This is a genomic window from Bradyrhizobium sp. WSM1253, assembly GCF_000244935.1.
GTDB classification, from domain to species: Bacteria; Pseudomonadota; Alphaproteobacteria; order Rhizobiales; family Xanthobacteraceae; genus Bradyrhizobium; species Bradyrhizobium canariense.
Genome location: NZ_JH600073.1, coordinates 5,829,028 through 5,886,698, shown reverse-complemented (window position 1 = coordinate 5,886,698; position 57,671 = coordinate 5,829,028). Strand labels below are relative to the sequence as shown.

45 protein-coding genes, 12 pseudogenes and 1 other annotated feature (2 of these 58 only partly in view) are annotated in these 57,671 nt (G+C 61.1%); of the genes and pseudogenes, 21 read left to right on the top strand and 36 right to left on the bottom strand.

What is annotated here, in order from left to right; genetic code table 11:
• On the top strand, positions 1-946 hold the 3' end of the coding sequence (locus BRA1253DRAFT_RS28895; protein ID WP_245286101.1) for an AAA family ATPase. The gene continues 1,472 nt to the left of window position 1, outside the view; 946 of the gene's 2,418 nt are visible here — the last part of the coding sequence; its start codon lies off the left edge, out of view; the stop codon is at positions 944-946.
• Between the two features lie 429 nt (positions 947-1,375).
• Here the strand turns inward: BRA1253DRAFT_RS28895 and BRA1253DRAFT_RS40550 are convergent, their stop codons facing one another.
• Positions 1,376-2,776, bottom strand: a complete 1,401-nt coding sequence (locus BRA1253DRAFT_RS40550) for a hypothetical protein (protein WP_007600210.1) — start codon at positions 2,774-2,776, stop codon at positions 1,376-1,378.
• A gap of 106 nt (positions 2,777-2,882) precedes the next feature.
• Here BRA1253DRAFT_RS40550 and BRA1253DRAFT_RS28885 point away from each other — a divergent pair, with 106 nt between their 5' ends.
• The 7 genes from BRA1253DRAFT_RS28885 to BRA1253DRAFT_RS28860 all read left to right on the top strand — a co-directional run bounded on the left by BRA1253DRAFT_RS28885 (position 2,883) and on the right by BRA1253DRAFT_RS28860 (position 9,941).
• Positions 2,883-3,953, top strand: a complete 1,071-nt coding sequence (locus BRA1253DRAFT_RS28885) for a hypothetical protein (protein ID WP_157158635.1) — start codon at positions 2,883-2,885, stop codon at positions 3,951-3,953.
• Between the two features lie 17 nt (positions 3,954-3,970).
• On the top strand, positions 3,971-4,582 hold the full coding sequence (locus BRA1253DRAFT_RS40545; RefSeq protein WP_007600208.1) for a hypothetical protein: 612 nt from the start codon (positions 3,971-3,973) through the stop codon (positions 4,580-4,582).
• On the top strand, positions 4,579-6,258 hold the full coding sequence (locus BRA1253DRAFT_RS28875; RefSeq protein WP_083869948.1) for a DUF4852 domain-containing protein: 1,680 nt from the start codon (positions 4,579-4,581) through the stop codon (positions 6,256-6,258). Before BRA1253DRAFT_RS40545 ends, BRA1253DRAFT_RS28875 begins: the two co-directional genes overlap by 4 nt.
• A 326-nt stretch (positions 6,259-6,584) precedes the next feature.
• Positions 6,585-6,854, top strand: a complete 270-nt coding sequence (locus tag BRA1253DRAFT_RS45910) for a phospholipase effector Tle1 domain-containing protein (RefSeq protein WP_083869946.1) — start codon at positions 6,585-6,587, stop codon at positions 6,852-6,854.
• Positions 6,817-8,103, top strand: a complete 1,287-nt coding sequence (locus BRA1253DRAFT_RS28870) for a DUF2235 domain-containing protein (RefSeq protein ID WP_088941147.1) — start codon at positions 6,817-6,819, stop codon at positions 8,101-8,103. The genes BRA1253DRAFT_RS45910 and BRA1253DRAFT_RS28870 overlap by 38 nt, the downstream gene beginning before the upstream one ends.
• Positions 8,104-8,273: 170 nt before the next feature.
• Positions 8,274-8,867 carry an SGNH/GDSL hydrolase family protein gene (locus BRA1253DRAFT_RS28865; protein ID WP_245285985.1) on the top strand — a complete coding sequence of 198 codons (594 nt, stop codon included), beginning with the start codon at positions 8,274-8,276 and terminating at the stop codon, positions 8,865-8,867.
• A gap of 42 nt (positions 8,868-8,909) precedes the next feature.
• Positions 8,910-9,941, top strand: coding sequence for a S1/P1 nuclease (locus BRA1253DRAFT_RS28860; RefSeq protein WP_007600204.1), 1,032 nt, complete (start codon positions 8,910-8,912; stop codon positions 9,939-9,941).
• Between the two features lie 30 nt (positions 9,942-9,971).
• Here the strand turns inward: BRA1253DRAFT_RS28860 and BRA1253DRAFT_RS28855 are convergent, their stop codons facing one another.
• From BRA1253DRAFT_RS28855 to BRA1253DRAFT_RS43840, 9 genes are all read right to left on the bottom strand, one after another.
• Positions 9,972-10,400 carry a hypothetical protein gene (locus BRA1253DRAFT_RS28855; RefSeq protein WP_007600202.1) on the bottom strand — a complete coding sequence of 143 codons (429 nt, stop codon included), beginning with the start codon at positions 10,398-10,400 and terminating at the stop codon, positions 9,972-9,974.
• A gap of 10 nt (positions 10,401-10,410) precedes the next feature.
• Positions 10,411-10,689, bottom strand: a complete 279-nt coding sequence (locus tag BRA1253DRAFT_RS28850; RefSeq protein WP_007600200.1) for a hypothetical protein — start codon at positions 10,687-10,689, stop codon at positions 10,411-10,413.
• Between the two features lie 67 nt (positions 10,690-10,756).
• Complete coding sequence (locus BRA1253DRAFT_RS28845; RefSeq protein ID WP_007600198.1) at positions 10,757-12,532, bottom strand: phospholipase D-like domain-containing protein; 1,776 nt, start codon at positions 12,530-12,532, stop codon at positions 10,757-10,759.
• Between the two features lie 44 nt (positions 12,533-12,576).
• On the bottom strand, positions 12,577-13,677 hold the full coding sequence (locus tag BRA1253DRAFT_RS28840; RefSeq protein ID WP_007600197.1) for a hypothetical protein: 1,101 nt from the start codon (positions 13,675-13,677) through the stop codon (positions 12,577-12,579).
• A gap of 635 nt (positions 13,678-14,312) precedes the next feature.
• On the bottom strand, positions 14,313-14,513 hold the full coding sequence (locus tag BRA1253DRAFT_RS45490; protein WP_083869942.1) for a hypothetical protein: 201 nt from the start codon (positions 14,511-14,513) through the stop codon (positions 14,313-14,315).
• 1,003 nt (positions 14,514-15,516) lie between these two features.
• Positions 15,517-16,299 carry a YggS family pyridoxal phosphate-dependent enzyme gene (locus tag BRA1253DRAFT_RS28835; protein ID WP_007600196.1) on the bottom strand — a complete coding sequence of 261 codons (783 nt, stop codon included), beginning with the start codon at positions 16,297-16,299 and terminating at the stop codon, positions 15,517-15,519.
• Positions 16,300-17,415: 1,116 nt separating this feature from the next.
• Entirely contained in the window at positions 17,416-18,267 is an 852-nt protein-coding gene (gene panC, locus BRA1253DRAFT_RS28830) for a pantoate--beta-alanine ligase (protein WP_007600195.1), read from the bottom strand.
• Between the two features lie 14 nt (positions 18,268-18,281).
• Positions 18,282-19,154: a 3-methyl-2-oxobutanoate hydroxymethyltransferase gene (panB, locus tag BRA1253DRAFT_RS28825; protein WP_007600194.1), complete on the bottom strand. Its 873-nt coding sequence runs from the start codon at positions 19,152-19,154 to the stop codon at positions 18,282-18,284.
• 670 nt (positions 19,155-19,824) lie between these two features.
• Entirely contained in the window at positions 19,825-20,112 is a 288-nt protein-coding gene (locus BRA1253DRAFT_RS43840) for a hypothetical protein (protein ID WP_157158634.1), read from the bottom strand.
• Positions 20,113-20,548: 436 nt separating this feature from the next.
• Here BRA1253DRAFT_RS43840 and BRA1253DRAFT_RS41975 point away from each other — a divergent pair.
• Positions 20,549-21,136: pseudogene (locus BRA1253DRAFT_RS41975) on the top strand (IS5 family transposase); the annotation flags it as partial.
• Between the two features lie 206 nt (positions 21,137-21,342).
• Here BRA1253DRAFT_RS41975 and BRA1253DRAFT_RS40540 read toward each other — a convergent pair.
• Both BRA1253DRAFT_RS40540 and BRA1253DRAFT_RS28810 read right to left on the bottom strand, forming a co-directional pair.
• Complete coding sequence (locus BRA1253DRAFT_RS40540; RefSeq protein WP_198288267.1) at positions 21,343-21,600, bottom strand: transposase DNA-binding-containing protein; 258 nt, start codon at positions 21,598-21,600, stop codon at positions 21,343-21,345.
• A 294-nt stretch (positions 21,601-21,894) separates the two neighbouring features.
• Positions 21,895-22,635: pseudogene (locus tag BRA1253DRAFT_RS28810) on the bottom strand (outer membrane protein).
• A gap of 632 nt (positions 22,636-23,267) precedes the next feature.
• Between BRA1253DRAFT_RS28810 and sbmA the strand changes: the two are divergent.
• The gene (gene sbmA / locus BRA1253DRAFT_RS28805) at positions 23,268-24,479 is read left to right on the top strand and encodes a peptide antibiotic transporter SbmA (protein WP_007600193.1); all 1,212 of its coding nucleotides are present in this window, start codon (positions 23,268-23,270) and stop codon (positions 24,477-24,479) included.
• Positions 24,480-24,940: 461 nt separating this feature from the next.
• Here sbmA and BRA1253DRAFT_RS28800 read toward each other — a convergent pair whose 3' ends face one another.
• Positions 24,941-25,528, bottom strand: coding sequence for an N-acetyltransferase (locus tag BRA1253DRAFT_RS28800; protein WP_051058458.1), 588 nt, complete (start codon positions 25,526-25,528; stop codon positions 24,941-24,943).
• Positions 25,529-25,932: 404 nt separating this feature from the next.
• Between BRA1253DRAFT_RS28800 and BRA1253DRAFT_RS41970 the strand changes: the two genes are divergently transcribed.
• Positions 25,933-26,187 carry an aldehyde dehydrogenase family protein gene (locus BRA1253DRAFT_RS41970; RefSeq protein ID WP_371261343.1) on the top strand — a complete coding sequence of 85 codons (255 nt, stop codon included), beginning with the start codon at positions 25,933-25,935 and terminating at the stop codon, positions 26,185-26,187.
• A 190-nt stretch (positions 26,188-26,377) separates the two neighbouring features.
• On the opposite strand, the gene BRA1253DRAFT_RS28795 is transcribed toward BRA1253DRAFT_RS41970, so the two are convergent.
• Both BRA1253DRAFT_RS28795 and BRA1253DRAFT_RS41965 read right to left on the bottom strand, forming a co-directional pair.
• Positions 26,378-27,880, bottom strand: a complete 1,503-nt coding sequence (locus BRA1253DRAFT_RS28795; RefSeq protein WP_007600192.1) for a DUF459 domain-containing protein — start codon at positions 27,878-27,880, stop codon at positions 26,378-26,380.
• A gap of 58 nt (positions 27,881-27,938) precedes the next feature.
• Positions 27,939-28,694: pseudogene (locus tag BRA1253DRAFT_RS41965) on the bottom strand (IS5 family transposase).
• 136 nt (positions 28,695-28,830) lie between these two features.
• Here BRA1253DRAFT_RS41965 and BRA1253DRAFT_RS46300 point away from each other — a divergent pair.
• A pseudogene (locus tag BRA1253DRAFT_RS46300) lies at positions 28,831-29,067 on the top strand (MFS transporter); the annotation flags it as partial.
• A gap of 4 nt (positions 29,068-29,071) precedes the next feature.
• Here the strand turns inward: BRA1253DRAFT_RS46300 and BRA1253DRAFT_RS43835 are convergent.
• The 9 genes and pseudogenes from BRA1253DRAFT_RS43835 to BRA1253DRAFT_RS28755 all read right to left on the bottom strand — a co-directional run.
• Positions 29,072-29,338: pseudogene (locus tag BRA1253DRAFT_RS43835) on the bottom strand (type 2 isopentenyl-diphosphate Delta-isomerase); the annotation flags it as partial.
• Positions 29,325-30,227 (bottom strand): hypothetical protein, encoded by a 903-nt coding sequence (locus BRA1253DRAFT_RS28785; RefSeq protein ID WP_007600190.1) that lies wholly within the window; start codon positions 30,225-30,227, stop codon positions 29,325-29,327. The pseudogene BRA1253DRAFT_RS43835 and the gene BRA1253DRAFT_RS28785, both read right to left, overlap by 14 nt.
• The gene (locus tag BRA1253DRAFT_RS28780; protein ID WP_007600189.1) at positions 30,224-31,774 is read right to left on the bottom strand and encodes a hypothetical protein; all 1,551 of its coding nucleotides are present in this window, start codon (positions 31,772-31,774) and stop codon (positions 30,224-30,226) included. Before BRA1253DRAFT_RS28780 ends, BRA1253DRAFT_RS28785 begins: the two co-directional genes overlap by 4 nt.
• Before the next feature lie 296 nt (positions 31,775-32,070).
• A pseudogene (locus BRA1253DRAFT_RS28775) lies at positions 32,071-33,076 on the bottom strand (polyprenyl synthetase family protein).
• Positions 33,077-33,166: 90 nt separating this feature from the next.
• The gene (locus tag BRA1253DRAFT_RS28770; RefSeq protein ID WP_007600185.1) at positions 33,167-34,510 is read right to left on the bottom strand and encodes a cytochrome P450; all 1,344 of its coding nucleotides are present in this window, start codon (positions 34,508-34,510) and stop codon (positions 33,167-33,169) included.
• Complete coding sequence (locus tag BRA1253DRAFT_RS28765; RefSeq protein ID WP_035995472.1) at positions 34,510-35,355, bottom strand: SDR family oxidoreductase; 846 nt, start codon at positions 35,353-35,355, stop codon at positions 34,510-34,512. Before BRA1253DRAFT_RS28765 ends, BRA1253DRAFT_RS28770 begins: the two co-directional genes overlap by 1 nt.
• Positions 35,342-35,649, bottom strand: a pseudogene (locus tag BRA1253DRAFT_RS45485) (ferredoxin). Before BRA1253DRAFT_RS45485 ends, BRA1253DRAFT_RS28765 begins: the two are co-directional and overlap by 14 nt.
• Position 35,650: 1 nt before the next feature.
• A complete protein-coding gene (locus BRA1253DRAFT_RS28760) occupies positions 35,651-36,940 on the bottom strand; it encodes a cytochrome P450 (RefSeq protein WP_007600181.1) in 1,290 nt (429 codons plus the stop codon).
• Between the two features lie 94 nt (positions 36,941-37,034).
• Entirely contained in the window at positions 37,035-38,237 is a 1,203-nt protein-coding gene (locus tag BRA1253DRAFT_RS28755; RefSeq protein WP_007600179.1) for a cytochrome P450, read from the bottom strand.
• 288 nt (positions 38,238-38,525) lie between these two features.
• Between BRA1253DRAFT_RS28755 and BRA1253DRAFT_RS45480 the strand changes: the two genes are divergently transcribed.
• Positions 38,526-38,666, top strand: coding sequence for a hypothetical protein (locus tag BRA1253DRAFT_RS45480; RefSeq protein WP_231189001.1), 141 nt, complete (start codon positions 38,526-38,528; stop codon positions 38,664-38,666).
• A 249-nt stretch (positions 38,667-38,915) separates the two neighbouring features.
• Here the strand turns inward: BRA1253DRAFT_RS45480 and BRA1253DRAFT_RS28750 are convergent, their stop codons facing one another.
• Entirely contained in the window at positions 38,916-40,115 is a 1,200-nt protein-coding gene (locus BRA1253DRAFT_RS28750; protein ID WP_007600177.1) for a cytochrome P450, read from the bottom strand.
• Between the two features lie 147 nt (positions 40,116-40,262).
• Between BRA1253DRAFT_RS28750 and BRA1253DRAFT_RS28745 the strand changes: the two genes are divergently transcribed.
• Entirely contained in the window at positions 40,263-40,991 is a 729-nt protein-coding gene (locus BRA1253DRAFT_RS28745; RefSeq protein WP_007600176.1) for a TetR/AcrR family transcriptional regulator, read from the top strand.
• Between the two features lie 811 nt (positions 40,992-41,802).
• Here BRA1253DRAFT_RS28745 and BRA1253DRAFT_RS45475 read toward each other — a convergent pair.
• The gene (locus tag BRA1253DRAFT_RS45475) at positions 41,803-42,159 is read right to left on the bottom strand and encodes an aminotransferase class I/II-fold pyridoxal phosphate-dependent enzyme (RefSeq protein ID WP_245285983.1); all 357 of its coding nucleotides are present in this window, start codon (positions 42,157-42,159) and stop codon (positions 41,803-41,805) included.
• Between the two features lie 2 nt (positions 42,160-42,161).
• Entirely contained in the window at positions 42,162-42,365 is a 204-nt protein-coding gene (locus BRA1253DRAFT_RS45470; RefSeq protein ID WP_245286099.1) for a winged helix-turn-helix transcriptional regulator, read from the bottom strand.
• Between the two features lie 491 nt (positions 42,366-42,856).
• Here BRA1253DRAFT_RS45470 and BRA1253DRAFT_RS46295 point away from each other — a divergent pair, with 491 nt between their 5' ends.
• From BRA1253DRAFT_RS46295 to BRA1253DRAFT_RS43825, 3 genes and pseudogenes are all read left to right on the top strand, one after another.
• Positions 42,857-43,066: a hypothetical protein gene (locus BRA1253DRAFT_RS46295; RefSeq protein WP_371261374.1), complete on the top strand. Its 210-nt coding sequence runs from the start codon at positions 42,857-42,859 to the stop codon at positions 43,064-43,066.
• 139 nt (positions 43,067-43,205) lie between these two features.
• Positions 43,206-43,405: pseudogene (locus tag BRA1253DRAFT_RS45465) on the top strand (hypothetical protein).
• A gap of 16 nt (positions 43,406-43,421) precedes the next feature.
• A complete protein-coding gene (locus BRA1253DRAFT_RS43825) occupies positions 43,422-43,850 on the top strand; it encodes a hypothetical protein (protein ID WP_007600175.1) in 429 nt (142 codons plus the stop codon).
• A 226-nt stretch (positions 43,851-44,076) separates the two neighbouring features.
• On the opposite strand, the pseudogene BRA1253DRAFT_RS45460 reads toward BRA1253DRAFT_RS43825, so the two are convergent.
• The 4 genes and pseudogenes from BRA1253DRAFT_RS45460 to BRA1253DRAFT_RS28715 form a co-directional block, all read right to left on the bottom strand.
• Positions 44,077-44,469: pseudogene (locus BRA1253DRAFT_RS45460) on the bottom strand (TRAP transporter substrate-binding protein); the annotation flags it as partial.
• 151 nt (positions 44,470-44,620) lie between these two features.
• Positions 44,621-45,667, bottom strand: coding sequence for a transketolase family protein (locus BRA1253DRAFT_RS28725; protein ID WP_007600174.1), 1,047 nt, complete (start codon positions 45,665-45,667; stop codon positions 44,621-44,623).
• The gene (locus BRA1253DRAFT_RS28720) at positions 45,664-46,515 is read right to left on the bottom strand and encodes a transketolase (RefSeq protein ID WP_007600173.1); all 852 of its coding nucleotides are present in this window, start codon (positions 46,513-46,515) and stop codon (positions 45,664-45,666) included. The genes BRA1253DRAFT_RS28725 and BRA1253DRAFT_RS28720 overlap by 4 nt, the downstream gene beginning before the upstream one ends.
• 24 nt (positions 46,516-46,539) lie before the next feature.
• Positions 46,540-47,289, bottom strand: a complete 750-nt coding sequence (locus tag BRA1253DRAFT_RS28715) for an SDR family NAD(P)-dependent oxidoreductase (protein ID WP_007600165.1) — start codon at positions 47,287-47,289, stop codon at positions 46,540-46,542.
• A gap of 110 nt (positions 47,290-47,399) precedes the next feature.
• Here BRA1253DRAFT_RS28715 and BRA1253DRAFT_RS28710 point away from each other — a divergent pair, with 110 nt between their 5' ends.
• A complete protein-coding gene (locus BRA1253DRAFT_RS28710) occupies positions 47,400-48,296 on the top strand; it encodes a LysR substrate-binding domain-containing protein (RefSeq protein WP_007600164.1) in 897 nt (298 codons plus the stop codon).
• Between the two features lie 809 nt (positions 48,297-49,105).
• Positions 49,106-50,639 (top strand): annotated as a pseudogene (locus tag BRA1253DRAFT_RS28705) (PLP-dependent aminotransferase family protein).
• Positions 50,640-50,920: 281 nt separating this feature from the next.
• Here the strand turns inward: BRA1253DRAFT_RS28705 and BRA1253DRAFT_RS28700 are convergent.
• Complete coding sequence (locus BRA1253DRAFT_RS28700) at positions 50,921-51,565, bottom strand: FMN-binding negative transcriptional regulator (RefSeq protein WP_007600163.1); 645 nt, start codon at positions 51,563-51,565, stop codon at positions 50,921-50,923.
• Positions 51,566-51,627: 62 nt separating this feature from the next.
• On the bottom strand, positions 51,628-51,780 hold the full coding sequence (locus tag BRA1253DRAFT_RS28695) for a rubredoxin (RefSeq protein WP_198288322.1): 153 nt from the start codon (positions 51,778-51,780) through the stop codon (positions 51,628-51,630).
• Between the two features lie 559 nt (positions 51,781-52,339).
• Here BRA1253DRAFT_RS28695 and BRA1253DRAFT_RS28690 point away from each other — a divergent pair.
• Entirely contained in the window at positions 52,340-52,819 is a 480-nt protein-coding gene (locus BRA1253DRAFT_RS28690; protein WP_007600160.1) for a LysE family translocator, read from the top strand.
• Positions 52,820-53,508: 689 nt separating this feature from the next.
• Positions 53,509-54,700, top strand: a pseudogene (locus BRA1253DRAFT_RS28685) (diaminopropionate ammonia-lyase).
• A gap of 1,027 nt (positions 54,701-55,727) precedes the next feature.
• Here the strand turns inward: BRA1253DRAFT_RS28685 and BRA1253DRAFT_RS45455 are convergent.
• From BRA1253DRAFT_RS45455 to BRA1253DRAFT_RS28670, 3 genes and pseudogenes are all read right to left on the bottom strand, one after another.
• Positions 55,728-55,883, bottom strand: coding sequence for a helix-turn-helix domain-containing protein (locus BRA1253DRAFT_RS45455; protein ID WP_083869939.1), 156 nt, complete (start codon positions 55,881-55,883; stop codon positions 55,728-55,730).
• A 90-nt stretch (positions 55,884-55,973) separates the two neighbouring features.
• Positions 55,974-56,392, bottom strand: a pseudogene (locus tag BRA1253DRAFT_RS45450) (IS3 family transposase); the annotation flags it as partial.
• Positions 55,983-56,095: a sequence feature (AL1L pseudoknot), on the bottom strand. It overlaps the preceding pseudogene by 113 nt.
• A gap of 725 nt (positions 56,393-57,117) precedes the next feature.
• Positions 57,118-57,671: the final stretch of a cytochrome P450 gene (locus BRA1253DRAFT_RS28670; RefSeq protein ID WP_007600157.1), read on the bottom strand. It continues 685 nt past the right edge of the window; 554 of the gene's 1,239 nt are visible here — the last part of the coding sequence; the start codon falls outside the window, past its right edge; it ends in the stop codon at positions 57,118-57,120.

Here is a 57,671-nt window from a genome sequence, read left to right as displayed (position 1 = left end):
CTATCGGCTCATCAACGAAGACGACGAGGGTGAGTTTACCGCCAAGCTCTCGCCCAGCGCCGGCAAGCTCGATTTCGACGTCAATTTTTACGAACGCGGCCTCTATCCGCCAGGCGCGTTTCACAGCGAAGGCCATCAGGACAGCATGGGCGTGTGTCTCTACCTCGCCCTGATGAATCGCCTGTTCGGGAATCAATTCAGCTTCGCTTTGCTCGACGACGTTGTGATGTCGGTCGATACCGGCCATCGCTACCAGTTTTGCAAGCTGCTCAAGACGCATTTCAAAGACACACAGTTCGTCATCACCACCCACGACCGCACCTGGGCGGAGCAGATGAAGTCGGCCGGCCTCGTCAGCGGAAAAACCTCTCTGCGCTTTCATAGCTGGACCATCGATACCGGTCCGCTTGTGGAATCGAACGTCGAGGTCTGGGAGGAGATCAAGACCGCACTCGACAAGAACAAGGTCGCGGTGGCGGCCGCCGCCCTGCGGCGCCACCTCGAATATGTCTCAAGGCACCTGGCCGACCAGCTTGGCGCACCGGTGGTATTTCGCGGCGATGGCGGCTACGAACTGAACGATCTTCTCCCGCCGGTGCTTGCGCGGTTTAAGACGATCTGCGCAAAGGCCGCCGATGCTGCGCAGTCCTGGGGAAACGACAAGGGGAAGGCCGAGGCGACCGCGCTTAAGACCAAACTCTCCGCGTCGAACGCGGCGTCCTCGGTCGAGCAATGGGCTATCAACAAGGCCGTGCACTACAACGAATGGGAGAATTTCGGCAAGCGCGATTTCGCGCCAGCCGCTGACGCCTTTCGAGAGCTGCTCGAATGCTTCAGATGTGAGCGCTGCGAAAGCTGGTTGTTCGTATCGCCGCGCCATAAGCCGGTATCGCTGCGCTGCGCCTGCGATACCGTCAGCCTCAATCTAGAGGCCAAACCGAGATGATCGAAGCCTTTTGATCAACAAGCGGTCGGCTGGGCACCAGCGGCGATTATTGCTCTATTTGGAGAGCGCGAAGCCGGAAATCTCCTGTTGAAAACTGCAAGGGCTTTGACGTCAGGGTGCTTCTCCAGTTTTCGTGCAATCCAGCACCCCGCCATGCCTGAACGAATCGCGCGGCGCGCACAACTTTGATCGAAACAGTCGCTCAACATCGGGATTCGCTCGTGCGTTACTGCTATTTCCGAAGCACGCGCTCACTGGCCCTAAGCGCATTCGTCTCGGTTTGCTGCTGATACTGTCGCGGCCTTTATCCAGCCCGGCAGCAAAACTGGCTCACATCGGCGCCGCAACTCGCGTAATGGAGCCTCGAGCCGGGGAGGCAGCTACAAGGGGTTTGCCTACGGCCGCGAGAAACACCGCTTGAAAAGCTTGCTAATCGGTCCTGCTCGCAGCCCAATGGCCTTTCCAGCCTGGAATGGCTGAAGGACACAGCAAAGCGAAATGCGCACTGGCGGAAGGCCCGTTGCAGGCCCGCGCTCCGCATTCAATTTCATTCTTCTCGAGGTCGATCCAGATGGGAGCCGGTCCACCGTAGTCTTCGCCCATCTTGTAGAACCTGAATCGGCCACCTCCGCTCGGCTCAATTGTCAGCGCGGTACAGTTAGCACTGGTGCGGAGAACTCTGCCGATTTCTCCGGCATTTTGTTTGATGCACTGGGTTATTCTCTCCTCCTCAATCTCCTGGCCTTCGCAATGGCTTTTCGCATCATCCTCTGAAACTTGCGCCACAAGGCGCGCCTGGCCCGTATCGGTGCCCTCCAAGGACTTGATGGTAGCTGGGATGCAGCGCGAACAGTCCGCGATTGTATCCGGCTCCGTCTGCTGCGAGACCGACAAGACGAGCTGCAGAACCGGTTCATGCTCAAAACCCAGGCGAGACGGTTTTGAGGCAGAGCCGCCGGTTACTTCGCAGGAGCGCGGTGAGCGTTGTGGTGCGCGGCCCTCAAGCAAGAGGATGCCGTCCTTGCGTTCTCCCGCCACGGGATAGCCAAGCGGTGCGCAGCCGGGCCGGAACAGAAAGGCCTCGCCGGTTAGCTTGCCGTTGCGCGCCGTTCCTCGAAACAACAGGGCGCCGGCTGGGACCTTCAGCTCCTTGCGCGGTTCGATGTAGCGGATTTCGACGCGGTCATCAGGTGTGCGGGTCAATGCCACGATCGAGCCGTTATGATTGAGCATCTCGCGGCTTTGGAAATGGCTGTCCCATACGGTCACTTGAGCATCCGGCCGCAAGGTATTTTCGATCGCCTTGTCGGTGCCGCTGTGAAAACCGGGAGCACGGCTATCGGCGATTGAGCGCGCCGAGCTCATCGCATCGGGTGCGAGTGCGCCCAGCACGGCGACCTTGCACACCTCGCCTTCAGACAGCTTGATGACCATGAGTTCTTCAAAGACCGAGGTTGAGTTGCTCTCCTCTAGTTGGCGCCAGCGGCCAACGATCGCTACGAACGGCCGGCCGTTCGTCATGCGCCACTCGATACGGCTGGCAACACCGCTTCCATTCGGGCGCCAGCCCAGATCATCCGGATCAGCCGGCCCGTGCGCCCGCTTGCCCCAGCCAAAGCCAAGACCCGCATGCGTGACGAAATCGGTGTACTCCATGAAAGCGCCGGCCGGACCTGGACATCTCCAGATAGCTTCTTCTCTGTTGGATCTGAGAATCTGGCACGCCGGTCCTTGGGCAGGCAGGACGATCCCCTCGGCGGCGTGAGCCTGGCCTGCCAAGGTGAGCCCCGAGAACATTGCGAGCAGGAACGGATAGAAGGCAGGGCGCATCGTGAGACTCGACTTCCACGAAGATGTCTTGACGGGAGACTAGAACTTAAATGCTCACAAGACATTGCGAGCCGGCTGCCGTGCTGTCCTTATCGGTAAAGGAACCTTGAACAAGTTAATCGAATTGCAGCACCGGCAACAACCGGCGTTTCAACCGCAGATGGTACGACGCTCCGTGATTGCAGTTGGATTTTCAGCGGAGTTTGCAATGAAGGGGACAGTTTTACATTTTGACGGGGCAAACCAGAATGGTTTGATCCGGGCCGAAGATGGCCGGCGCTACGGTTTCACGGCGTGGGATTACAAATCGGCGCAAACTCCGAGGGTTGGTGATGAAATCGATTTCGAGATACAGGACGGCGTCGCCGCGGAGATCTATGTGGTGAAGGCCGCTAGCGCGCCTTCGCTTGATCTGATGGCGCTACGCCGGACGGTTGCGGAAGGCACGAACAAGGCCGCCGAGCGGATCGGCCGCAATCTGAGCGCGGCCGAACCCGGCGCGCCGGCTCAGCCGATATCGGCGGCCGGCGTTTTGCAGATCATGTTGAACGACTGGCGCAACTTGCTTGCAGCGCTGGCATTGGCCGCCTGCCTGCTGCCGCTGGTCTCGTTCGGCCCCAGCTCAGCGAACCTATTCGGAGCTGTCTCATCGTCGAGCATGGCGAACGCGCAGCTCGCGCAGGTGCGCAACGCCATGCAGGCGCTCGCGCCAGCGAGCATCAGCACGAACCCCTGGAACATGCCGCCAAAGGCTGCCCAGGCCGTTGTCGCGCCCAATGGCGCGCTAACCAGCTGGTCGCTGCGCGCGGCTTGGCTGCTGTATCTTGTCCCACTATTGGCGATGGCGACGCTCATCCAGTTGTTCCGCGGGCGTGACAGCACGCGTCCAGCTTTTTTGCTTGGCCTTGGATGCGTTGCGCTCGTCCCCGCGGCCATGTTGGCCTCCCAGGAGTTCGCCGCCTTGCAGAACCAGATGGCGCAAATGCCGTTATACGGCGCCGCTGTCGGGACGCTTGGGATCACAAACTTCCTTGATATCGGATTCTATACGCTTGCCGGGACCGGCGCCGCCATCCTGTTTGGTGCATGCCGGTGTTATCGGAGCCCGCCCGCCGAAATCCTATATCGCCTCGCCAGCTTGAACGCCGGTCCACTTTCCGAGCCCTGCCTGTTTTGACACAATGGATTGTTGCCATGACGCGCCCATTTTACGCGATTAGTGTTCTGTTGCTGGCCGGCCTCTTCGGTTTAAGCCTGCCAACGCAGGCTGCTGCCGATCAGTCCATGTTGTTCGACCATAACGGATCGCGCGTCCGCCTTGATGTGCGGCAGGGTTCGGCGACAATCCGGTACGCCGAGCCGCGGCCGGGCCTTTCCGCCGCTGGCATTGGCCCTGGTACGGTCTTGTTCGAAGGGCGCATGGGATCCGATGGCGCCATGCAGGGCACCGCTTATACGTACGCGGTAGGCTGCGCGCCGGCTCCCTATGCGGCAAGCGGCGCATTGCGAGGAGGCGGACTGCTGCTTCGGGGCGCCGCCCCTCAACGCCAGCGTGGCGGATGCGCCATCATCGGATACGATCCTCAAAGCCCGCATGCGCTCCTTGCCTTCAATTCCGTCGCGGCGATGCCGTTGCCAGCCAACGCAACAGCTCCCGCTGCCGTTGCCGCGCAAGCCGCGAGCAGCAGCAGTATGCCGGTCACACCGCCATCCTCTCTCCCGCCAGGACCGCCGGTCCGTCCCGACCCGCTGATCAGCGATTATGACCGGCTGCTCGACGGCTATCTCGCAAGCCGTGAGGGCTGAAGTCCGACGCTGACTTCGCTCAGGCTCTCGCCCAGTATACCGACTGCGAGAACTTAGCGCACTTTCCTGCGAATGAATTCGAGCGTGATCGCTTCAACAAGGCCGCCCCCAGTCTGATCCGCGGCCGCGGGCTTGTTTCAGGGCCCCTCCATCTGCGGTTGGCCGCCAAATTGGGGAGCTACGACTTCGACAAGCAGGTCTTCGCATTCCGCCCCTTCGCCAGCAACTCGGTGTACAGCGTCGTTGCGCCCAAGGAATATGGGTGCGATGCGCGGCATTTGGCGTTGCCCGAGGAATTTGCTGTCCGGTTCGAAAATTATGATCTCATCAACGGCATTCCACTTGCATCTGACAACGCCGAACAGCTCATCAAGAGCCGCACTCAGCGGCCGGGCGTCAGGGACGACAACGTCATTATCGATGTCGATCTCGAGTTTGCCGGAAAGAGCGGCGATCCCAAGGAGACTGAAACTGGCCTTCTTCATGTTCGCAAGCGAATTTCATCGGTCGCGGCGCAAATCCTCGATTATGCCGTCTATGCCAACGCCTCGGCGCCCGAACCGTTTGCCCGGCTGACCGAAGAGCGGAAGAAAGCCTACTCGGATGAGAAGGCCCGGATCGCGGCTGAGGACGCCGCCGACGTGAAGCTCAACCAGGAGTTCTCCTGGACCTTGCTTGGCCAACAGTTCAAGGCGCTGAAGGCCGGTCCGCCCGATTTTGCCGGCAGGCGTACGCGCGTCGCCTTTTCGGGTGCGCTCGAAAAGTCTGCAGTCAATGCGGACGGGACGCGGCTCAGGATCGGCCAGCTCGCGAAGGATTTCAGCTACGAGCAGCGGAGCGACGGATCTCGCGCCGGCACCAACCTGCAGTTCGTCAATCCCAACCCGGTTGACAGCATTGACGTCCCTGCCGATCTTGCCAGGCGGTTCAATCAGAACCCGTCCACGGCGAAGCTCAATCGTCTTTATCTTCCGGTTGGCATTATCGATGATGAAGCAGCAGGCCGCTCGACCGTCGTGGGGCAGATTGTCGGGCTCGAGGTGGAGGTCAGTGAAGACGGCCGCCGTTTCCGGCATTTCGTCGCGATACCTGGGGATCCGAAGCCTTTCGCGTTTCAGCGGGATGAACGGCCTGCAAGTGCATTTGAGATTGCCGGGCTGAAGCTCGGAATGAGCCCTGAAGCCGTGGCGGAAAATGCTCTCCAGCGCTTCGGGGTGAATTCTAATTACGATCCGCTCCGGCGGATCTTGACTAGCACCGGCGTACACTGCGCGGCCTCTGGATTGACGAACCTGGACGAGAAGCCGTGTCTTACGGCGGATTTCGATGTTGCCGGGCATGGCTGGCTTGGAGGCGAAAAGCTCGGTGTGACACGGCTGACTATCTCTCAGGGGATACAGGCCGAAGAGCTCACCGCCTTCATTGCAGGTTTCAGGAAGCAGTTTGGGGAGCCACGAGTCGAATGGACGTCCGGAAACACCATCTTTATGGCCTGGGGTGCCGTGGTATCGAAACAGCGCGAACCTGAGAGCAACGCTCAAGCCGCCTGGCATGTCGTGGAGCTGGAGATCCACAGGACGGTCATGGGCGCTGCGAGCCGCTTCATGTTGACCGACCCTGCATTCCTGGCCAACCGGACAGAGGGCTCTGATGGCCGGCGATTGTCGCAACGCTGAGGGTGGCCGGCAGACGAGATTGCCGCTCTCGTTACGGCCAATCGAAGTGGCCCCTGCCCACCGAAAGCGGCCTCGAGCTGCAAGAGCCAATCGGGCCAACGACACTACTGACCTTGGCGAGCGCGCGGGCGTTCCGATACATGCCGATCAATGGAGCTTGCGGGCCGGCTTCTATCCCGGGACGGACCCTGGCGCACAGGGGTCAGGGGCGGGAGCGAGAGCAAGGCAACCGTCCTCGTCCTCAAGAGTAAGGCAGCTCACACTTCAACTTACACGTCTGTGATATAATCGAGGTATTGGGCGCACTTTTTGGGGGATAGTGTGCAATGCCGAAAAATATTCTCATTTTCTCCGACGGCACCGGACAGGCCGGCGGGATCAATTTCGACGAAGCCCGAACCAACGTCTACAAGCTCTACCGAGCCTGTCGTGTCGGTCCCGACACCAAGGTCGAGCCTTCGGAGCAGGTCGCCTTCTATGATCCCGGTCTCGGCTCGGCATCCGACGGCGCGTCATTTCAAGATTGGCCGGATCCGATGGCTCTACAACCTCGCCAGCATGGCAACGGGTCTCGGCATAACCCGCAACATCGTTGACTGCTACGCCGCGATCATCAACCTGTATGAGCCCGACGATCGCATCTATCTGATCGGGTTCAGCCGCGGTGCCTACACGGTGCGTTCCGTCGCCGGCGTTTTGACCTATTGCGGCATCCCGCGACATTTGCCGGACGACTCTCCGCTGAGACGCGATCCGAAAAGCCTGCGAAAGCTGGCCGAACATGCCGTCAAGGACGTGTATCAGTTCTGCCCCTCTTATCGCCGCAAGGACACCAAGGGCTACCGCCAGTTCCTGCTCGAGACGCGCGACCTCATCGCAGCCAAATTCAGGCGCGAACATGGGAGTTCACGGACCGTCGGCGAGGCCGAGCAGGCCGACGTGTTTCCCTACTTCATCGGTGTGTTCGATACGGTTGCGGCTCTCGGTCACAAATATCTCGGCCCTGCGCTCGTGGCTCTTGGCATCGCTGTCCTGGTGGGGCTGAATTTGGGAGGCCGTGCGCTCGAGCCGTTTTTCCCTTGGGCCGCATGGGCCGCTCGGATCCTGAGCTACCTCGGCGTCGCGGCCGCGCTGATCGGCTTTCTGATGAACTATCTCAAGATGGCCCCGCCGTTGCCGGGCTACAGCTTAGCCTGGCGTCTGCTGACGCTTCACCTGGCGCCACCGAAGCACAAATTCTACGACACCACTTTGAACCCAAATGTCGGCTACGCCAAACATGCGATCTCGATCGACGAGAGTCGTGCGGATTTCAAGCGAGTGCCCTGGTCGCCGACGGCGGAGAAACAAGATCAGCGCGATGCCCAAGGCAATCTATTCTTTGAACAAGTGTGGTTTCCCGGCGCACATGCCGATATCGGCGGGGGCTATCTGGAGAACGAAGCCAGGCTCTCCGACGTGGCTCTGAGCTGGATGGTCGCGGGCGCGTCGCTGATTCCAGACGGGCTCAAGCATGACGGCGGCGTCCTCCGTCTTTCCCCGAACCCTGCCGGCCAACAACACAACGAGCAGGCCGGTGGATTCTTGAAGGCTGGGGTGCGTCAGCTTCCCGTGGATCCAAACACCGGTGCGTCAAGCTCGCCAATGCACAAATCGGTCTATCGGCGGTTCGAGGCCGGTCCGGTGCTGCTGTTCGACCGCATGGCGGCGTACATTCCCGACAACATGCGAGTCCACGTGGACTTCAGGCATTACTTCGATCGAAGCGCCCCGCAGCCGCCGAAATGCATCGCCGACGACATCGAGCTCAAATGGGAGAAGGCCAACCATGTCGGTCGCCTCTAGCGTAATCGCCTGTCACATTTCGACGCCAAATTCCATCGAACCTCTCGAGCGCGTAGCTGAACCTCATGCCCGCAGTCGATCAGACCGCCATTCCAGCCCAACCGAAGCGGTTTCAGCACCACATGCGGTGGCTGTCGGGACGCTTGGCCGGCGTCGGAGCAATCAAGATCGTGGCGATCGGCTCGTCGACCACGGCGGGTGAAGGCGACATCGTACCCTATCCGCAGCGTCTCGAGCGTGCACTGCGAGCAAGCTTTCCGGGCAGGAACTTCGATGTTCTCAACCGCGGCGTCGGCGGTGAAGAAGCTCCGGACGAGCTACGAAGGATTCAGGGCGATGTACTCGGCGAGAAACCATCGGTCGTGGTCTGGCAGGTTGGTACCAACGCGGTTTGGAAGAACCAGGATCTGGACGCCACCGCCGGCGCAATCCAACGCGGTCTCGCGATATTCGCAAATGAATTGATGGACGTCGTGCTCATGGATCTTCAGTACGTGCCGGCCGTGCTCACTCCGATCATGGAGGAGCGAGCACACCGAATGGTGGCATTGATTGAGACGGCAGCCGGCCGGGCCGGCTTCCCGGTCAACGTGTTCCACCGCTTCGCATTGATGAAGCAGTGGCATGAGGCAGAACGGGTCTCCTTTGACCGGATGGTCGATCCCACCGATCCCGACCGCCTCCACCACAGTGACTGGAGCGCCCGCCGGATGGCAGAGGCGCTCGCCAACACGATCGCGATCGCCGCCACTGTAGGCTCATGAATGGAACGAAGTGTTGACGTCTTTCCCACGCGAGGATCCGTCATGGCTAGAATTGCCGCCAGCGTCATTGTGCTCTTGAGCCTCTTCTTGGCAAAGCCCGCGTCCGCTTGGGGACCCGACGGACACCGCTTGGTCGGGTCGATTGCTGACCAACTACTGACCCCGAATGCTAAGCAGCAGGTGAAGACCTTGCTGGGCGTCGAACTGCGGGAAGCCGGGCCATGGCTCGATTGCGTGAAGAGCGTGCACAGGCAAAACGATGGCAGCCTCGCCTACGTCGTGGATCCCCAGTACGAACCTCCCTGCACCCCTTTCGCGAACGACCGCAACGCCATGATCGATTACGCCAGCCGAAACTGGATCGATTGCGTCTATCCGGAAGGAGCGAGCGCGACCGCCAATCTTGGCTGTCACAATACGTACCACTTCGACGACGTGGCCGTTCAGCGCGACAAGTTCGATCGAAACTATGCGGGTACCAATGATCATGATCTGGTTGCGGCTACCAACGCCGCGATCGCCGTGCTGCTCGGCCGGCCGGCTCCGCCGCCCTTCGACATCAAAGACAAGAAAGAGGCTCTGTTCATACTCGCTCATCTCGTGGGCGACATGGCACAGCCGCTTCACGTCGCTGCGCCGTACCTCGATCCCAACGGAAGCCTGGCTGATCCGGACGTCACGCACACGATCGATCCGTCGACCGAGACCGCGGGCGGCAACTGGATCCACGATAAAGCCATCACCGTCGGAAACGACGCGTTCCATCATGCCTGGGACGACACCCCATCCGATCTGGGAGACACCGCCCCGCTGGCTTTGGTGAACGTCGCAAAGGCCGTTCCGGCCCATACGGACCGCATCGAGAACTGGTCAGCAATTTGGGCCACGGACACGATCGCGGTGGCGAAACAGGCGATGTCAGATGTGACCTACACGAAGATAGGTCCCAGGAAGTGGACGATCTCCTTCTCGGATCGAGCCGCGTACCTTCAGTCGGCGGATGCTATCAAGCGACAGCAGCTTGCCAAGGCGGGAGCCCGTCTCGCCGAGATCGTGAACCACGTTTGGCCCTAGCCAGAAAAACACTTTCGCGGGAACGATCCGTCAATCTTCGTACTCGGCAGCCGCGGGCGGCTCTTTGGGAGACGGCTCGGGCGTCGTCGTATTCTGCTTCTTGATCCGCATCGCCAGGATAGTCGCATAAAGATCACGCGGAGAGGCCTTGTCGAGGTCCTGCAGATCACGATAGTTGGCCAAGAAATCCAGGATGCTCGGCCTCAGTGGCCGTGTGTCTGTCGGCGCTCGAGTTTTGAGCTTGCGGTCAAGGTCGAGCTTGGTGAGCTCGATTGCATGCTTACGCCATTCGACCTCTCTATCTTGTCTGTCGCGCGCACCTACGACAAATTTGGTGATCACCCCGGTAATGACGCCAACGATCACGGCGGCGGTCGCACTTACGACGGCTGTTACGGCCGTCAACGTAGTCGGCTGCAGCTTAGACAGCTCTTGAAAAAACTCTTGAAGCGCGCTCATGGAGAGGATCTCAGGCTGACATGGCTCCGCCCGCCTGACCTTCCGTTTTGCCGACAATGAATTTCCGTTCCAGGACCTTTCCGGTCGAATCCCTGGCGATCACGACCAATTCTGCCCCGCCCACGCCCTGCGGCATCCGCATTTCTTCGTGACACGGTGGGTCGGCACAATCGCTGTCGTGCACCACCTTCCCGCTCAGCCGGACGGTAATGCGGGTTACGCCGATGCCACCCAGGATCGTGAACCGGAAATTCCTGCCTTCGACGGGCGGTTTTGCATCCAATTCCATTCGTGAAACCATTCGCTAGTGAGGGGATATCGTACCACTCAGCGTCGCAGTGCCTTATTGAACGCTGCTATGGAGACCATACTGCCAAGTGCCTCTTGCGCGAAGCGGATAGATAGGGGCCCTGCCACGCGGGATCGTCCGACAAGTGCGACCAAGGTACCTTGCCCTGATCGAACTGCCGCTTGACGTAGGCACGCCAGGAATAGTGCTCATAGGTGGCAAGACATGAGACACTGTACGCCTCCGCCAGAGAGCGATTGCCGTGCACCACGACAAAATTGTCGTCGTTCTGCTCGCTGGCTGAGGCGGAAAAGTTGTGGGATCCGGTGACCACCTTGCAGTCGTCTGAAAAAGGGTCGATCACGATCATTTTGGAGTGCGTAATCGCATGGCCGACGCCCGGGTTTTGGTTGGGAAACAGAAACTGGTTGCGCGTCACCTCCCCAATCCAGTCCGAAAAGGACTTCACGACGCCCTCGGGCTGCACCAGAGCCGTCTCAAACTCATGGGACTCGGTATCGACACCTCTCAGCGAGAATTTTTCGCGGTTATCCGACGTGACGGTGCTGACGACACCCCTGACGTAGATCTCTGAGGCCCTTGCGACAATATCAGCGAGTGGATCGGGACCGGGTTGGAACATCACATAGAGGATCATGTCCTTGGCGCCCGTCACGAGCTCAATGAGCGCCTCGATGTCGATACCCTTCCCGACGTTCTTCTTCGACTTGCTTCGGACCCGGGTGAACCAGACGTCTGTCCCGTTCGCCGGACGCGGCGATTTGGCGTTGTCGCCCACAAGATCCGGCGTGAAGTCGCTGCCAGCATCTTTAAGACGGCCCCACTGCTCGAAATACAATCCGGCGATCTTTGGGTCGACAAACAGAATCCCATTATTGGCCTGCGTGCAGAGGCCGGTCGGCGCCCAATTTGTGCTTCCGGTCCACACCTTCGTTGCGACGTCGCCATTGGTGGACACAACGACGGCGAACTTGTTGTGACCCAGGCCCTTCGAGCCGAGAATCCTGTCGTGGACGTCAACGCCGGCCGCTTTCAGCTCCTCGCGGGCATCCGCGTTGCCGTCGCCCCCCTTATCGGAGCCATTCGAGAGGACTAGGTGCGCGCGACGCTTCAAAAGCTTCAGCCGCGCGATCAGTTCCTCATCTGACAGCTCGTAAATCGCCAGATAAAGCTCCAGCCTGGGATCCCCGATGACTTCATCTAGCAAGCGCAGGAGCGCCAACCGAAGTTCACCCGAGAGAAATCGCCTCAAAGGCTCTTCGATGTCGGCTATGTGATCCTTGATGTCCCGCGGCTTCCAGTTCTTCTCACGCGCGATGCGTGCGACGAATTGAGACATGACGAAGCCGCGATTGAAATACGCCTCTATGCCGTTGCCGGCACGGCCATTCACCTCGATGGCTTCGGTCCAGCCGGAATCCGCCAAGGACACGAGCGTGCTTTCTCCGACGATGCCCTCCCCGGACGATCTCACCGCGTTGATGCGATAGCGGACCGTCTGGCCGTTGTTGGCGCCGTGATCGGTCCATTCGTATCTTTGGAAAGGCCATACATTCGACGGCCTTGAGCTATTTGCGTCATCAGCACCATCGGCAGCCGCCTGATCGGTAAAGCCCACGCGATTGCGCAGGATCTCCGTGGGCGACCAATTCCCACTCACCTGGCGCTGACGCTCAATCATGAAGCCCAGGCATCCCGGGATCGGTACGTCCGAAGCACCACCGCTGGAGACGCGCCAAAAGAGCTGGACGTCGTCGCAATCATGATAGGCAGTTGCTCCTATCTGAATTCCATTGACCGTATTCGAAACCGCAACCGGCATGGCGACTGCCTCCTCCCCTCGATGGGCATTTGACCCTCTGTCTGTCAGGCTCGGCTCAGGAAGCTGGTCGACACCTTCATCGGCTCGTCGGCCAGCGCAAACATCAAGTTCTGCAGCGCTATGCCAGAATGGAGCCGCAGCACATCGCCGATCTCCTTCGCGTCTACCGTGAATCTCACCTTGAGCAGACAGGCCGCGCCATCTTTCTTGCGAGCTCTCGCCAAGCTGAACAGGTTGCGGACGGTGTCGTCGACCTTGACGCCCTTCTTCGACGGAATGGGATCACCATTCTCATCGTATTCGGCATCGCGTTGCCAGTAGCGGTCCTCGTCGAAGAAAATCATTGGCGTGAACGATTTTGCGTCAGGGACGTAGCAGTTTCGCTCGGCGTCCTCGAAGATTTCGCGCATCGTGCCGCCGCTGCCCCGCGCGTAGACAATGCCGGAGCGCGAGTTGGTGATCAGCGTCTCCTCGCGAATGCTATTGAGAAAGAACTTGGCGTAATGCGTCGCAAAGGGCGTGGTCGGCTCCTGACCATAGAGCCAGGTGGGCACACCGAGGCTGAGGCTCGGCTTGGCCGGTGCACGCGTCCTGGCGTCCAGAGCGGCGTTGATCCAGCGCCTCGCGTCGTCGAATTGCGTCTCGTGGCCCGGCGCGATCCCCCCGTCGCTGGTCACGAGCTGATCCAGCACAGGAAGCAGGGGCTCCTTCCCGAGGGTGAACAGCGCCGCTGTGAAGTCCGCATCGTCGGCGCCCGCGAAAGTTGCGCCGACGTGAGCGGCCTCCATCGCACCGGGACCGCCGCCCGTAACGATCATAAAGCCCTGCTCGGTCAGTTGACGCGCCAGCCTTGCTAGCGTCGCATAGGCCGGTTCGGCCCGTGACAGCTCGTGCCCACCCATAATGCCGACGAGCTTTGGCGTCTCCTGCGTCAGGAAGCGTCTGAGCGCGTCAGATATGTTGGCATCGTGGTCGGCCTGCTTCCTCCGCACGTCCAGAGTCGCCGGGTTGTCAGCGCCGTCAGCGACATATTGACGGAAGACCCGGAAATCCCACGCCTCCGCCAGTCCCATCTTCGAAGTTGGATCGTAGCCGCGCAGAAGATCTCCGGAAGAATACAAATCAGTGGGCAATTCGTAATCCAAGGGATGCTCCTAAAAAACTCAGGTCAGAACGAAGGGACGGTGAATCCGCCCAGCCGGACGCCCAACCACGGCGGACGTTCTCAGTGCAAGGTCAAATGCCTAAACTACAGGTAGAGTGTGACATTCACTTCTCAGGTAGGCAAGGCCAAATTCCTTTCGTTCTGCCACGGCCATCCGGAACGATCCTCAGCCACCGCTCGTTTGCTCGCTAAAATCGTCACAGGCATGCCGGCACTGCGCTCACTGCAATTGGGAGTGCGGACAGCGGCGAGGCTGACGAGAAGCAAACAAAGCGAAGTCGTTGGCTTGTTCGCACCATCCCACTCAAAAGGTCAATTGAAGGAGACGCCCCTCGATGAGCTCGTCGCCGAAGCCATCGAGCAGGGCAAGAATGAACCCAATGATGACATCCTCGATATGTTCGAGACCCTGCATGAGCGACCGTGCGGGCGGAGGGCATGGTCGCTGACGAGATCGCGCGGCGGAGGCGATGACTCCTTGCCCCGCTGTGAGCGCGGTTCAGTGCTGTAGGGCCAGCTTGTACAAACGCGAGCACCGCGACCGCGGGCGGCCGACACCCGGACCGGTCAATGAAAACATAGAGAACCGACGACCGGGCCGCGCTCCGACTGCTCTTAAGCTTCGCCGGAGCCGGAAAACAGCACCGTCGGTGGCGTCGCGCGCGGCGGCGGGAGAGTCCGGCCGCCCGGGGCTCCCGGTCTGCTCTTGAGATCGTATTGCTGGGCTAGGTCGAGTAGCCGCCGCTTGGTGAATGGGTCCGCGTTCTCAGCCAGATCGCGCGCCCGCTGCGCGAAGCCACTATAAAATTCTTCCACGACGCCGCCCCCGCAACAGCACTGAAAGTCGGACTTCAGTGTGAGACGCGCTCCGCGTCAAGGGGTCTGGTGCATGCGGACAATTTTCGTCGATCTACTTGTACTCGCGACGCACGGGGAACTAAGCTGGTTCCCGGCAGGCAAAAACCATGACTCCGCTCTACCTCAGCCGGAAGCCGTGCCCGAAGTGCGGTAAGCCGATGACGGCCGTGCCCGCCACGTCAAGCACGGCCGGCCGCGCTACGTCTGCCTGGTCTGCGAGGGCGATCCGCTGCGCGATCCCGCCGCCCGGAAGTGGGCGGAAAGCCCGCTGCGACCGCCGTCCAAATAACGTTCGAGTTGAAATCGAGCCTGGCAGCCGGATTCCTGTTGGATGGCCAGGGGCCGAAGCTCCTTGTTGAATTTCCCACCAACCTCGGTGGCGACTTCGACAATCATTTCATTGAGGTCTAACGGCTTGTGCCAGCGCTGCAGGTTGGCCTCTCAAAGTCTGCAATCTCGCGCCCAGTTTTGCGGACTGTCCACCGCACATGCCGCACCAGCTCTTTGCGCCTATAGTTCGCGATCTGATCCATCACGTCGTTCGCGATAGACGCAGCCGCTCCGCGGCCTGTCACCTTGTTGAAGCGCGGCTCGGCCTGGCCAGGCCCTTCAGGTCGCTTTGGTCAAAACAATGTCGGCTGTCGCCTGTATGGTCCATCACGATCTGGATAGCCATGGAAGAGAACTCCGCAAGCCCTAGCCCTGACGCAGAAGAACCTCGCGGCGCACCTTAGTGTTCCTGGTCGCGGAGAACTTTGCCGTGTTTTCCGTTGGGCGGCCCGCCTGCAATCGGCGAGGCTCCGGCCTGTCGACTTAGAGTGGGTCCGCCATCGAGCCTGGTCAGCTCACAAGGGGCGTCATGCGGATCGTGACGGGGCGACTTGCTAGCATTCGTGTGGTGATTTCACTCTACTGTTGGCAGGCGACGGACGAAACAGAACTCGCGGCAGGTCCCGCGGCCTCACTCGGATAGCGCGCTGGTGGGGAGAGGAAGCCCGGGCCAATACTGTCCGTCCTTGGTCGGCCGCGGTCCGAATATCGCCTGACCAACTCTTATGACATCGGCACCTTCCTCGATAGCTATCTCGAAGTCGCTTGTCATCCCCATTGAGAGGAGATCAAGTCGCGTCGATGTTCTATCGCGGAGTGCGTCTCGAAGCCCCCGCAGCAACTTGAAACATTCGCGAACCTTGTCCGCCTCTCCGCTCAGGACGGCGAGAGTCATCAAGCCTCGAGGGACAAGGGCTGGATAGTCGGACAGCCGAAGAACAAAATCCTCTACCTCGTGGGGCGGCAAACCGTATTTGCTCACTTCATCCGAGGTGTTGACTTGGACGAACACGTCGAGATGCCGGCCTTCGGCGCTCAGGCGGGCCTGGAGCGCTTCGGCCAATCTCAAGGTATCCAACGCATGAAACTCGTTCGCGAACTTGACCATCGATTTCACTTTGTTCGTCTGGAGGTGACCGATGACACTCCAGTTCAACGGCAGGCCGGCCAAATCGCGGACCTTGCTCTCCGCCTCTTGGACCTTGTTCTCGCCGAACTCGCAAAGGCCGAGTTCGGATGCGATACGGATAATCGCGGCGGGCACGGTCTTGCTGACAGGCAAAACACGAACTTCTGAACGCCTGCGGCGAGCCCGCATGCAAGCCCGATTTATGCGCTGCTCAAGCTCATCAAGATTGGAGCGCAATAACGAGCGCGGATCGTCCGTGAATCGGGCGCTATTCATCTGTGACATCGCGAATTCCTCGCTTCCACGTCCATGGTGTTTGACATGGCAAAGGCCGATAATTTCGGTAGCACATAAAGCAGAGTCGAGTCCGGCTAGTTCGTCAGAACCTCTCCCATCGACGCATAATCCAGGCCGTATCCCCTCATAGGGACGTCCTAATCCCAGACAAGGTGCTCCGGATCTCCCGATCCGCCATCGCCAACTCGCCGCTCTGGCTCGGGGAGGACAGCACGGAAACTTCTGTGCTGCTCGGGAGAGACAATTCACGCTCCTCCATTCACGAGTAAGGTTCATATTCGTTCAAATCGGGGCAGTTCTGGTTGAGCGCCTCACCATCAACGATGCAGAATGCGCTTGTCGGCAGGAAAACCCACTACAATGGCGTCGAGAGCGGCCTTTATCGGTGCAGCCGTCACACGCGGACGGCAATCGAGTATCTATCCGAGAGCCGCACTTTTTTCGGACGCAACATTTTCAGAAGTGCCGCTCCATACTGCACCGCATCGGCCTGCGCCATCACGCTCGTGCTTCAAATTGTCGGCAGGACTAAATGCGATCACCGAATTTCGAAAGGTTTCTCCGTGGAAAACAGTTCGGGATGTAGGCCGACAAAACGTGACCCGCTAGATTTTGGGCCAGCGGCGGTGTTTGACTTATACTTCCGCCCCTTAGAGATCGAGCGTGTAGTCAGTACGCTTTTTGCGACGTCACCTGACCCGTGGCGGGCGTGTCCAGGGTCATCGCGATGTCGACTTCGCGCGTCGAGAGTGAATAGAGGCGCAGGAGGTAACAAGCTTGGTCTCAATGTGGAGTCTTGGATCCGAAGGCCGCGACTGTCATCTGACTGCTGCGCGCAAGTTGGAGATGATCGACGGTGCCAAAGATGCTGGGAGCTGAGACGGCTTGCTTCTCGAGCGAACTAGCGGCGAATTCCGCAGAAGCACCGGGCGCGCTTTCCATTTACTACGGTCGCCTTAGGGTCGCGGAGTGCCCGATACGCTCAAACCCGGACCTGCACCGTCTCAAATCGCTGGGTTGGGCCCACGGCCTGAACAGGTGAATCGTCGGCCGATCCGTGGATCATAACGAGAAGATAGTCCATCGATTTGGTTCTGAATTGCGCTACGGAGTTGGTAGTCCCAGTAGGACGTTGTCAATCAGTCGGGTCGAACCAACGTAGGCTGCGACACAGAGCGCCGCCGGAAACCGCAGGGGACTCTCGGCGCGCTTGAGCGTATCACCGTCGACAAGTTCAAGATATTGCAGCCGATCAACTGTCTCAAGTTGCCGCTCGGCGATCGCAATCAGCTTGTCCACCTCGCGCACTCCTGCGCGGAATTCTTCCGCCGCGGCGAACAGTCCATGACTGATGGCAACGGCTCGCCGACGTTCTTCCTTGCTCAGATACCGATTGCGGCTGCTCATCGCGAGCCCGTCCGCTTCCCGAACGGTTGGCACGGTGACGATCTTGATGGGATGATTGAGATCTGTCGCCATGCGACGCACGACCGCGCATTGCTGAAAATCCTTTTGCCCGAAAAACACGACGTCCGGATGCACCATGTTGAACAGCTTGCACACGACGGTCGCCACGCCCCGAAAATGCCCAGGCCTGAAAGCCCCGCAGAGTGGCTTCGCCAGTTCGCCCGGCTCGACGAAGGTCTCGAATTGAGCCGGATAGACTTCCTGTGCACCCGGCGCGAACACAATCTCAACACCGGCATCGCGGCACAATTTTTCATCGCGCACGAAATCGCGAGGATAGCTGCTGAGATCCTCGTTTGGTCCGAACTGAGTCGGATTGACGAAAATGCTAACGAGGGTGACATCGCATTGCGCTCGGCTCGCCTCGACCAGGGCCAGATGGCCATCGTGCAAATACCCCATTGTAGGCACTAACCCGACGCGTTTGCCCGCGCTGCAAGCCTTCGCGAGCTCACGACGAAGCTCAGCGACCGTGGCAATCGTCTGCATCGTTGCACCTTACATCAGGTTGGGTTGGGAGGAGCCCGGGTTGCGAGAATGTCACTCAGGCTTTCAGGAAGCCGATAGCACTCCTGCGGCGCCGGGAACGCACCGGTGCGGACATCGGCAGCCCAGCGCGAGAGCGCCTCTTGTAACATCTGAAAACCATCTGCATAGGCGCGAACGAATTTGGGCCGATGACCTATGGTTAGCCCCAGCACGTCATGGAATACGAGCACTTGGCCCGAGCAGTCGGGCCCCGCGCCGATTCCGATGGTTGGTATCGATAGCGATTCGGTCGCTCGCTGGGCTAGCTCGGCCGGAATGCCTTCAAGCACCAACGCGAAGCATCCGGCCTCCTGCAGACGGTGAGCGTCATCGAGCAGCCGTAAAGCGTCATCGGCGTTCCGGCCCTGCACCTTGAATCCGCCCATGACATTGACGCTTTGCGGGGTGAGGCCGAGATGGCCCATGACAGGAATTTCGCAATCGACCAAGGCACGCACCATTTCCACGCGCTTGGCCCCGCCCTCGAGTTTCACGGCATCTGCGCCTCGCTGCAGGAACCCTCCAGCGTTACGTATCGTCTCCTCCTGACCAAGGTGAAAGCTAAGAAACGGCAGATCGGCCACGAGCAGGGCACGGGGCCTTGTGCGTGCAACAGCCTCCAGATGATGGTTCATCATTGCCATGCTGACCGGCAACGTGTTGTCGAATCCGAGACAGACATTGCCAACACTGTCGCCCACAAGAATGATGTCGACGATGGGGTCGGCGATGCCTGCCGTAACCGCATCATAGGCGGTGGTCATGGCGACACGCCGCCGCTCCTGCCTCCACCGCTGCAAGATTGGAATTGTGACCCGCTCAACTGACACTTCCGAAGCGTGGCTCATTTTTGATACGTTCCATCAACTAGGCGAACGGTAGTCCGATGTTGCGAGCGACGCGGCTGAGTATTACGCGCATCCTGGGACCATGCTTTCGTATGGAGGACAAGAGAAAACTGTCAACCGTGAAAGGAAGAAAGAAACATATGTCTCCAAGGTCGGGACCGAGTGCACAAACATTCCAATGGTCGCGCGACCACCAAGCAAGAACTTCCAAGATTCAAATTGTCATGTGGAAGCACCTTGAGTCACGCCGCGCATCAGGGCGTCGCTGGCGCGGTCGGAGCCATTCCAGATGAGAGCGCACGGGACGACGCAGGGTGCGCTGATCTAGTCGTGCCGAAGCGATGCGATTAGCTTATGGTCTTCCAGTGGCGGAAAGGTGAAGCGGTGGTCAGTCGGGGTCCGGGTCAGTGGTCCCGCCGACTCACGTCATGCTGTCGACACCGCCTTGACGCTTCACCAGGAGTTCGTCCGTTTCCGCGGTTGTTGGCTCAAGCCATTGCAGGCTGCCCGCGGCACAAATGATCTCTTGGTCGAGCCGCATCAGCGCTTGGCGAGCGATGTCGGCGATGTCAGAGCGCAGGGTGCTTGGCCTGCTTGGTTGCCGCCACCCTGCAAAGCAGGTCGAGGTCCGACCAACCCGCAAATGAATGACCCGCGATCGCGTTCTTCTTCACGTGGCCGAGGCCATTCTCCATCTTGCTCTACGTGCGCGCCCGATACGCAGCGCGGGCGCGAGGACGGAAGCCCCATACTTCGCGAACGCAATGAGCTTGTCGCTAAATTGAACCGACCGGCTCACTGCGTCATGGCGCACCACGAGCGCGCGTGGGTTACCGCACAAAAACGCCACCCATTCGTCACCGCTGGCATCTACCGGATGTTGTAGTAGACGTGCGATCTGCATGGCACCCGCGACTAATGCACGCGGAGACTTCTTCTGGCTTGTGATTTTTTGCATTTGTCGGCGCCTGGATAATGGTCTGGTGCTGCAGGTCGGCTGCGGGCGCGCAAGCGATGACATCGATTGTGCAAGAACCGACACAGCTGCGTGGCCGGCGCTGTTCGCATGGCCGCTCAAGGCCAGTCGTCGAACATTCTGAGGCTCTTGCCTATACTGAGATAGATCGGGAATTAGCCGCATGTCGCGGATATTTCACAGGATCGTGCAGTGTCGTGCTTGGCGTACTCGAAGGTTCGACGGATTGCTGAATGTCCTTCAGTGCGGACTAGGGCTTGCAACATACTATGCCCCACCAACCCTAACCCTGTTGCAGCAAAAGCGACGGCCCGATCAACCTGCGGCCGATCAAACCGCCTCCTCACCGCTCCGCCGATCGGTTGACCGCAGCCAACCATATTCACACTTGCTGTTTCAATTTTCCTTCCACAGCAATGGCCCTTACACGACGATCTACAATCGCTTCATCGCTTGGCAAGCGAGGACTGATGGTGCGCAATCTTCGAAGCGCTGGCCACGCTTGGCGAAGATGGGGTTGTGCTGTCGCTCGATTCGACCTCGATTAAAGCTCACCGGTGTGCCTCCGGCGAAAGCGGGGAGCACAATCAAGCAATCGGCCGCTCGCGTGCAGGCCGCACGAGGAAACTCCATACGCTGAGCGATCCCTTTGCCGGCTGGTCGTACTGCATCTGGCGGCAGGCCAGGATGCCGATATCGCAGCGGCTCCCGATGTCCTGGCGCTCGCGCCACCTATGAGTGCGCTCCTCGCCGACAAAGGGTATGACGGCGACAAGCTTCGCGGCGAAATCATTCGTCGCGGCACGAAACCCGTAATCCCCCATAAATCCAATCGTGTTGCCATCCAGCGCTTCAACAAACGCGCCTACAAAGGCCGAAACGTCTCGAACGCTGCTTTTGCAGGCTCAAGGACTTCCGGCGCATCGCCCCGCGGTGCGACAAGCACGGCCGGAATTTCTTGGCCGCTGCGCATCTTGCCGCTCTCGTCGCATATTGGCTCAATTGAATCTGGATCCTAGTCTTCTTGAGCGCGGCGGCCCCTTGAAGTTCTTCTGGTCCGGAATTTGACGGCGGCCAGACCACGCGGAGCCCTTCAGTAGTCACCGCCAGGCTCGAGTGCATCAGGATGCCGCAAACTGTGTGCGAGCTCAGGCAGCCCGCCTTGTCCCCGGCAGCTGTTTATGCTGTTCGTGATTCCGATCGGTCGGAGTTCTATCTTTGATAGCCGAACTCGGTCGTATCATGGAGCACTAGAACCGGACCGCCGGCTGCAATCGTGCGCTCACGCGCCGATTGAAAGTGGCCCGCCAGAATGTCCGCTTCGCCGACCCGGTCATTAGAGAAGAAGCGATAAGCTGCCTTGGTATTCGCCCAATTGGCAGACGAGCGGAATATCTTGTCCGATGGCGCTTCCAATCCGCGTGAGCAGCGGAATATCGCCGAGCCGCGAGTCCCTAAACTGGCATCCACTAGTCTCTCGATCAATCCAACAATCACCGCCTAAAATCGCAAACGGCCTTTTGCCGATCGATCCCTCAATGTGAGCCCCATAGAGCCCCCCTCGCGCATCAGGTGCTCAGCAAGGAATCACAAGTGATTCTTCAAGATTTTTCTGATCAGCGGATCAGCTCAAGCGGAGAAAGTTATGCGTAATTGAAAGCCGGTCAACCGCGCCAGTCGCGGCGCTCCGCGCCATGCCTGGCGCACCAAAAATCGGCCCCGGCCCATAGGCCAAGGCCTACGATCTACCTTTTGAACGATAGATCAATATTTGAGAATAATCGGGCCGCCAAATTTATAGTTGAGCCGTGCAGTCATAAGATCGAGATCCTGGCGGATGCGGTCGACCCCACCAGCGGGCTCGGTGAAGCCGACCATGGTTGGCCGCATGACCAGGTGTGCGTACTCGAATCCAATCGACCAATTCGGTGCGAAGCCGTACTCGAAACCGGCTGCCAACGCGCCGCCCCAAAGAACGTGCTTGCTTTCTCGACCTAACTCGCCCGTCGTCCAGATGAAACGTATTGCTCGTCACCGCGGCGCCACCTTTGGCGTAAAGTAGTACGTTGTCGAAGGCTAACCGATCTGCCCCGTTACCAGGCCGAACGCATCAATCTTGGTCTGGTTGATATCCAAAAAAGCCACGCTGGGATTCCAACCAGTCAAATGAGCCCAGTTCCCCTGGCCTTCAACACCAAGCACGATCGGGCCCGTCTGCCATCGACAGCCGATCTGCCCGCCCACGCTTCCGCCGGTGGCATCATGGCAGCCCTCAGGCTTGCCACCATCGGAATCCCAGCAATTCGAGCTTGAACCAAAGCCGCCGTTCATACCGACGTTGTAGCCGCTCCAGTCGTAGATTGCAGCCGCGACGGGCCGCGGGGCATTGGTGTAGAGAGGCTTGGCCGGCTGCGCAGCAAGATCCGCGCCGAATGCGGGCACCAACGCGCCAAGCGCCACAATGCTCACAGTCGCAAGCAACAAGTTCTTCAGTTCTACTCTCATCTCTTCAGTGCCCCGAGCCTCATGCGTCTTAACCACGTCCGCGCGAATTGCTGTAACTGCATCGCAACATTTGCGCTGAAAGAAATGCGTGAACCGAACGCTGCGTCAGGTTGCGGTGCAGATCATCTCCAACAGCGTCGCAATCCACCTTCGCGTGCGAGCATAGATTGCGGCCGCTGATTTCAGCGGAGTAAGCGCACGCAAGTCAGATCGTCGCAAGCCACACCGCAAGTGAGAAGAGTGAAGCGGTTTGCAAAACTCTTGCTCTTGTCCCGTGCCGCCACTAAAGACCCCGTTACGACCATGCTCGTGTTGCACTCACCGGCTCCGAGAGATCAGATGAAGTCTATTCGATTGAATCAATGTCCTGCAGATGCTGACCCGTTCGTCGCAGATGCCGCTGTGTCCCGCGGTCGACAGAGCATGCGAAACACAACCTCCGCCCTCGGCGGATGAAGGATGCGGCCCGAAGGATTTTGCTTATTGGTTGAGAGAGCCGTTCTCCACCCGAGGCTTCCTACCACACCGCCAATGCTTAGATTGCCGATAACGCTTGCCGACCGGTGGTGGCCAGCGGCCGCGGTGTGTTCATCTTCTGAGCTGAAGTTCTAAGTCGATAAAGGACGGCGAGCATGTTCGTTTCATTCTTCCCTCGACCAAAGTTGTTCTTTGCGTCGTCAATTCTTTGGACGGCGTTGGCGATGGCGTTTTGGTATGTATTTGCCGGCAATCTCTTTCCAGCCCCGGAGAAGCCGGTCGGGATTGCGACGTTCTGGTCGGCCTCGGCGCTGTGGTTTGATCTCTATTTTGCGCTGACCGTTACGGCGTTCGCGGCGGCATGGATGTTATTTGCCCCGCATCCCTGGGCGACGTGGTCCATTCTTGGTTCGGCGTTGATCCTGTTCACCTCTTACTTTCAGGTCCAGGTCTCGGTCGCGATCAACAGCTGGTATGGACCGTTCTATGACATGATCCAGGCTGCGCTTTCGAAGTCGGCGCCGGTCACGGTCGAGCAGTTCTACAGCGAGTTGTCGACCTTTGCCGGCATAGCGCTCGTGGCCGTCGTGGTCGGCGTGATGACGCGATTCTTCGTCAGCCACTACATCTTCCGCTGGCGCACGGCGATGAACGATTTTTATGTCGCCAACTGGCCGCGGCTGCGCACGATCGAAGGCGCCTCCCAGCGGATTCAGGAAGACACCATGCGCTTTGCCAGCACCATGGAAGGTCTAGGCGTCAATCTCATCAGCGCGGTGCTGACACTGGTGGCCTTCCTGCCGGTTCTGGTGAGGTTGTCCAGTAACGTCACCGAGCTGCCTCTGTTCGGCTCGATTTCCTATCCGCTGGTGTTCGCCGCGGTCATCTGGTCGATCCTGGGCACCGGCGTTCTCGCGCTTATTGGCATCCGCCTGCCCGGAATTGAATTTTTCAACCAACGGGTCGAAGCGGCCTATCGCAAGGAGCTCGTGCTCGGCGAGGATGATACGGCGCGTGCCAATGCGCCGACATTGAGCGTACTGTTTAGAGACATTCGCAGGAATTACTTCCGGCTCTATCTGAACTTCATGTACTTCAATATCGGCCGGATCGTCTATCTGCAGACTGACGTCATCTTTCCTTATCTGCTGCTTGCGCCCACAATCATCGCGGGCAGGATCACCCTCGGCGCGATGAACCAGATCCTCAACGCGTTCAAGCAAGTGCGAACCTCGTTTCAGTATCTCGTCAACTCCTGGAGCACGATCGTCGAACTGATCTCGATTTATCAGCGCCTGCGGAGCTTTGAGGCAAAGATCCACGGTGGGCTACTGCCGTCGATCGAGATAAGGAAGCAAGCCACATGATTGGCGTAGCTGCAGGAGTTGACGAAACCCGGCCCTTGAGCCGCTTGCCGGGCACCCGATCCGGCGCCCCCACACTGCGGTCATCGCGGTTGATCGTAGCCCCATATCCACGCTTGTGCTCTCGCGGTGCCTCGACCGGCCTCGGTCCAACTGTTGCGCGTGCCCGAATTGCACGCACCGCATGCTTGCGATACCAGCCGGTCGTCGCGCATATCGCATCGAGGATGCGCCTCTTTTCCGCCCGGTGGGCCCAGCAACGATCCCTTTCGGCCGACACCACCTGCCGCCGCGCGCCCACCTGATCTTTCCCGCCATAGAGGCCACCGGAGCAATTCGATGGCAGCCACCCAATCACCGGCGAGTAGTTGTCCAGTAACAATCCGGATGAGGCAATGCGCCTCAGTTCTGCTCTCCAAGGACGCTTCGGGAGCCGCAGCATGCGAAGCGTCTCCGAATTCCGCTCAACGCGCCTTTCGCAACATCGGCGTAAGTGGCGGTGAGCAACCGTGCTGTATCTCTCCAATAATGTTGAACCCGTGGCGTTGGTAAAAGAGAATGTTTTCAGGATTCGAACTTTCGAGGTAGGCAGCGAGGCCCTGCTCATCACAGCGTTGAAGAGCGTACTTCATCAGCAATGTGCCAAGCCCTTGTCCGGCCCAGTTCGGGTCGACAGCAATCAGGGGCAAATACCAATGTGGCTCGGAGGGATGATGTTCGGCCATTCCCTGGCGTAGGTGCGCCATATGTTCGCTGATTTCCGGGCGCAGGGACAGCGCCATGATTGCGTCCAGCGCATCCTCATCCTGCTGCACGCCCGGAGGCAGCCACAGGGCCGCGGCGCGAGTCTCTCCCGTGACGTATGCTGTGCCATGCTCGAATGCTCGTCCGCCACAGGCCTTGATGAACTGAGTCATGCTGCCAAGATATTGCCGAGGGTCCGGCCAACTCCAACGCATCAGAGGATCGGCGGCAAAGCCGAGGACTATCGTCCAGACGATTCTTGCCCGAATACTTGCGTTCGCCGAGGTGACGCCCGGCTCTCTTGTCATGATGCACCGCTTTTCGATCACAGAGTTGAAGGTTGGAGCACAGGACCGATACCTTGGACGTGAGCGGAATGGATTTGCCCCCGAACATTCATCGGATCCCTTTAGTTTCCGTCTCCCGCTCTCATCCTGCCTCAGAAGACCGCCTTCGACGGCCGCTTCGGACGGAGGTTCCTCGCTGGAGGCCCTGACCCTTGGGCGCGGATCTGGATCTGGCGAGGACTTGTGCTTTTCGCCATGAGAGCGTCATCTGGATCCAGCGCTTTCCGAAGGAAGGGTCCGTTTTATCGGCGTCGACAACTCTGCCAGCCTTCCGCAAGCAGCGAAAAGACGATTTGAGTTACAAGGTGATCTTGTTTCGCCTGCGAGTTGCATTCGCTCGACGAGTCTAAGCACCGCAGTATAATTTGGAACCTGCCAGCCCAGGTAGGTGCTTGGCATTCGCCCTAAGGATTGCCAACGACGACTTCCCCTTCGGCTTTGCCGCAGCGATCCGCACCCGTGACGTCGCCCGCGCGCATCGAGTTGCCCCTTCGTCGGCCGGCGTCGTCTGGGTCAACGATCATCACCGGCTCGACCCCGCCTCGCCTTGGGGGGCCTCGGCTATTCCGCCACCGTCCGCGAATACGCACCGAAACCTTCGACAACCGCTTCAACACTAAGAGCGTGATGATCGCCACGCACGAGCAGCCGTTCGACTGATATCGCGACACGGCCAACCAGAAGCGGCTGAACAGTGCTGCTCCAGGTGCGAACTGCGTTTGCCACGCCCACAGGCTCCGGCGCAAACCGATGCGATTGTCCCCGAAGCGGCCCCACTGAGCGAAACCTGCGGGCCAAAACGTCAGCGCCTCACCTTTGGCTGCGATTCTTTTTCTGCTTTAGCATTGGCGCCGTCGCCGATACCGGGATGCGATCATCGGGCGAAGCCGAAGCCATTGGAGTATCCTTAGACTGTTCGCGTCCGACTTCGCGGCGCGGCCAGACAAAATCGTCGGCGCGACCGGCCGGTGCCGACAAGGGCTCACCTTTGACCAAGACACGCGCTGCTAGCGCATCCATTGCCATCGGCGCCCCTGGACCGCCGAGCAATTGATCGGCGCCGAAAGAGGGGGCCACCAAGGGAAGGATCGGTCCGGCGAGCGGGCGCAGGTCCGGTTGACCCGGCAGCGCATTGACATCGGGCGTTGCCGGTTCCGTCGGCAGCGCGATCGGCGCGGAACGAGTAGCCAACAACCGGTTGATTTCGCGTTCGACATAATGCGCAAGCTTGCGGGCGCCGGGCTTGGTGAAATACACGCCATCGGAGGAGCGCAGCTGACGGATCTGGCCTTCGAAGTCGGGACCGCGCTGCATAAAATGGCCCGCTTCATCGACAAAGCCGTCCCAGACATCGACATAAGTGATGCCGGCCTTGCCGGCCGCCTCGCGATAGAGCGAATCCAGAAACAGGGTGTCGGCTGTTGCCTTAGGGCCACGTACCACCGGCAGGCCAACCCACAGCACCGGGACCCCCTTAGATTTGAGCACGCCGATCATCTGTTCGATCTTGTTTTTGTAGAGCTCGATCCAGCGTTTCTCGCGATACTCATAGAGGCCTTTCGGCGAGCGCGTGCTACTCTCCGGTTCGATAGCCGGCGCGTCGGCGGCGTCATTTGGCGACAATTCCGTATCGACCAGTCTGCCATCCGGCTTCGCGTCGACGTTCGTACCGCCCTCCGACTTGACGCCCGGTTTGCCTCTGGCATCCTTCTTGTCTGCGTTTTTGTCCGATGGCTTGATATCGGATTTCTCAGCCGGCGGCTCGCGCATCCCGACTCGATCATCGAGTCCGAGCATGACGACGATGACGTCCGCTTTTTCGGTCGCGAGAATGCCTTTGGCAGCGGCGGCCCAATCGGCCGGATTGCCCTTCGGCTGATATTTGATAAGGCCTGAGACGGTCTTATGTCTGCGGATCACGCCCATGTCAGGCTGTTCGGCATAGGCGTCTTCAAGACCATAGGCGAGCCAGTCCGCCATGGCATCACCGAGCACAAGAACATGGCGCTCCGGTACAGTATCGCGCTTTCCGGCCGCGGGCGCCCTCGAAAAATCCTCGCGCGCGGGCGGCAAGGTTTGCCGCCGATCCCAACGAGGCTGGGGAGCAGACGGCTCAAACATGTCGTTACCAAACCAGCCGCCGCCGAACCCGCCACCGCGTTGCGGCTGCGGCCGCTGCTGATATCCGCCGAAATTGAAGAACTGCGCCGACGTCGGGCCGACAACGCCGACCACCATCCCCCCAGCGATGGTTAGCGCAATCAGGGGACCTCTGTCGGTAAAGATGCGCAATTTTCTTAGTTTGTTTGACATGCTCTTGGACCGCACAAGACGAAGAACTGCCGCCACAGAGACTAGCTAGGGTTCAGACTCAATTGATCCAATAGGCGACGACGGCGGCGAGGTGGACGGCGGCCAAGAAGTTTCTAGCAAGTTTGTCGTAGCGAGTAGAGACACGCCTGAAATCCTTGAGCCGGCAGAAGCAGCGCTCGATAACGTTGCGTCCTTTATAGGCGCGTTTGCTGAAGCTGTGGAGGGTCACCCTGTTGGACTTGTTCGGAATGACGAGTTTCGCGCCGCGATTGACATTTCGGTGCGAAAGCCGTCGCCATCGTAGCCTTTGTCCCCAATGAGGGAAGACATGGGCGCCGCGAGTTTCAAAAGGGCCGGCCTGCGGCAATATCTGCGTCTTGTCCCGGAGTGAGATGAAATGCGCAACGTTTGCAATCGGGGTCGCTCAGCGCGTGGATTTTCGTGCTCCGCCCCCCGCGTGAGCGGCCGACGGCCTGTTCATGCTCCCCCTTTTCCCCCGCTCGCGGAGCGATGCGCTTTGATCGAGGTGGAGTCGATCGACAAAGTCAGGCCGTCCTTGCCGCAGCGGGCGAGCGCTTCAAAGATAGCCTGCCAATGTCCGCTCTTAGCCCAGCGATTGAACCGATTGTAGATTGTCGTGTAAGGCCATAGTCGGGCGGGCAATCGCGCGAGCGTGCGCCGCACTGGAGCATGTGAACGATACCGCTGATGATGCGTCGATCGTCTTCGCGCGCCGGCGCGGTCTGGTTCATTGGCAGCTGCGGTCTATCTGAGCCTACTGCTTGTCGTTGAGCCAGAACAGTCCTTTGCGCATCGAAGCCCCCCATGCCGAATCAACTTGGCAAGAGCGAATCAGAAGCAGTTAATTAGGTACAGACCCTAGCAGAAGACAAGCGGCAGACGTTCGAAGAAGGCGGTCCGCATCAAGGGAGAGCGTCAAACTCGAATCCGTGAACGCAGGCACTCGTCTTGATCGACTGCTGGTCGGGCCATTCCATGGCCGCATCATGCTGCTGATCGGCATCGGAATGTTTTCATCTACATTGCCGGTGCCGTGCTGAGCGTGATGCTGAAGACCAGGTTTGGACCCTCGCCCAGAATGTGGTGTTCATCTCCGCGACCTTCGTCGGCATGATCTGGGATCGTTGCGTACCGGGTTTCTCGGTGATCGCTATGGACGCCGCTTCGCGCCATGATCTTGCCCACCAGCCAGGCGCAGCGCTCGATCTGCGTCAGGTCCAAGTCGCATGCGCAGTGTTCGAAACTTATATACTTCCAGCCGTCGGCGATCGGGGCCGGTGCCGTTCGCCGATCCAGCACGACGTCCAGATAGTCGTCCTTGCACGGGCTCATGGCGGTGTCGCTCATGCTCGCTCCATCGGGCGACGGCGTTGCGTCCGATCTGACCGAGGGGAGCGGGCGCTCGCCTCCGCCTCCCGCGCGTTCAGCCCGGCGCACGCTGGCCTGCCCCCGCGGCGTCGCTGCGATAGCGGCTGGTCGAGGTCTGATAGTACTGCGCGCAGATGTCGGCCATGGCCTCGATCAACGCTCCCCACGGCGCGGGAAAGCATTCTTCCGCCATCAGGCGGTGCAGCATGCGCGTATGGCCGGCCAGCTCGTCCTTGAGGAACTCCATCACAGGCATAGCCGGATAGCGCTGCAGCAGCAGGATCGCCGCGTTGTCGGCCTCGCCCGCCGTCCTGTCCTCGTCGCGTCCATGCAGATCGTTCTGCAGACGCCCTATCGCGGAGATGAGCCGCAGGACCTGGCGAAATGCCGGACGCTCGCGCAAGGTCGCCATGTCCAACCCCCACAGCAATGACAGGCAACAGAACACATTCGCGTAGGCAATCGAATCGACGCCATTGTGCAGGTACTCGGCGTAGGACCAGCGTTCCGCCCCTGCCGCCTGCGCGGGTCCGGCGCGCAGCGCTGCGCAGTAGCGCCGGGTATCGTCGAGAAGCTGAGCATAGTCGCGACGATCGTAGGCGAGTGCGGCCAGCGAGGCGCGCAGCACCGCGCAGCCCTCGAATCCGGGGAGCGCGCACGGCAGGCCCTGCCCCAGCGCCTGCTCCACCGCGGCGAGCTGCTCCGGCGCGATCAGGCCAACGTCGTTGCAATCGTCGAGCCAGAACAGCAGCGCCAGTTCGCGATAGAACGCCACGATCAGCGTTTCGTCCTGCGGATCGCGGCCGGTGCGGGCGCTGGCGTCGCGCAGGCTCGGGTGGATGCGCTGCAGGATGTACTGGCCGCCCCTGACTGCTTCCACGGCATGCTCATCGGCGAACCCGGTCAGGGAATGCCCCCACTCCAGCACCTGCTGCAGCGCGCGTTGGGTCTGGATCATGGCGCCGCTCCTGTTCCCTTGGCCAGGGCGCGCCGCCCCCAATGAAGTGCCAGCCACAACCCGGCGAGTTCAGCCACGCGCACGACCCGCGTGGGGCAATATAATTCTTTGCCGATCCACAGCGACGTCTGCGGCAATGGATGCGCCGCATGGCGGGCGAGCATCCACTCCAGCGCACGCGCCACCGCCTGCGCGATGCGCGGGCGCCCTGTCGGCTCTTCGTTCCCGTCCATCACGTGCAACGCGAACAGCGCATAGGCGGTTTCCTCGAATGTGGACGCGCGACCGGCGCCCCAGCCGCCGTCGCCGCGCTGCGCGCGCAGCAGCGCCGCCAGCGCGCGCTCGTCGCGCCACTGGGGGTTGCCTTGCGCCAGCGCAGCGATGGCATGCGCGGTGGGATACAGCCATGAAACGTGCCATTTTTCGTTGTCCCATACACCGTCCGGGTTGCGATTGGCTTCGACATAGGCGCTGGCGGCGGCGGTAGGCTTTCCCAACAATCGCAACGCATGCAGGGCATGAATGTTGGTCGACATCGAGGCATTGCGCTCGCCGGGGAAGGTGACAAACAGCTCGCCGCTTTCGAATTGGCGCAACGCATCGACCGCCGGGTCGCGGCCTGCAAGGCGCAGGACACACAACGCAATGGCGGTGTCATCCGCATCGGCCGCGAAGTGCAAGGCCGGGCCGAGACCGCGCACACCCAGGCGGGCATCGAGCTGCGCGACAATCACGCGCATCACCTCAGTGAGCGCGGGATGCGCGAACAACCCGGCCAGATGCAGGGTGTACAGCGACCAGCATGGTTCGAACACATTGATCGGCCAGACGTTGGGAACGACACCTTCGATGCCGCTGCGCGTCGCCTTCGATGCCGCCTTCAGATACGCGTCCGCGCGCCCGACCTGCGACGTGCTCCCCTGTGTCAGGACGTGCGCACGCCACGCGGCGGTGGCCGCCGGACTGATGCCGATGCTGCCGTCGTCGTCCGGGCATGCGGTTGTCGGCGAGGTCCCCCAGGCTTCCCAGGAGTGCAGCAACGGATGGCCGCTCGGCAACGTCGCCACCGCCGCCAGCTTGACCAGGCACGCTTGCCGCAACGGCAACAGCGCCGGGTGGCGCGGAAACGCCACGCCGCCCAGCAAGGATGCGGCCTCGCCGCAAAATTGCGGCAAGATCAGCTCCGCGCCGATCGGCGCGTCTTCCGGCACCGCATGCGCGTAGGGATCGGGCTGGCGTTCGAGGAACCGGGTTGCAGCCTGGACCGCGTCGGCCGCGCCGGGAAGAGGATCGGCGCGTTGCAATGCCAGCAACGCCGCCCACGTGGGCGCATGACGGAACAGCGGGAAGTCCGCGCTTCCCCATCCGCCATCGGCCTGTTGCTGCGAGATGAGCCACGCGTAGGCGTCCTGCCGACCGGTGACGTTGCCGTGGAATTGCAGAGCTCGCGCCGTGTCGTAGACGGACGGACCGACGCTGCCGCCGTCGCTCATCTCGCTCAGCAGGTGGCGCAATTCGGAAAGGATCTGTTCGGACTGCGCGTTCACGCGGGATGTTCCTTCTGCAGACGGTTGACGAGAACCAGGATCGGGCAGACGCCGCGCACGTCGCCGCAGGTCCGTCGCGGCCCGGCCGATGGGCAGCGCCGGACGGCCGCACTGCTCTGGCGCGGCGACGCGCCAACGACGCTGGCGCGTCGCCGCATAGGCTTGGCCGCAGCGCGCCGCGGCCGTGCAGGGCAACCGCTGCGATGGGCGCCGCGGACTCGGACACGGTGCAGCATGCACCGCTACCGCCGGCTGATCGCAGCGGCACAAGGGCGACTCCATGCGCACGGGCGCGCTCATGCGCATGGCGCGTGCTTGAACAGATGCGCGTTGGCCCGCTGCAGCATCTGCCCCAACCGTTCCGCACGCGGCCCCAGCGGGACGATGGCCTCTCCGGCGTCGCGCAACAGATCGAGCGCGAACTGGCGCGCAGGCTGCAGCCCCATGATCGACGCGCAGGTCGGCTTCTGCGCCGCCGCGTCCTTACCGGGGGTCTTGCCCAGCGCCGCGGTATCCGCCGTCGCATCGAGAATGTCATCGACCACCTGCAACGCCAGGCCGAAACAGGCGCTGTAGCGATCGAGCGCACAGTACAGCGCAGCGTGCGCGGCATCCTCCACGATGGCGCATAGCGCGCCCATGCGAACGGACGCGCGCACTAGCGCTCCGCTCTTCATCCGGTGCATCGCGACGATCCTGTCCAGCTCGACGTGCTTTCCGACCAGCGACAGATCGATGGCCTGCCCGCCTGCGACACCCTCGGCGGACACCGCCTGCGCCAGTTCGCGCACGAGCGCGATAGGATTGTCGCCCGGCGCATCCAGGCTCGCCAGGGTCAGGAAGGCGTGCGCCTGCAGCGCGTCGCCGACCAGGATCGCGGTGGCTTCGCCGAACTTGACATGCACGGTCGGAAGGCCGCGGCGAAGCACGTCGTTGTCCATCGCGGGCAGGTCGTCGTGGACCAGGGTACAGGCGTGCATCATCTCGATCGCGGCGCCGACGTCGTCGAGCATGTGCGCCGGCGTGTCGGCCAGTGTGCCGGCAGCCAGACAGAGCAAGGCGCGGGTGCGCTTCCCGCCATGCAAGGTGGCGTAGCGCATTGCCGCGATCAGCTCGGTCTCACCCTTGTCTTCGACCCAGAGACGACGCGCGAGCGCTTGTTCGACCCGCTTTGCGCCGTCCTCCATCCAGATCTCAGGCATCAGCCTGCCGGAAGCGCCGCGCGCCTGCGCGCCCAATCCGCCGAGCGCGGAAACGCCAGTTCGGCCGTCGTGTAGCGAAACCGGTCTGCATGCTGTTCATATCCTTGTACCTGACAGGAGACGGCCACAGCGGGCCGCCGCGGTGTTGCCGGCGTCGCTGCCTCGCCACACAGGCGCAAGCGATGCCAGCTCATGAGAATCCGATGCGGATTTTCATGGACGGATGCGCGGTCGGGTAATAACGCCGGCCTTTTTCGGCGCTGCTCAACAACCGCGGCCGCACCCCGGCCTTGTGCATGGTCAGCGCCAAAGCGATGCAGAACTGCACCAGTTCGAGCCACACCAAGTGGTAGCCGATGCAGACGTGTGGGCCGGTACCGAACTGCAGCATGTCCACCGGCCGGATCGGCTCCGTGCGTTGCAGCCACCGCGCCAGGCGGAACTGATCAGGCGCCTCGTGCAGCAGCGCCGAGGTCGAGAAATGCAGCAGCGGTATGCACAGATGGGTGCCCGCGGGAATGCGCCGTTGGCCGAGTTGCAATTCCTGCAGCGCCCGCCGCGGCAGGAGCGTGGTCGTCGGATGCACGCGCAGCGTCTCGCGGAACAGGGCCTCAGCGACCGGACACTGCGCCAGGTCCGCGTGCCGGGTCGGCACCGCGCCCACGCGTTGCGCCTCCTCGACCAAGACGTCCCACAGCACAGGCTGCCGCGCCAGCTCGATCACCATCCAGGCCATCGTCGAGGCGGTGGTGTCGTGACCGGCAAGCAGCAGCAAGCGGATATTGGCGACCAGGACGTCATCGGAGAGCGCATCGTCGCTGCGATCGAAGGCGCTCACCATGTCGTTGATCAACCCGGTGCGCGCGGCATGTGCGCGCGCGTCGCGGACGAACTGGCGCAACTGCGCGTCGATCCAGTCGCGGGCGGCGCGGCCGCGCCGCAAGGGCAGCCCGGGCAGGTCGACCGGGGGCGCGACGATCAACTGCAGCAGTTGCCGGTACTTGCGATGCCATCCTGGCAAGTCCTGCGCGGGGATACCCATGAGGCTGAAGATGAGCTTGAGCATCAGGTCGCCGGTTTCGCGCAGGATGGTTACGTCGCCGCGGTCACGCCACGCCTGCACCCGCGCCCAGATGACGGGCGCGAACAGGTTGCCGATGCCGGCCTGAGTCAGCCCTTTGGGCAGGAACGCCGCCTTGATCGCATCGCGCGCCTGCCGGTGCGCGCCGCCGTCCTGGGCGACCAACGTTCCGCCAAGTAATTCGGGCGCGATCTCTTCGATCAGCACCGAGGACACGTCCTTGTGCCGGAGCAGCGCGAACGCGTCCGGATCCACGCAGGTCATCAGGTGTCCGGCAGGGCCGAAATCCAGCCAGAAGTGGCTGCCCAGCATCCGTTCCGCGCGCCGCAGCAGGCGCGGCAGGTCGCAGACGATGGCGGGAAGATGCCCGACCAGGGGGAAAGCGCCGGGCACGATCGGGATGTCGTACCGCAGCCGGTGCCGACGCGCCAGCGGGTTGAGCAGCATGTCCATCAGCAGCGCGGCGCCGCAGCCGCTTCGGCGGTGTTGCCGGCAGGCCGCGCGGCGCGGCTGTTGCCACCGTCGGCGTACGTCGGCACATGCGCCAGCATGCCGCCGTCAATGCACACGACCTGGCCGGTGATGAACGCAGCATCCTCGGAAAGCAGGAACGCCACCAGCGCGGCCACGTCCTCGGGACGGCCGACGCGCGGCAGGAGCTGGTGCCGGCGCAGATGCCGTTGCATGCCCTCGTCCAGCTTGGCGAGGAGACGCTCGGTCATGATGAGACCCGGCGCAACCGCGTTGCAGCGGATCTGCGCATGACCGTACTGGGTGGCGAGCGAGGCCGACAGCATGTTCATCGCCGCCTTCGACGCGGCGTAGGACGTCTGCGCGGTGTCACCGCTGAGCCCCTGGCATGACGACATGTTGACAATGGCGCCGCCGCCGCGGGCGATCATCCGTGGGATGGCCTGCCGGCAGCAGAGCAGGCTACCGCGCAGATTGGTCGCCATGGTCTGATCCCAGACCGCCAGGTCCAGGTCGAGGATCGCTCGGTCGCGCGGGGTCAGATGCATGGCGCTCGCGTTGTTCACCAGCAGGTCGACCCCACCGAAGTGCCGCTCCGCCGTCTCGAACAGCGCTGCCACCGCCCGCGCATCGGCGATGTCCATCGCCAGCGCCAGCGCGTGGCCCGCTTCGGCCGCGATCTGCGCGGTGCAGGCGATGGCCGCCGAGCCATCAATGTCGGCCACCACCACTCTGCCGCCCTCGCGCGCGATGGCTAGGGCGCATGCCTTGCCGATGCCGGCGCCGGCGCCGGTCACCACGGCCACCTTGCCTTCAAACCGTCCGATCGTGTCCTCGTGGATTGCGTTGGTCTTTCGCGGCCTGCCGCTCGGCCTCGCCGGAGAAGGCGCGGGGTCGGCGCTGGCGCGCTCGTCATCGCCAGCGTCGCTTTCGATGACCCGAATGGCGGCGACCGGGCACTGGCTGGCCGCGAGCCGCACGGCGGCGTGCAGCACCTGCGGGACCGTCGCCACGCACACTTCGGCCACGCCGTCCGGTTCGCGCTGGCGAAAGGTGCCCGGCAGCGTCAGCACGCACTGCCCGGTGGTTCCGCACAGATCCTGGTCGACCACGACGCGCATCTCAGCCACCGTGCTCATGCAGCCGCACCGGCAGCGCGCGGAATGTCCTAAGGAACGCGGAGGGCTCCCGGGTGGGCTGCTCGGCCAATGCCAGCGTGGGGAAGCGCGCCTGGATCCGCGGCAGGCTCTCGGCCAACTGCACCCGGGCCAGTTGCGCACCCAGGCAGAAGTGGATGCCGTGGCCGAAGCTCAGCATGATCTTCCCGTCGGTCGACATGCCAGGACTGGTGCCGTAGAACCGCGCGGGATCGAAGCGGTCGGGGTCGGCGAAGGCGTCCGGGTCGCGATTGCCGGCCGCGATCAGCACCCGCACGTCCGCGTTCTTCGGGATCGCCACGCCGCCTAGTTCGATGTCGCGCTGGGCGATACGCGGAATGGAGCTGAACATGGCGGGCGCGTCGCAGCGCAGGACTTCTTCGACGAATGCCTTCACCCCCGCGGCGTCTCCCTGCAGCCAGTGCCGCTGTTCGGGATACGCCAGCATCGCCAGGACCGCATGGTCGATGGTCGCGGCAGTGGTGGCGAAGCCGCCCAGCAGCATGCCCCACAGCATGCTGATCAACTCCGCATCCGACAGCGTGTCGGCATCGTGCTCGTGTGCGCCGACCAGCATCGACACGATGTCGTGGCGGGGATCGGTGCGCTTGCGCTCTATAAGGTCGCCGAAGTAGGCCTGCACGCTGGCGCTGGCCGCGTCCGCCGTGGCGAGCTGGGGATCGCTGGCGTGCGGGCTTAGGCCTTCCAGAATGGCGCCGATGCCGGCGGCGAGCCCGAACATGTCGTCTTGGGGCATGCCGAACAGTTCGGCGAAGATTAGCATGGGCAAGGCCAGCGCGAATTCCCGATGCAGGTCCACCGCCTCCCCGCGCTCCAGCGCGGGCGCCATGCCGTCCAGGCGCGCTGCGACGATGCGCGCGATGCTCGGGCGCAGGTCGTCGATCTGGCGCATGGTGAAATCGCGCGAGATCAGCCGGCGCAGACGCGTATGCGTCGGTGGGTCCTTCATCGCCAGCGTGGACGCCAGCAGATTGAGCGACAGGCTGGTCGCCGCGCGCGGGGAATAGCGCGCCAGTTCGCCGGGCGCCGGTCCCCGAAACGCATCCCCCGTGGCCTTGAGCGCCCAGTAGATGTCGGCGTGGCGGCTCAACAGAAAGAGGCCCGACGCCGCGCGATGCACCGGATCGTGCTCGCGCAACCATCGCAGGAACGGATACGGGTCATCGATGCACGCTGGCGAAGCCAGTTCGGCGAAGGCGTCCCGGCATGCTGCTGTGGTTTCTTGCACGTCCATCTTGCTTAACTGTTGGCTGGCTGATCTGAACGGCGCGCGCCAGGCGCGCCGGCAAATTGCGGAGAAGATCGCGATTCCCGGGGGCGTCCGCGCATCACCAGAGCACCGGCAACTCTTCGAACCCGCCAGTGATGATCTCCTTGCGCAACTTCAGTTCTTCGGGCGCCACGGCCAGGCGCAGCGCGGGAAAGCGCTGGAAGATCGAACCGAACACCACTTTGAGTTCCAGCCTGGCCAGCGCCATGCCGAGGCAGTAGTGCGGACCGTAGGAGAACGCTAGGTGCGGATTTTCGTCGCGCCCGATATCGAAGATTTCCGGATCGTCGAAATGGCGCGGATCGAACGACGTCGCCGGCAGTCCGACCAGCACCTTGCTCTCCGCGGGAATATGCACGCCCGCGATGGTCACGTCGGTCCTCGGATAGCGCATGATGCCGTCCCAGCCCACGCCCACCGGGTACATGCGCAGGATTTCCTCCACCGCCGTGTCCACCAGGGATGGATCGCCGACCAGGCGTTCGCGCTGTTGCGGATGGCGGAACATGGCCAGCAGGCCGAATTCGATCTGCGCGACGGTGCTCTCGTGCCCCGCCACCAGCATGCCCGCGGCCAGGCCGATCGCCTCTGCCTCGGTCGCCTTGCCCTGGTCGACCGCCGCGAGCAAATCCGTCAGCAGGTTGTCGCCCGGATCCTGGCGCTTGTCCCGCATCTTTCCGCGAATGTAGGCGCGCAGTTCTTCCCAGGCCAGGCGCGACGCGCTGCGCGGGCCGCTTTCATGCTGGTGCGTCATTACCTCGTCGGAGAGCCCGGCGAAAAACGCGTGATCCTCGTAGAGCACGCCCATCAGCGCGCTGATGACCATGGCCGGAAGCGGAAAGGAGAGGTGGCGCCGCAGGTCGGCGGGCTGGGGCTGGGCCGCCAGCGTCTCGAACAACTGCGCGGCGATCGCCTCGACCTGCTGCGCGAGCAGCTTCACCCTGCGGTCGTTGAAGGCTGGCGCCACGATCGTGCGCAACCGGGCATGCTCGCCCCCCTCGTGCGAGACCAGCCACCCCGGCGAACCGAGAATTACCGAATCCGGGGTGAATGCCGCCGGCGGCATTCCCGCGGGCCGGAACGCCGCGTCGGACAGCACCGCCTTGGCCTCGTCGTAGCCTGTCACCCACCAGCCTTCGTGCCCGGACGGGAAGCGCACGCGGTGGATCGGACCGTTGGCGCGTAGCGCCAACATCTTGGGCGAGGGCTCGATGTGATCGACGCGCCACATCGGCAGCGTCGGCAAGGGTTGTTCGGACATGGTGACACTTCAGTCTCTACGCGATGGAAGGGCGGAAGGTGACCGGCAGACGGTGCGGGCTTCACGTGCGCTTGCGTTCGCTTCTGTTCGTCGATGATGATGATCGGCGGGGACGGCGGCCGGAACCTAGGGCCTCAAAGTGGCTTTAGCCAACTACCGAATCTTGTAGTAGCGTCCTAAACTAAACGCTTGGTGGCGCAAAAAATATGCGGAAAACTCTGCCGCCACGCGCTGCAATACGGAAACCTATTTCCGATGCGTATCCGCCTATGTTGGTTGGCTACATGCGTGTCGTCGGACTCCGACGGCGAGAGCACGGACTTGCAGCGCGATGCGCTGCTCGCCGCCGGCATTGATCTGGTGACCTGCCTGGGGTTCGCCACGATGACGATGGCGTATTTCGCAAGGCTGATAGAGGGCCCGCGTTGATTCTCGATGCAAACGTTATCAAGGCGATCGTTGATCCTTCGGGCCCTTGGGAGCTCCTTTTCAAGAACAAGATCCCTTCTCGGCTCAACGAACTTCCATGCGAAAGGCGTGCTGAACTATAGCAACTACGTCGAAGAAGCAGCGGCGCTTGCACGACAACACCTTTCGGGCAATAAGCTCGCAAAGGAAGCAGGTCCGCCAGCCGTCCTGGCGGGCAATGACAGCCGCCGCAAAGAGCCCGGGCTGGCGCTATTTCGTCGTAACGCGTACCGGCAGTGAGCTGAGGGCCCGCAATCCACTGCTGTCGCGGTATACCGGCTCGCCCGTTATCTCGATTGATGCGACGCTCGCCGCCAAGGCGGCCAGAACGGCTTCGCCTTCGAGCCGCGCGACCATTTGCCCCACGCAGCCATGGATCCCGGTGCCGAAGCCGATATGGCCCGAGACGCGCCGGGTGATGTCGAACTGGTCGGGCTGCTCCCACCGCGTTTCGTCGCGATTTGCAGAACCAATCAGCAGCAATACTTTTTCGTGCTTACCGATCGGCACCCCTGCGATCTCGGTTTCATGCGGTGTGGTCCGAAAGACGTAAGGTGCGGCGGAATCATAGCGCAGGCTCTCATCGAACGCGCCGCGCGCCAGCGAAGGATTGGCGGCCAGAATGGCCCACTGCTCCGGATGACGGACTAAACTAAAGAGGGCCATGCCTGTTGCACTGATAGTCGTATCCAGTCCCGCCGAAAGAAAGGACCGGACGAGCAGAGGCGCTTCGTCATGGGTAATTTCGCCGCTATCGGCGGCCTCGTAGACCTGTGCGCCAAAACTGCCGGGAGCCAAGGCGTCCCGTTGGCATTTCGCGGCAACCCAAGGCAAAACCTCAGGTGCCTTGGCCATCAGAGTTCGGAAATAATCGTTCTCCGGCCCCATGCCGGCAAACACCATTGCGCCGTAGGTCAGAAAATTTTCACGGCCCTCATTGTCGATGCCCAGGGCATCCGGAAATACAGTCACCGGAAATATTTCGGCAAGATCGCGGACGGCGTCGAATGATCTCTTTTCAATGAGTTCGTCGACCAGCGCGGCGGCCTTGGCCTTGAAACCGTTCTCGAGGCCCCGCATGGCACCCGGCGACATGATCCGAGCTAGCACCTTTCGGGTGCGTGTATGTAGCGGTGGGTCAGCTTCGAGGACGATGCTCGGCGGACGCCACGGCTTCTCCTTAAAATAATTGACGATGCCAGCACCACCGCCATTGCTGAAGTTCACATGGTCAGCAAAGACCGCCTTGATCTCGGCAAAACGCGGCACGGCGAAGATGCCGTATTTCTCGAGCCTGACGACGGGTGCCTTCGCACGAAGCTCGGCATAGGCCGGATAGGGGTCGATGCGAGTGTCCCAGTCGAACGGATCGAAATCGCTGCAGGCATACTCGCGTGCCGAAGTTGCCACTGTTTGCCTCCGTTTGGTCGCTTCTACTTAATTGACTATAGTCATTTATTGCAGAAGATGGCAAGCTAGGAATGGAGTGGCGTTTTTTGCTCGTGATAACAGCCATGTAGCTGCAGGACAGACCAGGACAGACCGGGCGGAGATTGGATGTCGGCCGAGAGATCAGGAAACTCCAAGGGGATGCGACGCTTTCAGAAGCGCGCACGCCAAGAAGCTGACAAGCGCGCGTTGCAGGCTCGAATCCTGGAAACAGCGCGAAAGGAGTTCGCGAGCGGCACACTCGAAACCGTTTCGATCCAGAAGATCGCCGATGCGCTCGGTTACTCGAAGGGTACGGTTCTCAAATACTTTCCGACCAAGATCCTGCTGCTGCTGGCAGTGAAGGAGAGGAATCTCGAGGAAATGGCGGATCGGCTCGACCAAGTCCGCGCGCTTCATTCCAGCGGTGAGGTCCGGCTGCGGCGTGTCATGGAGGCCTATATCGAGTATTGGGTGAACAACCCCGATCATTTTCGATCGCTCTATTCGATGGCCGGCACAGTCGAGGACAGGCGTTTTCCCGACGGGGTTTATTTCGGTGAAACTGAGATCGCACGAAAGGGCTACGGGCTATTTGTGACCTCGATGGCGGAGTATCTTTCCGAATTAGGGGTGGAGGCGACGCCAAGGCTGACGGAGCGCCTCGCGACCGCCCTGCTATCGGCGGCGCATGGGGTGATCTCGCTGCCACTGGGAACACCAACGATGAAATGGCCGGATACTCGTGGCAACGGACGATTGGTCCTCGACAGTCTCATCGACGCTTGGTCGGCGAAGATTAAAGCCGCTCGGCAGACCGAGACCTGGCCGAGAATTTCCATCGGTGATCTTCTTTAGTTCGGCAGCACCGGCTTGATGGCAGCCGATCTATCGTCGCAGCCAAGAAAAGGGGCTGTCGTGCGAAGGGATTCGCCACGCGTACCGAAACGAAGACGGACACCTACGCGTGAGAAGCGACGTTTACTGGCCGGCGAGCCATAATGTCCCGAAGTATCTGAAATATATCGGACAGTTCTTTAGGATCGCTGGGGGCGCCAAAACAGATGCGAATGGCGCCAGGATCCCCCTTTCCCACCGCTGAGGCGATGCGGGGGGACAAGTATGCCTCGTCCTGGCGCAGCGGCCGTAAACCGATCTGCGGACCACTCTTGCGGCAACTGCAACTATCCGTAGAAGGCTGAGAACTGAAGTTTGCGGCATTGGGAAAAAGTCTAGGAGCACCCCGTAACGTTCGTGCGCCTGACGCCGCCGCTCACGCAGAAGTTCTTCCAGCTTTCCGCTCTCAATCAACCGCACCACAGTCTCGCCTAACACCTGAGCAACAAACCAGGCACAGGCGTGCAGGAGGAGCTGAGTTTGAGCGATGTAGGCCGGCGGGACTGTCACTGTCCCGAGCCTGAAGGCTGGCGCAAGGTATTTGGAGTAGGACGTGATTTAGAAGGAGAGGGCCGGCACCAATGAGGCGATCGGCCACAGGACGCTCGGGGAAGAAAAAGCGGTAAACGTCATCCTCTATGATGGCGAGATCGAGCTCCTCGGCGAATTCACCGATGCGCCCCCGCGGTCAAGACTCAGCGTGTGAGCCGTGGGGCTCTGCAACGTCGGCAGGCAATAGAGCACTCGCGCTCGGGACGCCCGGCAGGCTTTTTCAGCGCCTCAGGGTCGATTCGGTCCTCATCCATGTCCACGGGCACCAAATTAAGGTGGCTGGCGCGGCGATGGCTTTGAAGCAGGGATAAGTGAAAGCACCCACCAAGACACTGTCGCCGGGTTTTGCCACGAAGCGCAGGGCGACATCGATCGCGTGCTGGGCGTCGTTGCACAGAATCAGCTGTGCCGGCGCGACCGTAAAGGCGTTGTCAGAGAGCGAGGCTGCGATGATTTCACGTTCCTGGGAAAGGCCAGCGTGAGGATGGTAGCCCAACAACAGTGCAAGATCAGGTTCGCGCACCACCTCGCCAAACAACGCGGACAGGACCTGCGTTTCGCTTCCGTGGCCGGGCATGCTCAGCGATAAATTGACCGGTTCATGTCATGCCGTGGCCACCTCGGCCTGCGCGGCGAATGACGCCGGACGAAGGTGCCCTGCCCGACATGTCCGCTGATACCGCGTTGTTCGGCCTTCTGATAGGCTTTGCTGACGGTGCCGACGGACAGGCCGAGCTCTCGTGCCAGTTCAAGGTGCGGCGGAAGGCAGTCGCCATCGGACAGCCGACCGTCAGCGATGTCCCGCTCCAGAGCACTGACCAGGCCGAGCTAGCGCGCCCCCTCGGACGCGAGTTTCCGCGGCCGGCGCGTATCTGCAGAAAGCCTGGCGCGGCAAACGGCCAGTACGTCATCACGCCGGAGATGAGGCCCGGCTTCGTGGAGGCACTCCCTGTCAGCAAATCCCACGGCATCGGTCCGGCGACTTGCGCCAAGATGAATGCTATCGGGCGGTACACTGCCTCGACCTCCGCAATCAGTCGCTCGACTCTGCAAGCCAATTTCGGCAAGGCCGGCGCGTAATACTACCGGATATCGAGGGGCATCGATCACCGCGAGGTCCGCGCGAACCGGATCCGGAAGTCGGTTGGTGCGGAGAATACGTCCTCAACCGATCTTTAGCGCTTTCGACGCAATGGCCACCGAGTTGGGCCCGCTGATCGAGAAGGTCTGGCGGCACTGGGAGGACAAGGACCGCGCGGGCCCGGAAAGTCACGCTGAAGGCTCAAGTCAACGATTTTGACATCATCACGCGCAGCAGGTCCATGCCGATCGCGAAGTCGAACCACAGCGAGCTCGAACACTTCTCGATCGCGCTGCTTCAAAACGAGATGCCTGCTCCAAAGCCGGTTCGGCTTCTCGGAGTATCGTTGTCCTCGCCCCACGGTGAGGGGCAGGTGAGCCGCAACTCGGCCTGGCCGATTTGAGAGGCGCAGTTTCGAGCAGGATTTCAGGAGGGGCGCAGGCGCAGGTCGTGTGCAGTGCGGCAGAGTTCATTAGTTCACATTCGTGAATCCCAAAATGGAAAGACTTGCGGTAGGATCGGGCTTTCCAAGGGGCGCACCCATGTTTGAACAAGCTACAACCGCTCTATTGCGAGCGGTACTTGACGAGGTCTGCGAAAAGCTAGCCCGCGACGAGACGGGCGCTCGCACCCATGTGGCCTGCAAGATCCTCGAAACCGCAAAGCCGGCGAAACGACACCGGACGAGCTGCGGCAGATTGGCCGGAAAGCCCTGACACAAGCGCCGAGGATGTGGCGTTGATCAGGCGAGGTGCGCAGTGAATTTCCAGGTCACGGTCTTGAAGATCCTGGTGAGTTATCCGGATGGATTCGCCGTGATGGCGGACCTCAAGCGCGACATGGCCATCCTGGCGACCAGCGGCCCGGAATGGGCCGAGCGCACCAAGCGGATGGCAACGCGCGTACCCGAGCTCGACATTTTTTCGGACGGCCTCGTCGAGCGTCAAAACGGCGGCTGGAGGATTACTGTGAAGGGACGAGCCGTGCTCGAATCCATGGAGGCGCGCCGGACCGAACACGAGCCGGTCGAGAAGGTGCCAGTCGAAACGGCCGGGCCACCAGTGCCATCCTTGCCGCTGCCGGCAGAGCGAGCGAAGCGCCGACGCGAACGGCGCCAGCGTCGCCGCGAAGCCCGCGAACGCATGCATCTTAAGTGGGCAGGGCGCGGCGGCAGCCCAACTCATTGACCAAAAAGTAGATAGCTCCTGTCGATGCCGCGCCGACCCCGCGTCTCATGGGTCCAGCCGACAGCTCGGCGATAGCTGCCGATCGCCGCGGTCCGCTTGAGTGTCTTGACGACGACGGGCTGGTTCTCATCCGCGAAAGGGGAGACCCAAAGCGCATCCTCGGGACAATAAAGCTCGCAAAAGGAAGCATGTCGTCGTGACGGGCAATGACCGGAATTCCTTAGGTGCCGAGTTTGCCATCCATCGCCTTCCACACGCTGTCGTAATCGGCGAATGCGAAGACGGTGCATGCCCGCGCTCGGCACCAGGGTGGCAAGGATCGAGGACGGTTGGTTGAAGAACTCACGCCGCTGCGTACCTGGTCAGGAGTTCGGTGTCGGAGCCGAGCTGATTGGCCGGAAACAGCCTGATCTCCAGCCCGCGCTCGTCGCTTCGCGGATCGGTCGATCGCCTCTTGGGCCCGGATATTCACGGGGTGGGTCGGATCCTGCCCGGTCGCAAACTTGTAAACGAACTCGGCTGCGGAAGCCGGACGAGTCGGAATCCCGCAGAGAGGTACGGCCGTGGCTGCCATCAACAGCGTACGGCGGCTCATCCTTCCGGGCTTCGAGACAATCATGTTTCCTCCTGATCCTGCATTGACGTTGGTGCCGACAGCATCAGCCTGCGCTGGCGTGCAGCTTTCGCGTCTCTTGGTTCCCCGCTCTCGACCGCCGGCATGTAGGCAAGAGTCATCGCTCGCCGCCGCAACATGCGACGGGTGTAGCTCCTCACAAGGACTTGGCTGGATTAGCGCTTAGCGCCGGTGCAAGCCACTGCTTGATCTGCCTTGCGACCTCTGCGGTAGAAATCCCGTAGCGGTCGTGCAGTGTCGGAAGTGCGCCAGCGTCAAGAAATTCGTCCGGCAATGCGATCTGGCGGAAACGCGGATGAACGCCTGAACGCATTAGAACCGCGGCAATTGCCTCGCCAAGGCCGCCAATCGACGTGTGGTTCTCGGCAACGACGACAAGACGGCCCGATTTGCCGGCTTCACGCAAGATCGTCTCAGTGTCGAGCGGCTTGATGGTTGGAACATGCAGCACCGCAGTGTCGATGCTGTCGCCCTTCAAGGTTTGGGCCGCCTCGAGCGCACGCATGGTCATGATGCCGGATGAGATGACCAGGGCGTCCTTCCCGTCACGAATCAGCTTGGCCCTGCCGAGCTCGAATTTGTAATCATATTCGTCCAGCACGAGCGGCACCTGGCCGCGCAGCAGGCGGGTGTAGACAGGCCCATGATGGGCCGCGATGGCGGGCACCAGCTGCTCGATTTCGTGAGCATCGCAGGGATCGATGACCGTCATATTCGGCATCGCGCGAAACAGGGCGACATCTTCTGCGGCCTGATGGCTCGGGCCATAGCCCGAGGTCAGCCCCGGCAGCGCGCAGACGATCTTCACGTTGCGATCTTCCTCCGCGATCGTCTGGTGTATGAAGTCGTAAGCCCGTCGCGATGCGAACACGGCGTAAGTGGTCGCGAACGGCATGAAGCCTTCGGCGGCAAGGCCCGACGCAGCGCCGAACAGAAGCTGCTCGGCCATGCCCATCTGATAATAACGGTCCGGAAATTCCTTCGCGAAGATGTGCAGATCGGTGTATTTGCCCAGATCGGCCGTCATGCCGACAATCTCAGGGCGGCTGCGGGCGAGCTCGACGAGCGCATGTCCAAAGGGCGCGGGTTTCGTCTTCTGTCTTTCAGAAGCGATCGATGCGATCATGGCGGAGGTGGTCAGGCGCGGCTTGCGCGGCTGCGGTGCTGATCTGATGGTCCTCATGCCTGCCTCCCAGCTTCCAGCGCGGCAAGCGCGAGCTGCCATTCGTGCTGCTCGACGCGGATGAAATGATTCTTCTCGCGCTGCTCCAGGAAAGGAACGCCCTTCCCCATCAGAGTGTCGGCGACGATCATCCTCGGCTTGGGCTCGGGATGGGACTTGGCGGCGTCGAACGCGGTAAGTACGGCATCGAGATCGTTGCCGTCGATCCGCTGCACGAACCAGCCGAAGGCCTGAAGCTTGTCGACCAGCGGCTCGAAGGCCATAACCTGCGTGAAAGGACCATCCGCCTGCTGATTGTTGACGTCGACGATGCCGATTAGATTGTCGAGCTTGTAGTGGCCTGCCGACTGGATCGCTTCCCAGACGGAGCCTTCGTCGAGTTCGCCATCGGAAAACAACGTGTATACCTGTGCCTCGGATCTCTTGCGCTTGAGTCCTAGGCTCATGCCGACGGCAATGCTCAGCCCAAGTCCGAGCGATCCGCCCGACATTTCCATTCCGGGCGTGTAGGAGGCCATGCCCGACATCGGCAGGCGGCTCTCGTCGCTGCCATAGGTTTCGAGTTCTTCCTCCGGGACAATTCCCGCCTCGATCAAAGCTGCGTAGAGTGCGATGGCATAATGTCCGTTGGAGAGCAGAAAGCGGTCCCGGCCCTCCCATGACGGGTCTTCAGGCCGGTAACGCATGGCGTGGAAATAGGCCACGGCGAGAACATCGGAGATGTCGAGCGCCTGCGCGATATAACCCTTCCCCTGGACTTCGCCCATGCGCAGCGCATTGCGGCGGATGTTGTAGGCGCGGTCCGCTAGCTTGGGCGCGTTGATAAGCGCATTGGTGGGCGTTTCCATCGATCTGGACCTTATCTCGCTGGCTCAGTGGATAAGCATGCCGCCGTTGACGTCGATCACGGCACCCGTGACGTAGGCAGATAGGTCCGAGGCCAGGAAGGTGTAGATACCGGCGACATCTTCTGCCGTGCCGAGGCGATTGAGCGGAATGCCTTCCAGAATTTTCGCTCTCATTTCATCATTCAGCTTGCCTGCCGTAATATCCGTGCCGATCAGGCCGGGCGTAACGCAGTTGACGCGAATCCCGTCAGGGCCGAACTCCCGCGCCATCGCCTTGGCGAGGCCAAGGACCCCTGCTTTCGCAGCCGAGTAGTGTGGCCCGCCAAAAATTCCACCACCGCGCTGGGCCGAGACGGACGACATGCACGCGATCGACCCGGACTTCCGTGCGCGCATATGCGGGATCACCGCCTGGGACAGAAACAGGATACCCTTGAGATTGACGTCCTGAATTCGATCCCAATCGGCCGGCGAAATGTCCAGGAACTTGACGGGCTGGGTGATCCCGGCATTGTTGATCAGGATATCGATGCCTGCGAAGGTTTCGATCACACGGGTGACTGCCTGTTCGCAGAGCGATTTGTCGCCGACGTTGCACGCCAGTCCAATGTGGGACTTTCCAAGCGATGCCGCAGCTTCCGCCGCGGCGCCCGCGTCGATATCCAGAATGGCCACCCGAGCGCCCTCGGCGGCGAACCGCCGGGCGGTTGCGAGCCCGATGCCCCGCGGCGAGGCCGCGCCCGAAATGATTGCCGTCTTACCGCTGAGCAGCATCAATTCCTCCCGCAAATTGTTCTTCCTTGCTGGTTTTAGGAATGACCTGCGGAGGCCGGCCCTACAAACGCGCAGTTGTCACGGATCGATGAATCTGGTTCACTTATCGAATGCTCTCGAAGATCCCGATATCCTCAATTCGTGCCTTTGAAGCCGCAGCCCGGACCGGATCGTTTCGCGATGCGGCGAATGAGCTTCACCTGACGCCGAGCGCCGTCAGTCACGCGATTCGCAAGCTGGAGGCCACGCTTCGGACCGTTCTGTTCGAGCGCAGCGCGCGATCTGTGCGGCTCACGCCAGCCGGCGAAAATCTGATGCGTCACACCGGGGCGGCCTTCGATCAGCTCCGCCGCGGGCTTGAAGAAGTCGCCGCCCGCGGCCCACAACTGGTGCGCGTCCATTCCGCCCCAAGTTTTGCTGCGCAATGGCTGGCGCCACGGCTTGCGCAGTTTCTCGCTGCTTACCCGAAGCTCGAGGTTCGACTGGCCGCAAGCACGGATTATGCGCGCTTCAGCAACGATGATTTCGATATCGACATCGTCTACGGTCCGCCGCGCGCGGAAGGCGTCGAGATTGTTCCACTACCAGAGGAGACGGTCACGCCGCTCTGCTCTCCCTCGCTCGCAAAATCGATAAGGAAGGCCGCTGATCTCCTCGATCAGACGCTCATCCGCTCAGACGTGAAGCAGGTGCAGTGGCATCAATGGTTCGCTGCCAACGGATTGGAAGCCCCCGCGCTCCACGGCATGAGATTCGATCGGAGCTTTCTTGCAATTGCGACCGCTGCGGAGGGATTGGGAGTGGCGTTGGAATCAACCCTCCTGGCCCAGCTTGAACTGGCCAATGGGCGATTGGTTGCCCCATTGGCGGGACGTGCGACCGATATCAGTTACGTCGGTCACCGTCTCATCTATCCGCGCGCCAGCCGACAAAGATCGGCCGTACGAGCGTTTGCAGACTGGCTGCTGGCTCAGCTCGACGGTGAAGACGCCCGCTCCTCGCAATGAACTGCAGGTCTGGCTGGAGCTTGGTTCAGGGCAAACCTCTGCTTGGCGCCGAACAGCAACCCTCGCCGCGGGGGCGTCCGCGCCTGCGGAGAACCTCAGATCATGCATTCTTCATTGGTCTGGTAGGGAGCTATCGCTGATGCTCGCCGATCCATCTGTACAAGGCGATCATCGATGTAGCGCCTGAGCGCCGAAGCCGCCTTCAACATATAGACACGCATTGAGATCACTTCCCGCACGTCACGGCTCGCGCGCGCCCGCAAACCCTTGCAAGAGGCGCTCGCCGCCAGCAGGCGCGAGGCCGATCGAAAGCCAGCGGATTCTGATCGCAGGAGGCGACGGCGAGCGCATCTTCTCCTCAAGCGATGCAACAGTGAAGCTCACTTTGCAGCTCGCGCGCCTCATCGAGCGGTCGGGACCCCGGAGGCCCTGGCAGAGCTGAGGGCCAGCAGGGTGCTTGGACCTCGATCCGGGACATGCGCTCGCCGAATTGATGCAGGCTTTCCTTCCGGACGTCCGCTGCTACGCGGCCGATGGATTTCACACTCTCGACGGGCTTCGAAACTGGATAGCCTCTCAACAACGAAGATGCTCAGCCCGTCGATTCAACGAGGCGATCTTCCACGGCCTCGGGCCGAGCTACCTACGTCGTGGGGAAATGGTCGTTGACCCGCAAGGCCATCGCTGCTCGGCGGGTTGGATGTCGAAACCGAGCGGTCGAGCGGTATGTGACGATTTCTTTCAATGACTCACAGAGTTGGTCTATTCTGGACTTCAAAGTACGAGCGGACAGGTAGACCAGAACGGCAATGGCAAGGCGCCGAAACATCATCGCAATTCCCTCGCTGGGCTCTCTCGACAAGGCCGCAGGCCGGGTCGGACAACAACTTACACAGGCACTTCGCGAGGCGATATCAAACGGGATGTTGAAGCCGGGCGAACGGCTGCCGTCCACCCGCGCCCTCGCGGCATCGCTCCAACTAGCGAGGGGTACGGTCATCGAGGCGCTCGGTCAGCTACATGCGGAAGGCTACCTCGAGGCGCGCGCCAGAGGCGGCACGATCGTCGCCAACGTCAACGGCGGTCGCGAACTCGTCAGCCCACCGCAGGCATTCATTGCGCCGCCGCGGATCGGCCCTGTGTTGCGGGAGAACGTCGCCCGTCTTGCAGAGGTCGCGCAAGCTCTTCGGCCGCAAGGGACGGCGCCATTTGCAATCGCTCATCCGGCAGGCGCGGTCGCCCCCGGATGACAAGTGGCGCCGTCTCGGTAATCGCGTCCGAGCGCTGCGCGTGGCTGCCCCGTCGGGATACATCGACCCGAAAGGATTGCCTGATTTGCGGCTCGCGATTACTGACTACGTGCGTAAAGCCCGTGGAGTGAAATGCGAGGCCGGCCAGGTCGTGATCACGGCGGGTACGCAGCAGGGTCTTTTTCTGGCTGCAACCGTTCTTCTTGCGGACGGAGACGCAGTATGGGCGGAAGACCCCGCCTATCCCGGTATTGTCGCGGTTCTCGGAAACTTCAACGTCCAGACCTCTCGCATTCCCGTCGACGCGCAGGGCATCGACGTCCACGAAGGTCTCGTCCGATGCCCGAAGGCTCGGGTCGCGTTCGTTACGCCATCGCATCAATATCCGCTCGGCATGCCGATGAGCATGGGGAGACGCACGGCTCTGCTGTCCTGGGCCCGTCAAAACAATGCCTGGATTGTCGAGGACGATTACGACAGCGAACTTCGCTACGCGGGACATCCATTTCCGTCCCTGCAGGGACTCGATCCTACACGTGTCGTCTATCTCGGGACGATGAGCAAAGTGCTGTTTTCATCCATGCGGATCGGATACGCCATCGTTCCCCTTCCGCTGGTGGATGCGTTCGCGGGCGCCCGTGCTCTTATTGACCGCCATTCTCCGACAGCCGATCAATATGTGCTCGCGCAATATATGCGCGAGGGCTATTTCGAAGCTCACATACGGCGCATCCGGGGCGCTTACGCAGAACGGCGCGTGGCCCTGATCTCCGCCATTGAGACGGAGCTGCCGTCCTGGACAGCGCTCCAACCCAGCGACCAAGGTATGCACCTGGTGCTTTGGCTTCCTGCCGGCCTCGACGACGTCAAGCTTGCCGAGCAAGCACACAAGGCCGGGCTGGTTGTGCGACCGATCTCGCCCATGTACCAAAATGCGCCTGCTCGGTTCGGTCTAATGCTCGGCTTCGGCGGCTTTTCCGTCGCGGAATTGCAGGCGGCCGCAGTCCGCCTGAAAGGTGTCCTTGAGGCATCGGTCCGCGCGAACAGAAAGGCCAAACTGTCCAAGCGCTCACGGATGGAAACTGCCAGATAATATCTGGATGGCCGCGCTCAGGTCTCTTTCGCGGCAATCGGCGCTCGCCGCGAACTTGAACATTGGGTTGCGTGCTCCGCAGCGCGCCGGGAAGAACGCGCACTGATCTCCAGTTTTTGAGTCCAACTACAGCTTTCGCCAGCGGCAGACGATCGTAGGGCGAATGAGATTATCCATGCTTGCGCAGGGCCGCCGATGGGTTTGGCCCCGTCATACCCGAGGATCACAAGTAGGTCGTTGCGCCACGATTTCTCCGAGCATGTCGCTCCGTCGGATATGAGTCAGGCCTGCTCCGCTTTGGCCACAGCGGCGGCCAGCATTGCATCGCCGATCACATCCTTGCCCTGGGCCTTGAGCGCGTTCCCTGCACCGAGAATGTCCCGGACCTCTTTATTCTGACTAAGCTTCGACTTGCCAACGAGTCGTGTGATCTCGATCTCGATTCCGACGATCATCTTGAGCATCATATCGATGTAGTCCTTGGGGCTGTCAGTCATCTTCCAAGGATCGGCCTGCTTCGCCTCATGGATGCGCGTCAGCCGCGCGACCATGCCACGAACGTAACGCTCATCGTCGCGGATTGTCACGCGTCCGTACACATGAGCCACCATATAGTTCCAGGACGGGACCTGCTTCTTGAACTCGACCTTGCTCGGATACCAGTTCGGCGCGATGTAGGCATCCCCGGCGCGGAATACGATCAGCACCTCGTTTCCCGTCGCGATATCCTGCCAAATGGGATTTGCGCGAGCCACATGTGAATGAAGCACGCCCTGCTGCCCTTCCTTCGCATGCAACTCGAATGGCAGGTGATTTGCGTCGAGCCCGCTCTTCCCGTTAGTAAAGAGGATGCCGAGAGGATTTTTGTTGATGAGATCGTGAAGCGCCTCAGGGCGCGACTCGGCGAAATGTGGGGGGACGTACATGCTAGCTCCCTGGCAATTGATGAATGCCGCGCACGCTGCTCGCAGCATCAACGGGATTTCGTTCAGACCTCAGTCATCTGGAATTCACTCTTGTCTGCGCCGCAGTCGGGGCAGATCCACTCGTCGGGGACGTCTTCCCAGCGAGTGCCCGGCGGAATGCCCTCGTCCGGCCATCCCTCCCGCTCGCTGTAAACAACCCCGCAGAGCGCGCACATCCAGGTCTTGTAAACCGGTGCGCCGATCGCTGTGTCAGAGTGCAGGTGAGCGCTTTCATTGCTCATCTCGGTGGCCTGTGCTGTGGAGCATTCATGACACCGATGTAGGCTAGAACTGGTTCCTTCCATAGAGCCAGTCTGCGGCATTCTTGCTGTACCAGATTGACGTCCTCTGGTTCTGGTCAAGGCCGTCAACCCGGCAGTAGGAATATCTCTCAGAGAAGACGTGCATTCCTTCTTCGAGCAGCCGAAACTGGTCATCCGACTGTTGGACAACCATGACCGCGAAGCCTTGGGTCGCTCAGTCACGCGCCGCCGCTTTCGTCGGCGCAAAGGCCTGCGAGGCGTCGGCTGTGCATTCCGTCTTCCGACAAGAGCGCAAATGAGCCAGAACCGTCCAGCGGCCGGCCGGCGGCGTTACAAATGGCTTTGTAGCGAGCCAAACGGCCGCTGCAGTCCTGAGCTTTCTGCAATTGCACTCGGGCGTGAAACGGGTCTAGCCATCATGCAAGAAGATTGGCGCCGCTAACGCCAGTTGAAACGATAATCGGGTTGAGCGATGTTCAACTCGCATACGTTCTTTTTGTTCCTGGTGGTGGCATTGTTTGTGGTGGTCACGCCGGGCCAGGGTCTCTTCTATATTGTGGCCCGCACGCTTGCTGGCGGCAGAAGTGAAGGGCTCGCATCGAGCGTTGGCCTGGGTACCGGAGGGCTTGTCCACGTTTTCGGCGGCACCGTCGGTCTGTCTGCCCGTGTTGTCGCAAGCGCAGAAGCGTTCACCTTCCTAAAGATCGCCAGAGGCCTATATCTCATCTGGCTCGGGATTAAGGCGTGGCGCGAGACAAGCGTCGATCCGATAGAATTGCAGACGACGAATGCGCATTCTGCTTTTCGCCAGGGCATCGTCATAGAGGCGCTCAACCCCAAGACAGCCGCATGCTTTCTCGTGTTCATCCCGCAACTCGTCGACCCATCTGGGAGTGTCAGCATGCAGTTCATCGTCCTGGGCTCATTTCGCTCGCACTCAACACGAGCGTAGACCTGATTGTGACCTATTGGGGACAGAAGACGAGGGATGGCTTTGCAAAAAACGCCCTCATTCTTCGTTCAGGCGCGACAGGCATCAGGCGCCATCATCTGCGGGCTGGGGCCAACGCTACTCTTCGCACGGCGCACGAGTTCACGCTGCCGAATTTCCGCGCTCGAATTGCGCGCAGAGTCTCCATTCGGCTACGAAGGACGCCTTGCCATCGGAGGTCCTTGCTCCACCGTGCAACGGGATCACGACCAGCGTCGATGCTGGTTCGACTTCGGCCGCGCTTTGGCCGTCCGGGCCGGCAGAACATGAAGGCACGCATCAACCGGCTGGGAGCAAGGCCCGCCACTGCAATCCAACGCGCCTGCCTCTGCTGCCTTTTGCTCTCGTGCTGCTGGATCTGGGTACGTGATGAGGACCGAGTTCGTGTCCACGGCCTTGAAATCGTCATCCTTCCTCGTGCTCAAAACGAGGAGTGAAGCCGGGAACGGGTGAGCGATGGCCGCAACGCCCTCCTGCCGGATCTTCAAACATCAGCATCACCCGCCCGAGCCTGAGCACCGTCGGGGTCGTCATCGAGAGCGGCCTCCCATTTCTTGCGGATTAGCGAGAAGGCGTGACATCGCTGGGATTGCCGCTAGTGTTTCGGCAAGCGCATCGCCGCGATGCTTAGATCGGCGCCAACTCGAACCATGTTGCTTCCTAACCATCGCACTGACCACCGGGCGCCTTTGGATAGTGCGGATGCCAACATGCTGAGTCGCGAAGCTGCGTGCGAGGTGGAACGGTTTCTTGATATCGCAATGGCCACAAGGAAACAGCGCTGATTTCCTTGCCGGGCCTCGCCCACGAGATTGGCGTGGGCTCGGTCCAAGTCAACGACGAGGGTCACCGGCTCGGGCTTGGCAGTTTCAAGGCTTTGGGCGGCTCCTATGCCGTCATCCGGCTCGTCTTAGAAGCAGCAACTCCGCGCCTCGGCAGGGCTGTTGACATCTCGGAGCTTCACGCACCTGAGGTGAAGGCCGTAGCACGGGGGATGACGGTATCCTGCGCCAACGGACGGCAATCATGGCAGGTCCGTAGCGCACGGCGCTCAGCTCGTGGGGGCGAACTGCGCTATATTCATTCACTCGGGCGTCAGCGATCAGCGTAGCGCAGCAATCGTCCCACATGGCGCGCAGATGATCCGCTTCAGCGGCAACTACGATGACTCCGTTGCCGAAGCATCCCGAGTTGCCGCAGAGAACGGCTGAATCACGGTGTCTGACAGGTCCTGGCCGGGCTATCCCTGGTCTAGTAATGCAGGGATCTCCGCGCTCCTGACTGAAGCACTACGACAGTTGCCCGAACCTCCGACCCACGTCCTCGTCCAGTCAGGAGTCGGTGGACTTGCCGCAGCGGTCTTGGACATTTTTCGGTGTCGTTAGGTGATAGTCGCCCGTCCTTCACGGTTGTCGATCCATCGCGCGCAGCGTGCCTGTTTGAAAGCGCTCGAACCGGGCATTGCGTCAAGGTAGCTCATGGGCAGTCGACAGTGATGGCGATGCTAGAGTGCTACGAACCTTCGCTCGTCGCTTGGCGCATCCTTTCGCGCGCAGCCGACGCTTTTATGATTGTCGATGACGAGGAGGCCGTCGGGATTATGAACCGTTTGGCCAATCCCCGGGACGGTGATCCGGCTATCGTTGCAGGCGAAAGTGGCGGGGTTGGTCTGGCAGGGTTGCTGAAAGTTGCGGCCGATTCGACCTCGCGCGCTTGACTGGTCTTGAACCTGACGCACGGGTCTTCCTCATCAATACCGAGGGCGCGACGGATCCTGGCGCTTACGAACAGCTCGTGGGTCAGTCTCTGGCGCAAGTGGTCAGGAGAAGCTTGGAGGCCTAGACGCTCATGATCCGCGGCCCGTTCGGTGAACTCGTGACGGGGACGAAAGCCCAAGAGAAGGCCAAGAACGAAGGCATCCAGCGATTGATCCTACGATTGAAATCCGCCGCAGATTTCTGCTTCCAACGAGGCCCGTACGCACGTTTTCGGCACAAAAGGCATGACTTTGCCGTCTTGCCGCAAGACCAAGCGTTATGACTTTGGCGCTTTGCAGTCCAACCGCGTTCGCCTCATCGAATGATACAACAGCTTCGTTTTCTTGTTGATTCGGCACACCGGCTATGAGCCGTTTCATAATTGCGATACAGCTCTCCGAGTAATCTGTCGATATGCGTGGACTCCTGATCGTTCTCACGGCTTTCGCGATCATATTGGCGGCACGCGGCCACCACCAAAGCGCGTTCATGCCGCGCCCGACGGCGCCCATGCCACCCGTCAATGTGCCCTAACACCACGAGGTCTGTCGGGTACGCGGTTGCCTGCGAGCGAACGCAGGGCAGATCGGGCCGGCAACAAGGGACTGCTAGGCTGATTTCGGCGCATTCTTCAGATAGACGACAGCGCGACGTCCCGCAGAGGTCAGCTCCCCCAGAGTCGTTCTTCCCGCCCGTACCGCTTGGATCAGTTGCTCAGCGACATACCGGCGGCTCTCGTGGTCACCGCCATTCGGCAGCCCCGCACAGACCTGATCCAAGACTAGGCCCATGTTCGCTTGAACCTCTCCCGTAAATTCGCTCACGCTCCATCTCTCCTTTCGAGGGATAATGCGATAAGGCTAGTGCCCTCTTTGCACTCGGTATAGCGCACATTTGCCGAGCGGTTAAAAGCCTCTCGCGTGCAGAAGTGAATTCATGGTTTGACGCGGCTTGGTATCCTCGCAATTCGCGCGGCGCTTGCGTTTGAAACGATCGCGCCGCGTTCGAAACGTCTCGTTGCGAGGAGGACGGAATCGTCCCGTACGGCTCGGATTTCCGGGCTCTCGCATTTCCCTGAGCGCCGGGCCGGCCTCATGCGGGCGCTATGGTCCTCACATGGGCGGCCATGGCCCTCTGGTTCGGCGCGGGCGGCCGTTGCGCCGCAGTTCACGCGAGACTGTCGAATCAGCCCGCCCAAGGCGACGTCCAATCTGTTGGATCGATTGGCCCTGCACCTTGAGAGGCGCGATCTCTTCGTGCTCTACCAATGAGAGCTATTGCCCCGAGATCGCCTTTGCCGAAGATCTGAACATCGCTGGTGGCATGTCGCCCGCCTTTGGGAATAATCTGCTTCCGCGGTAGGTCGAGGGGGCGATCGGCAACATCTTGCAGATCGGCTCAACCCCACGCGCCGCACGATCATCGTCGATGCGATCATGGCTTGGACCGGCGGTCGAGCTCCGCCGTCGCAAAATAAGCGCTTGCCTTCCGCAGGATCTCGTTGGCTGGCGAAGCTCGCGGTTCTTCCGTTCCAGAGCCTTGGGCTTCTCGGCCAGCTCGGTCGGAACGACGGCCCGCTGCCCACTGTCGATCTCGACCTACTTGACTCAGTCATGCAAGGTCTGCGCGTGCAGCCAATCTTGGCCGCAATGGAAGTCACCGTCGTCCAGCGCGACCTGTGCTCGTTGGCCTGATACAGAGCTATACGACCCCGTCGGGCTCGGGCCTCGGGTGAACATTTCTCGTCGTCTTGCTTGTCATGGCTCCACCTTCTCAAGACTTGGAGCCTCCGCCAAATCCGCGGCGGCGGTTCAGATGGGCGCTCAATCCTGCAAGCGCTCAAACGCGGACGGCACGATTGAGTGAGTTTTGCTGTCAAGATGCTCTGGTCTACTCAGCTTCTGGCGGAGCGATCCGTTTGCAACCACGAGAGCACTAACGAGGATGCCCGCCGGAACGCGGCGAACTGTCGCTCGATCTTGCTGGAAAAGTGCGCTCTGCCACGAGACCGGCAGGAATTATGCGGCTCATTTGAATAACAATGCCGAGATTGGCCAGAAAGGGAAGCGGAGCGGCGATTGCCGATCTCTATTCCTCGCCGCAGAGGTCGTTCATGGGCAGTCATGATCTTGTCTCCAGCAGTTTCCTCGGGCTGACCGCAGTCGGATTTGCGCTACTCTGCTCGAGCCTGCTTGTCCTCGTCTTCACATGAAGTAAGCCCCCTCGTATGGCCAGTCTCTGGTCATTCAGTTCATCGACTGGACGGACTGCTTCCCTAGACTTTGAACGCTGGCACGGCTCCAGCAGGCCGTGATGAGTATCGTAGCCGCCCGGCCAAAATCCTCGACGCGATAGCGGCCCCTGCCCGCAACCTTCGAAACAACCGTAAGCCCGTCACGCAACGCCGGTGAACTTACCCAGAAAACTGGTCTCCAGAAAGTCATTGTCCTAACCGCCGGCTCTGAACGGCATGACAGTGTTGAAGGTCGGCCGCAGCCGAGACTAACCTGGGATCTGCACCGGCAGTGCGGAATAACCGTGCACAAAATTCGATTGAACTCGCTCCGGTTCGCCGACCACATTTACCTCCAAACATCGATTCAGCATCTCCTCCCACAGGATTTTCAGCTGCAGCTCGGCAAGGCGCCTACCCACGCAGCGATGAATCCCAAATCCGAAAGAGAGATGTTGCCGTACATTTTCCCGATCGATGATGAAGCTGTTGGCTCTCGCAATGACCTCGTCATCTCGGTTGCCAGAGATGTACCACATCACAACTTTGTCGCCTCGCCTGATTCGCTTGTGGCCTATCATGAAATCGTCCACAGCGGTCCGGCGCATGTGTGCAATGGGGGTTTGGTATCGTATAATCTCGGATACCGCGCCGGACACCAGCGAAGCATCATCCCGGAGTTTTCGCATTTCGGATGGATTTTGACTCATGAACAAGACGCCCCCGGTAATTGAGTTGCGCGTAGTATCGTTACCTCCAACAATCAGCAGAATGAGGTTGCCCAGGAACTCGCGGGGCTCCATGTTTCGGGTCGCCCGTGAAT

Coding starts and splice junctions, on each gene's coding strand:
- BRA1253DRAFT_RS28745 (WP_007600176.1), top strand. CDS start 40,263: ATGTCGGCCGAGAGATCAGGAAACTCCAAGGGGATGCGACGCTTTCAG.
- BRA1253DRAFT_RS28860 (WP_007600204.1), top strand. CDS start 8,910: ATGGCTAGAATTGCCGCCAGCGTCATTGTGCTCTTGAGCCTCTTCTTG.
- panB (WP_007600194.1), bottom strand. CDS start 19,154: ATGAGCCACGCTTCGGAAGTGTCAGTTGAGCGGGTCACAATTCCAATC.
- BRA1253DRAFT_RS28770 (WP_007600185.1), bottom strand. CDS start 34,510: ATGGACATGCTGCTCAACCCGCTGGCGCGTCGGCACCGGCTGCGGTAC.
- BRA1253DRAFT_RS28835 (WP_007600196.1), bottom strand. CDS start 16,299: ATGTCACAGATGAATAGCGCCCGATTCACGGACGATCCGCGCTCGTTA.
- BRA1253DRAFT_RS28755 (WP_007600179.1), bottom strand. CDS start 38,237: ATGTCCGAACAACCCTTGCCGACGCTGCCGATGTGGCGCGTCGATCAC.
- panC (WP_007600195.1), bottom strand. CDS start 18,267: ATGCAGACGATTGCCACGGTCGCTGAGCTTCGTCGTGAGCTCGCGAAG.
- BRA1253DRAFT_RS28720 (WP_007600173.1), bottom strand. CDS start 46,515: ATGGAAACGCCCACCAATGCGCTTATCAACGCGCCCAAGCTAGCGGAC.
- BRA1253DRAFT_RS45910 (WP_083869946.1), top strand. CDS start 6,585: ATGCCGAAAAATATTCTCATTTTCTCCGACGGCACCGGACAGGCCGGC.
- BRA1253DRAFT_RS28710 (WP_007600164.1), top strand. CDS start 47,400: ATGCTCTCGAAGATCCCGATATCCTCAATTCGTGCCTTTGAAGCCGCA.
- BRA1253DRAFT_RS28690 (WP_007600160.1), top strand. CDS start 52,340: ATGTTCAACTCGCATACGTTCTTTTTGTTCCTGGTGGTGGCATTGTTT.
- BRA1253DRAFT_RS45475 (WP_245285983.1), bottom strand. CDS start 42,159: ATGCCCGGCCACGGAAGCGAAACGCAGGTCCTGTCCGCGTTGTTTGGC.
- BRA1253DRAFT_RS28870 (WP_088941147.1), top strand. CDS start 6,817: ATGGCAACGGGTCTCGGCATAACCCGCAACATCGTTGACTGCTACGCC.
- BRA1253DRAFT_RS28785 (WP_007600190.1), bottom strand. CDS start 30,227: ATGATCCAGACCCAACGCGCGCTGCAGCAGGTGCTGGAGTGGGGGCAT.
- BRA1253DRAFT_RS40545 (WP_007600208.1), top strand. CDS start 3,971: ATGACGCGCCCATTTTACGCGATTAGTGTTCTGTTGCTGGCCGGCCTC.
- BRA1253DRAFT_RS28700 (WP_007600163.1), bottom strand. CDS start 51,565: ATGTACGTCCCCCCACATTTCGCCGAGTCGCGCCCTGAGGCGCTTCAC.
- BRA1253DRAFT_RS43840 (WP_157158634.1), bottom strand. CDS start 20,112: ATGCAAAAAATCACAAGCCAGAAGAAGTCTCCGCGTGCATTAGTCGCG.
- BRA1253DRAFT_RS28845 (WP_007600198.1), bottom strand. CDS start 12,532: ATGCCGGTTGCGGTTTCGAATACGGTCAATGGAATTCAGATAGGAGCA.
- BRA1253DRAFT_RS28695 (WP_198288322.1), bottom strand. CDS start 51,780: ATGTGCGCGCTCTGCGGGGTTGTTTACAGCGAGCGGGAGGGATGGCCG.
- BRA1253DRAFT_RS28795 (WP_007600192.1), bottom strand. CDS start 27,880: ATGTCAAACAAACTAAGAAAATTGCGCATCTTTACCGACAGAGGTCCC.
- BRA1253DRAFT_RS28850 (WP_007600200.1), bottom strand. CDS start 10,689: ATGGAATTGGATGCAAAACCGCCCGTCGAAGGCAGGAATTTCCGGTTC.
- BRA1253DRAFT_RS40550 (WP_007600210.1), bottom strand. CDS start 2,776: ATGCGCCCTGCCTTCTATCCGTTCCTGCTCGCAATGTTCTCGGGGCTC.
- BRA1253DRAFT_RS28855 (WP_007600202.1), bottom strand. CDS start 10,400: ATGAGCGCGCTTCAAGAGTTTTTTCAAGAGCTGTCTAAGCTGCAGCCG.
- BRA1253DRAFT_RS28725 (WP_007600174.1), bottom strand. CDS start 45,667: ATGAGGACCATCAGATCAGCACCGCAGCCGCGCAAGCCGCGCCTGACC.
- BRA1253DRAFT_RS28715 (WP_007600165.1), bottom strand. CDS start 47,289: ATGCTGCTCAGCGGTAAGACGGCAATCATTTCGGGCGCGGCCTCGCCG.
- BRA1253DRAFT_RS28760 (WP_007600181.1), bottom strand. CDS start 36,940: ATGGACGTGCAAGAAACCACAGCAGCATGCCGGGACGCCTTCGCCGAA.
- BRA1253DRAFT_RS28800 (WP_051058458.1), bottom strand. CDS start 25,528: ATGACAAGAGAGCCGGGCGTCACCTCGGCGAACGCAAGTATTCGGGCA.
- sbmA (WP_007600193.1), top strand. CDS start 23,268: ATGTTCGTTTCATTCTTCCCTCGACCAAAGTTGTTCTTTGCGTCGTCA.